Below are 55,927 nucleotides of genomic sequence, written 5' to 3'. Positions count from 1 at the left end.
TCATCTCGGCGGCCACCGCCAGCACTCGCACCATGTCCTGCAGGTACTTCTGCAACTGCGGCGCCTGGGGCCGAGCTGTCGGAGTATTGCGATGCACGTGCGCACGCTCGGCCAACTCCTGGACCCGAAATCCAAAGAAGTCACCCACCTTGGACGGAGACAGATAGGGCGTGTTGGGCTCGCGGAACCGCTCGACAAAGGGTTCTTGCAGCACAGTATTCATCTGTCGAACTCCTGACGCAGAGAGCATGCACTTATTTTGCACCCAAAATGAACCCTAGGCAAACTCATCCACCTTACCTGGGAAGGCACAGAGCCAGTTCGTCCCTACCGTATCGCCCGCCATTGCGCGGTACACTACCCGCCCACCAATCCCTTGCCCGGTTGACGAGCCCTCGCAGTGACACTGACTGACGCGACAATCACCCTGCTGCTTACCGCAAAAATCCATGGTACCGATAAAGCGGTGAAAGCCACAGCCAAGCGCTGTGCGCAGGCACTACCACGCAGCAAACGCGATCTGATGTTCTCGATCATCAACAGCACAGAGCCACGCAAGCTCATCGCCCATGTCGCCGAAAAACTGGACTTGGACTGACGCCTCCAGCGCGCCAAACTCAAAGGCCTGTCGTTTTTTATTTTCCTACCAACAGAGAAATAATTTGGAAGCCCGGCCAAGTATGACACTTGACTGAACTCTGCTATGCCGCCCCGGCTATGACGTCAAGAGCCCTTGGGGGCACAAGGTCTTGTAGCCTTGGAGGAATTTCTCGCGAATTTGCGCGTCGTCTTGGATCGACGACGGAATCATCACGTCTTCACCCAGTTCCGGTTGCCGAAAGGGGAAGCGCTGTGTGGGCTTCAGCCAGTTGCAGAGTATGACGAAGCGCAGCCTCGCTACGACGGCGCTAGGCCCTAGCCATGCGACTGCCTTGGCGAGGCCGTGCCTGCCACGCTGTACCTCCGTGGACGGGTGGAGCAGCAGCAGGCAAGCTCTTTTATTGCGCGATACAGAAGGGAGGCGTGCGACGTGAGATTAACACTTCCACCGAAGATGGTTGAGCGGACGTTGTGGGCACTATGGTGGCTGCTGCTTGTGGGAGCCTCTTTTTGGCTGTTGGTAGGGAGTGTTTCCTACTGGGTGAAGCATCACTACCTACCGGCGGATGCTTCGGGCTGGGTTCAAGCGATTGGGGCGATCCTGGCAATTCTGGTCGCGGTCCTAATCCCACTTTACCAATTGATACATGAGCACTCGGCTCGCGTAGAGATGGAGAGGACTAGTGAGGTTGCCCGTTCCGAACAATTGTTGGTGCTGTGTCGCGAGGCTGTTGAGATTGTGGATGGATTTGACGATGAGGAGATGTTCGCTGACTACGACATCACCGACGAAATGCAGCGCACGGTCCTCACCGATCTATTAGCTCGGTTGACCAACGCCCAGCAAGGTGAACTGAATGCGGATCGAATGAAGGTAGGAATGCGTTTGAGGCTGCACCTCCATAACTGGCTTAAATTCTTCAGCCAGAACAGGCCTATCCAGGGCGGCGGCGTTACCAGAGAGCAACTGCTGCACGGGCGCGTCCAAAGGCTCAGACCGATGGCAGAACGCATCAGGGATGAGGCAGAGAACATTCTGCGGCAACTCAAGAGCCAACCTCTCATCGATACCTCTGGCCCCGAAGCACCTGCCAACGAGCCTCCGTGGTGAAGACTTGAAGCTGTGCCTATGCTATGCCCCTGGACCGAAGCTGTTCCAAACAGCAACCTCACCTTTAGATGGCAAGGAGTAGCCATGTTGCCCGAGAAACTCGAAATTACGCTGCGGCCGCGTAGCCTGGTGACTGGAGCTCTGCTGTCGCCACTCGCGGTAATTGCTGCAGTATGGGTATGGAGTTTGCCATGGGAAAGCAATAACGCCCCTGGCTGGGTTCAGGCGATCGGATCTGTATTGGCAATCGGAGCTGCGATATGGATAGCGGAGCGAACGCACAACCGAGATCGAACTCGATCTGAGCGATCTGCTTTGCTCGAAGAGGTTCGCGTAGCCTGGCTCGCGGAATGCGCAACCTATGAGGCCATGGCTGCCGTTTATAGCCTTCAAGACCAGTTGAATGAAGGGCGATTGCTCTCCGACAAGGGAATTCACCTCGCGCGACTGGAGCAGGCCGGGGAGATGTTGCGAGCGATACTGACCCAGCAACTGCCCCACCGCTTGGTGAACACGACTTTCCAAGCAATTTCTTACGTTGCCGAGGTGGTGTCTGCCGTCGCTGGTTGGTCTCCAATACTGCCGTCCGAGCACTGTGAGGTCATTTTGCAGCGCCACGCAACCAGCATTGGCGAATGCAGGGTGACTATCGAACAAGAGTATCGACGACTGGCTCAACAGGCGGGAGTAGCATTCACTCAACGAATTGTTCTTTAGGCACTTACTCCTCGTCAACACGCCGGCATTGGAAGGATTGGGACTCTGATCAGAACTGGAAGTCTATTCCCCCAAATCGAATTGCGAGAGTCGTAACAAGTGCTGGCTGTTGGTGGATTCATTGGATGAGTTGCTCCTGTCGGCCCTGACCGTGATGAGCAACACTGGCGTGTGCTGATTTATCGCTACTTGAAATCCGGACGCCACAATTCCCGTTTGATTGTCGCCACCCTCCCACCTCCCAAAGTCAACTATCGCCATGACCAATCTCGCGGTAGTTCGACATGCCATCTCCGTTCGCTCGCCCAGGCTCTTCTCGGCAGCTCCGGCTCGTCGTAACGCTCTGTGGGCTATTGATTGTTTCGCAGGTACGAGCCGACGGAACGCTCGTCATCACCGACAGCCACCATCCCGTACAAGCGCCCGCCGATGCCCGGATCATCGAACTGGACCGGCCGACACGAATAGAGACCGAGCTGGCAGCCCGGTTGCCCCACGATATCAATCACAGCACAGCACTCATCCAGCAGCGTCTGGCCAACGACGGTAAAGAGCTTCGGCAACGTCTAGGAGCTGCCTACCAGGGTGTGGTGGAAGCCTGGAGCCTGGGCATCACCACGCTCCCTGCAGTGGTCGTCGACCGACATTACGTGGTTTATGGCGAGCCGGACGTCGCCAAGGCGGTTGCGCTCATCGAGGCGCACCGAGGGACGCAACCATGACGCGCCCTCGCCGCCTGCGCGCCGGCATCGCCACCCTTTTCCTGCTGGCTGCCTCGCCATCGTTTGCCCTCGACACGGCGACCATCGTGGCCTCGGTCGTCTCCCCCGACTGCCTGGCTTACCGCGTCGTGGGCATCTGTTATTGGCTGTACTGCAGCCATGGCGGTTGCTCGATACGCACCTCGGTGAAGGTCAGGCACTACGTGCCCGATGCGGTGGTGTCCAGCTACTCGGATACCGGAGCGAACCCCTGGGTGGAAGTACGCCCACTCAGCCCTCCCAACTTCACCGCACAAGCCGGTGGAGACGGCACGACCAATCACGACACCGAAAACAACCTGGCGAAATTCAAGAATACGGACGTGCTCGGCCATCCCGGAGGCTATGCCCTCAGCCGCTTCGCCGCAGCCTCGGGCTACGCCTGCCGAGGTGCAGGGATCGCCTTCATGCCCTACCTGCTGAGCACCCTCGATACGCTCGCCTGGCGCTACGATGTGCCGGAGCTGGCTTATCCCGAGGCCCTCACGCCGGGCACACGCGAGATAGGTAGGCGCTCATCCCTGAACCTCTGGGGCAACGTCTATCCGCGCGGCGGTTTTCTTCACCAGGCCGATGACTACAAAGCCGCTGCCGTGGTGGCTCAACGCGCTGGCGACATCGTCACTCGCCGCGGACAGATCCATGTCTACCAGCCTCTGCTCGCCACTCCTCGAGACGGCTACTGGCCTGCAGGGGCTCTCATCGAGAGCGATGAGGCGACAGGCAAATGGCAGGAGCTGACTCCGTCGTTGTCGTCCACCTGCGCGGTTTTCCCCAACGTAGCGCAGCATGTGCAGGCGCCGCAGGGAGACTACGCCTGGGTGTTGTGGCGTCCCTACCGCTGCTGCCAGCGACGCGGCCAAGTGCTTGTCGGCAGCACGGATTTCGAGTGAGGAATGCCCGCGTGCGTCGGCCCTCCCCCTCACCTATTCGCTTCGGCAGTCTGGCGCTGCTCATGGGAGCCTTCGCGATGGCCTGTCCACTGTTCGGAGCACAAGCCAGCGAGTACAGCGCGCAGCAGCAAGGCTCGGTCATCGGCGACGATGTCCTGTACAGCATCGGCGGTGGCCAGGCCGTTTCGATGTCACCGGCCTCGAGCATGCATGGCCTTGGTGTCGGAGTGGGTTGGAACAACAACCTGATCTGCGGAAACATGTCGCTGTCCACGACCATCCAGAACCAGTTGAACGGCCTGACCAACGGCTTCCAAACGATCATGAGCAGTGTCATCCAGAACGCCACCTCGGCCGTGGCGTCGCTGCCGGCGCTGATCATCCAGCGCGCCGATCCGGGGCTCTACAACCTGCTCACCAATGGAGTATTGCAAGCCCGGCTCGACTTCGACCGCTCCAAGCTGACCTGCCGCAGCATGGCCGACAAGATGGCCAGCACAGCCGGCGGCCAGCTCGGATGGGACCAGCTAGCCGAAGGCATGGCGTTGAAGCAGGCGGTAGCCAGCCATGACGCCGTCTCCGCCGTCGAGCAAGCCGAAACCAGTCACGGCAACGACGGCGTGCCCTGGGTCGGCGGCGACAATGCCGGCGGCTCAGGACAACGCCCGATACGCATCGTCAGCGACGTTACGCGCGCCGGCTACAACCTGGTCAACGGCCGCGATGCCACCGACGGCAGCTCGATCGACACAAGCCAATGTGGCGGCAATCTCGCCTGCCAGACCTGGAGCTCTCCAGACGCCGCTGCCAACTGGGCGGTACGGGTGCTAGGCGAACAGGAACAACGGACCTGCGAAGCCTGCACCAAGAGCGTCGCCACCCCGGGAGTGGGCCTCACCCCACTGATCCAAGAAGAGTACGAGGCGAAGCTGGAGGCGCTGCAGCAGCTGGTTGCCGGCAGCCGCACCATGAGCATCGAAAACCTGCAGGCCGCCGGCAGCAGTTCCCTGCCCATCACCCGCGGCGTCATCGAGGCGCTCAGGGACGAACCCGACCAGGACCTGCTCGCCCGGCGCCTGGCCTCCGAGGTTGCGCTGGCGAGCGTGTTGGAGAAGGCCCTCCTGCTGCAGCGCACCTTGCTGACTGGCCGAAAGGAGCCGAACGTCGCCGCGAACGACCTGGCACAGAAAGCGGTTTCGAACGAGAGCGATGTCCTCGACCGGGAGATCCTCAGCCTGAAAACCGAGTTGGAGCTGCGCCGTGAGCTGGCTGCCAACTCACCGACCACCATCATCCAACGGCACAGTACGCGCGCCGCCGGCTCTCGCGGTATCTACCAGGGCGACCCGACACGCGACCGCCTGGACAAGCTGCAGCAGCCTTCAAGCGACGGAGCCACTCCGTGAGTCGCACCTTGCAATGCCCTCGATGGCTACGGCGCAAAGGCGCGCTCCTTGCCTGGGGCATCCTGCTGCTTGCAGTCATTGCCGTGATCAATGCGATAGGCCTCCGCCTGGCGGGTAGCGCCTTGACCTGGCAAGTATGGCTGACGACACACAGCAGCTACTTCCTAGCCTGGCGAATACTGCTCTATGCCACCACCGCTCGGGGCTGGCTGTGGATGCGCAAACGCGTGCTGGCACGCGAACCGGATCCCGCTGCCCGGCTACGACTGCTGTGCACCGAGTTTGCCGCAGTCGCCGCACTCGCCGTGCAGGAAACGCTGTCACTCGCTCAGCACGGCTGACCTGGAGCTGACGATGACGCTCTACACCACCGACTACCTGGAGTATTACCTGACGCTGGTGAGCTGGATCATCCATAACGGCATCTGGTCAGTGCTGACGGCCAGTGGCGCTTTCGCCCTGCCATTCCTGGCGATCATCCTCCAGGAGTGGCTCCGCGCCCGTGCCGAAGGCGCCGACGAGGGCAACAAAGGCGCGCTGTCGGCCAGCCGCATCGAGAACCGCGTTTTCGTGGCGATCGTCGTCATCATGTTCGCCGGCATCCCATTCATCGACGTGGACTTCAACACGTTGCAGTTCGATCAATCCCGCTCCACCCAGTGCCAGGTGAATGCCCCTCAACCTGCCAAAACAGGCTGGTCGCAGTCCTTCAGCACGCTCAACAACCAATCGGCGAAGGTGCCAGTGTGGTGGTTCTTCATGCATGCCCTCTCACGCGCGATCACCGGCGCTTCGGTGGCGGCCATCCCCTGCGGCACGGACGTGCGCCAGATTCGCATGGATATCGACGCCACACGTATCGACGATCCGCTGCTGGCCCAGGAGGTCAGCGATTTCACACACGACTGTTACGGGCCCGCACGCGCCAAGTTCTTCATGAACCGCCCCGAGATGACTGAGGAGCAGATGTACGATGTGACCTGGATAGGCTCGCGCTTCTTCCTCGACCACAGCGGCTACTACGACACCTACCACTCCAGTACGCCCCGCGAGGGTTGGGCCTATGACAGCAACCGCGACGCAGGGCTCGCCGAGGTCCCCAGCGGTGCTGGCTACCCCACCTGCCAGCAGTGGTGGTCGGATAGCAACGGCCTGCGTGCGCGGCTGCTCAGCCAGGTCGACCCCAATCTGCTGACCAGGATCGCCAACTGGGCAGGCTTCCTCTCCCAGGACCAGGTCAACGACTCGGTAATCCGGGCCATCGCCTCGCCCCAGCAGCAGAAGCTCAACCAAGGAGCTGTCTACAGCGACTACGGTGGCCAGGTCAGCATGACTGCGCCGAACGTGGCCGCTCGCGCCACCGGTGATGTCGGACTGGCGCTGGGCTCCGTGGCCTTCTTCCCCGCGATGGATGCCATGCGCCAGGCACTGCCGATGGTTCTGGCGTTGCTCAAGATGGCGCTGGTGATCTGCATTCCGCTCATGCTGGTGATCGGTACCTATGACCTCAAGATCGTAGTCACCGTCAGCGTGGTGCAATTCGCGCTGTTCTTCGTCGACTTCTGGTTCCAGCTCGCTCGCTGGATCGACTCGACGATCCTGGACGCGCTCTATGGGACAGGCTGGGGGTGGAATCGCCCGCACACGAACTTCGATCCGATGATCGGGCTGAACAACGCCTTCGGCGATCTGCTGATCAGCTTCGTGATGGCGACGATGTTTATCGTGCTGCCCACGTTCTGGATCGCAGCCTTGGGATGGGTCGGCATACATGCAGGTGTGATTGCTCAGAATATTGCGGTCGGCTCCAAGGATGTCAGAGACAGCACAGGAGCAGGGGTGAGCAAAGTGTCGGGTAAGGTCATGTAGGTTAGTGCGCTACGAAATCAGTCGTCGTAGGGATCATTAGGCTCGTGAGGATCAAGCCGGTGCCCACCGGAGGAATACAGACCAAAGCCCGCCTCACCATGACGCATTTCATCATTGGGCGGCCAGATATTTTCTTGCGACATACTTTGTGGGAAAGCAAGGCTAGCTGTCAGTAGAACCACAAGCAGAAGCGCCAACCAAAAAGCGCTGTAAAGAAGCACGCCAAGCACCACCAGCTTGATACCCCAGAGCAGCACCGTAGCGCCACCGGCAGATACCCCCTGTCCAACCAACCAGCCATTCACCCTCCGCTCCTGGCGAACGTATCCGCGGCATACTCGACCTAGCGTCTGACCCAGCCGTTCTGCCAAAGAGGTCGATGCCGAAGGTTTCATGGTCACTACCTCATGGTTGCTCTGTCTGTGCTCTCCAAAAATCTCCTGCTTCGCAATTGAAGCCCACGCGTCGGTGCAACGACAAAGTGCTGCGACCTCATTCTATGAAACGCCAAAAGCTCAGCAAGGTGCATCGCACCTGATAGCCGGTATATCGCTGAAAAATTCCAACAACCCACGGATAATCCGGGCGACGTCATGCCGGATTGGCTGGCCTTGGCCTCTCCTGCCCGTGCTTCGATGGTCCTGCAACCAGTTCGCAGTCTGCGGACACTGCATCGCCTACCAGGCGATTCCCCATAGCAGCTTCTTCCGGTGCCACTTGGCAACGCTGCAGCCCGCTGATTGACCTCAGCAGGCTCCCGGAACCGCTGTTCTCCCCCGGTGGGGCATTCGTGCCCTTCCGCCCGGATGCCCTGTTCTTCTATCCCAGAGCATCCGTTCTCCTCACTTCCTTCCCGAGGTGTTGTCCTCTAGACGGCTGCTCCTGTCCCAGGAGTACTGACCATGGGTATGGATGTTTTCGGCAAATCCCCTACCTCCGAACGCGGCAAGTATTTCCGCAACAACGTGTGGTGGTGGCATCCCTTATGGGACTACTGCGAGCGACTCGCTCCCGACATCATCCCTAGCGACAACCTGGGTCATTCCAATGATGGTTGGGGACTCAGCAACCGCGCTGCACTCAAGCTGGCTGATCGCCTAGCCACCGCTCTCGCATCTGGTGAGACGGAGCAGTATGCGCAGCGCTACTCTGCCTACCTCGAATCGCTACCTGATGAGCCTTGCACCGTTTGTGGTGCAACAGGCAAGCGCACTGCACCGCCGACCATCGGTCCCGGTATGCAGCCATGCAATTGCTGCAACGGCTCCGGCCATACTCCGAGCTTCGAGAAGCATTACCCCTTCTCGGTCGAAAATGTCCGCGAATTCGAAGCGTTCCTTCGAGAGTGCGGCGGATTCAATATTCATTGAAACCTACATCCTTGAGCCGTGCATCGCACGGCTCTTCTATTTCAGACATCCCCCCCTGGAGATCTGTGGGACCGCCACAAAAAAGGCGATCTGATTTCCGGCTTGTTTCGCCAGGCGGACACGCGTCATGCCCACGATGAAAGGGCTCATCACCGCAAAAGGCCATAATGGCCAAGGGAATGGGGCCCAAGGGAAATGGGCCTACCCGGAAAAGGAAAAGGCTCCCCACCACCAGGTGCCTTCGATGCTTGCACTCTTTCATTGGAAACACCCTTCGCCCGCAGAAAACCTCCAGGAGAAGAGCGCCACCATGGGAAACTGGCTACGCCCAGAACCCGCCTCCATCCTACTGGCTACGCCACGTCGACAGCTCCTGCTGGAACACATCTGGCAACGCACCTCGCTCTCTCGCAGGCAATTCGCCAACCTGTACCGTGCGCCGCTGGAGCGCTTCGCCGAACTGGTCCAGCAATTTCCCGCCTCCGAAAGCCATCACCATGCCTATCCAGGGGGCATGCTGGACCATGGCTTGGAAATCGTGGCCTACGCCCTCAAACTGCGACAGTCACACCTGCTGCCCACTGGTACCACGCCTGAAGATCAGGTTGTGCAGGCAGAGGCCTGGACCGCCGCCGTAGCCTATGCCGCCTTACTGCATGACCTCGGCAAGATCGCGGTCGACCTGCACGTCGAATGGGCCGATGGCAGTTCCTGGCACCCCTGGCACGGTCCGCTGAGGCACGCATATCGATTCCGCTATCGCCAGAACCGCGAGTACCGACTGCACAGCGCGGCGACGGGCCTGCTGTACCGGCAGGTGCTCGATGGCGAGATCCTGGATTGGCTCAGCACCTATCCCTCGCCCTGGTCTGCGCTGCTGTACGTGCTGGCCGGCCAGTACGAGCATGCTGGTACGCTGGGCGAACTGGTCGTGCAGGCGGACCGCGCATCCGCCTCCCAGGCCCTGGGAGGCGATCCAGCCCGGGCCATGTCGGCGCCGACGCGTACCCTGCAGCGCAAGCTGCTCGACGGCCTGCGCTACCTGCTGAAAGAGGAACTGAAGCTCAACCAGTCCCAGGCTTCGGATGGTTGGCTGACTCAGGACGCACTCTGGCTGGTCAGCAAAACCGTCTCGGATAAATTGCGTGCCCATTTGCTGGCCCAGGGCATCGACGGCATCCCCGCGAACAACACCGCCATCTTCAACGTGCTGCAGGACCACGGCATGCTGCAGCCCACACCGGACGGCAAGGCGATCTGGCGGGCAACCGTCATGAGCGATGCGGGCTGGTCGCATGCGTTCACGCTGCTGCGACTGGCCCCGGCCTTGATCTGGGACGCAGATGATCGCCCGGTGCCGTTCGCGGGTACCGTCGTCGTGGAGGTGGAGACCCGCGAATCACCCTCAACGCCATCCGCCGTTAGCAGTGATAGGCCTCTGGAGTCCAGCGCCCCAGCGGTGCAGCCTGCTGCCCCTTCTGTCGATAGCATCGATGCACTGCTGGCGTTATTCGGTGCCTCCGATACCGAACCGCCACCGCAGGAACTGGAAGCAGAGCACCCGCCGGCAACCTGCGCCGATAAATCACCCACCCCTTCCCCGCAGATCGACTCAATACCGCCGCCCCCTGCGCTCCTCCCCACCGAAAGCGGCGGAAATTCGCGGGAGTTGCCGCCGTGCGAACATTTCATGGGTTGGCTGCGCCTGCGCATCCAGAGCCGCACGCTCATCATCAACGACGCCCGGGCGCTAGTGCATACCGTGAACGACACGGTGTTCCTGGTTAGCCCCGGCGTCTTCCAGCGCTACGCCCAGGAACATCCACAGACAGCATCGCTCGCCAAGCAGGATCAGGTAGCAGACTGGCAGTGGGTACAAAAGCGCTTCGAGAAACTGCAGCTGCACCGTAAACAAGACAGTGGCCGGAACATCTGGACCTGTGAGGTGACAGGGCCGCGCAAGTCGCGACGACTGCACGGCTACCTGCTTAAGGAGCCCCAGCAGTTGTTTGCAGAGATGCCACCTAATAACCCCTACCTGCAACTGCGGGTCGAAGGGTGACGGGTTTTACAGGAAGGAGGCGCAGAACTCAGAAGCTCTTCTCGAACTTCAGCGCCACTTCCGTCTAGCGATAGGAATATGCCCAGTCGATGCTGCTGTGGTTGTCGGTATGTTTGACGTACAGGTTGGGCACCACCCCGCCCAGTGCGAAATGCGGCATACCCAGGTTAGCGATGTAGATCTGCTGCTTGTCCTTGCGCAACCCGCCGAGGAAATAATCCGGCTCGTCGTAGCGGGTGGTTCGGTACAAGGCCATGAGGTTGAGGTTCACGCCCAGGTCGAACAGGTGGTAGATCCCCCAGGTTGGCCATGTACTCCCAGTTACTCGCCGAGTCCTGCTCCTGGGTGCAGCGCGTATAGGCTGCACCGTCATACACCATGGTCTGGCTGCCAAGCAGATATGACACCGAACTGCCCAACATGCGCTCGTCGAAATCATCAAAATAATCTCACCGCTCGCCCTGGAAACGAAAATGCTCGTTCTGCGCCTGCAAGCCCAACTGCAGCCGCTGGGTCAGGCTGTACCTCCACTCCCCTTGGCGCTAACGCACTTATATGCACGCAGGAAGAAACACGCCTATACGCTCGATAGTTGACCTACAAGCGGTGGCCGATTTATGCAAAGTCAATGGCGAGATTGGGAGAACCACCGTACTGTTGAAGAACCGACTGTCAAACATACGCATTGAGCATGGGAAGTTAAAGTCAACACAGAAATCACATACACAATGTCATGACTCGTCCGAACCTGATTGGGCTCATACGAAGGAGGCGAAAATTGAAAGATTCACGCCATAGAAAAATATTTCGCAGATGAGCCAATAAAAAATAGAAATTTTTACCATGAAATTTTTAGATACTATATTTAAAAACGAACTCTCTGATGAGAAAATATTAGCTCTCAAGTACATCACTGAAGCCTTCCCAGAAGGAATCAGCGGCTACGAATCAAGCGACCGTAATGACCGCAAATGAATCAGTACCAAAGCCAACCTTTTTTTGACAATTACGTCAAAAAAAGGTATTCTCTCGACCTGTTAACTCATCGAGGAAATGCGCCTTGCGCACGGTTCAAGAGCTAGGCAGAGCGGTTGCTGAACGTAGACACCGACTAGGGCTAAAACAAGGTCTTGTGGCAACTGAGGCTGGGATTTCTCAGGAGTGCCTGTCCCGCTTCGAGCGTGGACGTTCGGAGGAGCTCGGTTCCAGAAAGCTGCTTGCAATCCTTAAAATTCTCGGGCTTGAACTGTCTCTGCAAGCCATTTCTTCTGATTCGCTCGGCAATAAGACAAAGGTTTCCGCTGATGAATGACCTGTTCACTATCTCTGGGGGCAACTGCGAACCAGCAATGGAAGGCTTATTTGATCGAGTTGTTATAGGGCTAGGGAAACAAATCAATGGTTCAGACCATGACTTTCTGAGAAAGCAAAATGCGCCCTCCTTTTCTAGCGGGGGTAATCACGTTTCCCTTGTAGACCTTTTCTGTGGCGCGGGTGGGATTTCCCTCGGTATATCTGAAGCGGCTCAAGACCTTGGCTTTAGTATGCGCATCCCACTAGCTGTCGATTTTGAGGCAGCGGCGGTGAATGTATACAAAGAAAACTTCAAATTTGCCAATGTAGTCCAGGCAGATGTTAGCGATATTTTTAGTAATTCCGACCAGTTTACGCAACTTACAGATGCGGAACAAAAATTAAAAGAGAACATAGGGAAAGTTGATATTTTAGTTGGTGGGCCACCGTGCCAGGGCCACTCGGATCTAAATAATTATTCAAGGCGAGACGACCCTAAGAATAGTCTTTATTTCATAATGGCTCGCGCGGCTTATGTACTCCAACCATCTCACATAATGATTGAGAATGTTCTAGGTGCACGCCATGACAAAAACGGCGTTGTTCACAAGACCATTTCTGCCCTTCAGGAGCTAGGATATCAAGTTGAGATGGCTCCTGTAGATCTAACGGTAATCGGTGTTCCTCAAACCCGACGCAGACTCATCATAATTGCTTCAAAAGCAAAGAGCCCAGACATTACGGACGCAGTAGAGAGATTTAGCACTACGACGCGCAGTCTTGAGTGGGCCATCAAAGATCTCGAAGACCGAAACTCTTCTAGCTTGGAGGAAACTCCTTCGAAACCATCAAAAAACAATATGGCTAGAATAAACTATCTATTTGAAAATAATCTAGACGATTTACCTAATCACATGAGACCACCTTGCCATGCCCATGGCAATCATTCTTATAAAAGCATTTATGGTCGCTTGAAATGGAATGAACCATCGCAAACTATTACAAGTGGCTTTTACAGCATGTGTATGGGGAGGTATGTACATCCGAGTCGTCGACGCACATTGACAGCGAGAGAAGCCGCTAGGCTGCAGTTTTTCCCAGATTATTTTAAATTTGGAGCAGCGGGTTCTCGAACTGCAATTGCAAAAATAATCGGTAATGCCGTTCCCCCTAAACTATCTTATATTTTTGCTTATAGTCTGCTCTGTAGCGATCGCCCATGACTCATGAAACTGTACCCCCCCCCCAACTAGCACCTACGGTTTGTGGGCTATTCTCGGGAATTGGTGGCCTGGAGCTTGGCTTCCACTTAAACGGATTCCAATCTCAAATGCTTTGCGAGATCGATCCTGTAGCAACGCACGTTTTGAAAGTTAGGTTTCCCGGCGTAGAACTCATCAGTGACGTGCGGGATGTATCATCTCTTCGCAATGCGGACGTTTTGTGTGCTGGCTTTCCATGCCAGAACCTTAGTTCGTCAGGAAATAAAGCAGGTATTAGCGGTAGCCAGTCTTCATTGGTAGATGAAATTTTTCGACTGCTCGAAAGCAATCACCCCAAGTGGGTAGTAATTGAAAATGTCCGTTTCATGCTTCATCTCAATCGAGGTGAGGCAATGAGACGAATAGTCGACAACTTCGAGCGACTTGGATACAACTGGGCCTATCGAGTCATTGATTCTCAATCTTTCGGAGTGCCGCAACGTCGACATCGGGTGTATTTCGTAGCATCCCGCGTAGAGGATCCTAGAAATGTCATCCTTTCCGATGACAGCAGCAGACCCGAAGTCCTGAAGAACTTGTCCATTGAAGAACCGATTGGCTTTTACTGGACAGAAGGTGCGTTTGCTGCTGGGCTAAATAGGAATGCAATTCCACCACTAAAGGCTGGCTCCACAATAGGCATACCCTCTCCACCCGCTATCTGTTTTCCGAACGGGTTGGTAGGAACTCCAGACATCAGAGATGCAGAGCGAGTGCAAGGCTTCCATGAAGACTGGACTAAACCAGCCGAAGAAGTAGCCAAACCATCAATTAGATGGCGTTTGCTAGGTAACTCTGTAACTGTGAACGTTTCAGAATGGATCGCGCACAAAATCCTGAAACCGACTCAGTACGATGCTTCTAAAGATCAACCTTTAGGCAAAAAATGGCCTATGGCAGCTTGGTCTATCGACAAGCAAAGATATGAATCTACCAGCTCAGATTGGCCTTTCAACTCTAGAATAGCTCGAATATCAGACTTTCTCCTACACCCTGTCAAGCCTCTATCAGCGCGCGCAACCATAGGCTTTTTATCTCGAGCATACAAGGGCAACCTAAAATACCCGGAAGGGTTTCTAGAAATACTCAGCAGTCATTCAGGATATAAATGAAAATGGACTTAAAAGCAATTTCCATAGATGACTTTTTTGAAGCAGTACAATACCTCCGAGAGGCTGACTCTCAAAATAACAGCAAAGGGAAACTGATTAAAGATTGGTTCTCTGAAAACTTCGGTGCGACCGCACGTGCCAGCATCGTTAATGAAACCCGCCAAGCTGGAAACAGAGTAAAGGAGCAGTTGGGAGCACAAGATGCACAACATGTAGTCTATGTAGTGACAGACCCAAATGCATTGGAAAAGCTAATCAACGACTGCCGAAAATTTTTGTATCACGGATTAGAAACCATACTATTCATGGAAGCAGCGAAAGGGGCCACGGGCACGGCTACGCCTGTCTTTCTACTTTCAAACATAAGTGCAAACAGCGCGGTAGAAGAATTTTACTTGATGCACTTTAAAAACTTGAAAGGCCAGCATTTTAGCCCCAGCCGCCAAGGATTCTCTTTCAAAGAGGCTCAAAACGACTTGACTCATACCAAATCACAATCTCTCATAGCCGAAGACAATGAGATTTATGTTAAGGTCTTGGAGCTTTTGGATGATGGCTATGGAGGAGTAATCTTCACTGGAGATCCAGGAACTAGTAAGAGCTGGTTTGCTCGACAGATAGCGCTAAAATTGGCTGACGGCAATCAGGATCTCATGAGGTTTATTCAGTTCCATCCGGGTTATCAATACGAAGATTTCGTAGAATCCTACATCCCAAACGAGAAAGGAGGATTTGACCTAGTTGACAAGATCTTCCTAAGAGCCTGTGAGTCAGCACGAAAAAACCCTGCATCGACCTCAGTACTTGTTATCGATGAGCTCAGCCGAACTGACGTAGTGCGGGTGTTCGGGGAAGCACTCACATATCTCGAGCAATCTAATAGAGAATTGAATTTCACTCTGTCCTCCGGTAGACCTTATTCGGTTCCCGATAACTTAGTGGTTCTTTGTACAATGAACCCTTGGGATAGGGGGGTTGAAGAGCTAGACCTAGCTCTCGAACGTCGATTCGCAAAAATTCACTTCGAACCCAAAATTGAACTCTTGAAAGAGGCACTGGCGGAAAGCAAGCTGAGCGATGAGCGAAAAAGAAAAGTTGAACAGTTTTTCTTTCTTACCTCAAGGCACTCCAACCGGCTATGCAGTCTCGGTCATGCATATTTTTTAAAGGCAAAGGATGACAGCAGCCTTAGGCGCCTTTGGGATCACCAGCTTTCCTTCCATTTCGAGAGAGTACTCAAGAACGACCCAGAGCAGTTAGCCCAAATCAAGTCCGCTTGGAATCGTATTTTCGATGAAGAGTGAAAACGCAACAACACTAACTATCGCAGAATTCAGGGACATTGACGTCCCTGAGTCTCTATTACTTCCAAGCGGCGAGCTTTTAGCTTATCCCGAGGCGCTCGAGAAAAATTTTTTTTCTATTCGATATAAAAAAGGGAAGCCAATATTTCAAGCGGGGGGTTGGGTCGGCGTCATTCCGATAAATGATAAGCTGTGCCTCAACATAATTCCCAAGGTGCCTATCAGCAACCTTGAACGGCTTGTCTTTCTTTCCAACCACAAACCTGAAGCCCTTAAAAATTTCAAACGTCGCTACTCCCCTCATGATTATTCCTCAAAAAACCTCAGCGAATTTTTGACTGACTGCTTGCTCAAGCATATCGAGGAAATTATAAATACTGGTCTTTTCAAAAAGTTCATAGAAGTCGAAAAGAGAACTTTATTTCCTTCGGGGAAAATAGACTTTAACAAGACGATCAGAGCCCGTGGAAAACTTAACGGCGTGCACGTCGTAACCTCCCACTACGAGCGCACGATCGACAATCCACCGAACCGTTTTCTAAAGAAAGTTTGTCTAGGCTTTTCACAAAACTCGGAAATCATTAAAGACAAACGCCGCCGCTTATCCATACAGTACATCTTAAATTCTCTGGCCGAGGTTTCGGACAAATATGATCTGCAAGGTGCACAACATGACACCAACCTAAAAATAGAGAACCTAAAAGAAAACTACCAAGATGCGATAAGTTTAGCTTTAATCCTTGTATCTGGAAAAGGAATAAGCTTTGGCCTAACGGGTTCCACAAGCGCCAACTCTTTAATTTTAAACTTAGCAGAAGCCTTCGAGTGGTATGTTCTGGAGGTATTACGGACTGCCTACCAAAACCGGGATGACATTAAAGTTCTAGACGGAAACAAAGGAGGAGTGGATGGTGGAAAAAAGCCTTTGCTAACGCCTCTAACAAACATCCACCCCCCCCAAAAGCCGATCATGGCAACCCCGGACATCGTCTTGAAAGTCTCCAGGGGCAATGAAGTTTTATCCATTGTTATCGATGTGAAATACAAGTCCGTAGAAAAAATCCCAGATCGTGATGATCTCAACCAGATTATCTCCTACGCTGCCTCATACAGTGCAACCCACGGAATTTTGATATTACCTGCAAATGATAAAAACCCATCAAGCTTAAATTTGATAGGAGAGTTGCCCGGCATGAAATTCTACACTCTATTTATTGATTTAAACCACGCCAGCATCGAAGAGGAAGAGTCTCTACTGGCGTCTCGACTGGCAGGCTTATTTACTAATAACTGAGAATTTTCTATGGAGTTGACGCCAGAAACATCATTTCGAATGCGCTCCGTACGCCGAAAGAATACAACCCCAGAGATAACCGTACGTAAGGCACTACACCGACTGGGTTACCGATTTCGGCTTCATCAAAAAACACTACCAGGATCACCGGATATAGTCTTAAAAAAATATAAGACTGTAATTTTTGTGCATGGCTGCTTTTGGCATCGTCATCCAATGTGTAGATACGCCACATTCCCTAAAACCAGAGCTGAATTTTGGTCCAATAAATTTCAGAAAAACATTAATAGAGACAAGGCAAACATTGAGGCACTTACTAATATGGGCTGGCATGTTCTGGTTATCTGGGAATGCCAAACTAGAGAAATTGCGTTTCTGGACGAAACTCTGCTGATGCTGCACTCGAGGACGGAGACGTCGAACAGCTAGTACGCCTGCCTGCCAATGCGTTTATACACTCCTTTACTATCGTCTCCCACTCTCGGTACAGTAGCTAAATTTATATGGATTCGTTAGCCTACGCAGACCTTCGGACTTGACTGGCATCTGATAACGTACCTTACGGTGCTTCTGTGAGGCTTTGCTAAATAAGCAGTACCCCACAGCACTCATAATCCTCATAACCGAGAGCAGAGTGGCCGTTAGTTTCAGCTCCTAGGTTCTGTACGAAAAGTCGGTACAGGTAGAATCGCCGCCATGATTGGCTGGGGGCCACATGGAAAGCGATACGAACTCCCGGATGCGGCCTGGAGGTTGATCAAGGATCTGGTTTCTCCAGAACAGAAGATGGGCCGGCCGCGCCGTGATGATCAGTTAGTGCTCAACGGCATCTTCTGGATCCTCTGCTCCGGGGCCCGGAGCGCTTCGGCCCTTGGTCGACGATGTATCAGCGTTTCCGTGACTGGCGAGACGACGACACGTTCGACCAGGTTCTTGAGCGTCTGCATGTTCGGCTGAATCAGGAAGGGCTGATCGATCTGGATACCTGGATGATCGACTCCACCGTGGTATGTGCAACCCGAGCCTCTTCAGGCGCCGGAAAAAAAGGGGGCGGAAGAACCGCTAGACCACGCCTTGGGACGCAGCCGAGGCGGCCTGCCCCTGCTCTGCGTGCCAACGGTGTGCCTCTGCGCTTCTTGCTGTCGTCCGGGCAAGCCAGCGATATTGGACAGGCCCAGCCACTCCTGGATCAGATACGCATTCCCGGAAAGCCGGGGCGACCTCGCAAGCTCTACCGCTGGTTACTGGCTGGCAAGGGCTACGACGCCGAGCACCTGCGTCAGTACTGCGACCGCTACCACATGCAGCCGGTGATTCCGCAGCGCACCATGAAGCGCAAACCCAAGCCGGGGCGACCTCGGCTGTCGACCGCCCGAAATACCGACAGCGGAACATCATCGAGCGGATGTTTGGCTGGCTAAAAAAAAGCCGGAGGATCGGCACCCACTACGACAAGTTTGCCAGAAGTTTTGCCGCTATGGTCACGCTGGTCTGCACGCTGCGCTGTCTACGGCAGTACTTTTCCTACAAAACCTAGTTCCTGAGTGCGAAGTCACTAGACTCCCCGAAACTTGATCATATAGTTTTTCAATGATATATCTAGTAAAGAAAAAACCCAGCATATGTGCTGGGGCTTTTTGAAACTTTGAGCGCAACCTCAAGGTGTAGGTAGTCATGCACAATCGCGAAGAGACTGTTGCGAATCACAACGCGAAAGAGCTGTACGCCTAGAATATAGCTCTACAGGCTGACCTCTAGAATTGCAATCTAATCGATATCACCAATTGCCCTTGACCAACAACCATGCGAGGTTGCCGCTATTCTCATGACGCTCTTGGTGTAGGCGTCGTTTGACCATGATTCGTATCAATCAGACGAACCATGGCCCCCTAGCAAGCAGGCCAAGTAGCTCCCTAGCATGAGGATGCAGACACAGATCTGTCAGTTGTCTAGGAATTCAGAACTGCCACCATCTAAAGATACCGGCGAACCTGGTGTTCGTCGATATTGCTGCTGGCCGATGCCATCAAGCACACGCTGGCTGTCAGCAACCAGATCACAATCTACGCCCTGGTCGTCGACGTCATCAACGACCAGGTTCGGGGATTCTACGAGCAATACGGGTTCTTGCCGCTTGGCTCGGGTAACCGTCGCTTATTCCTCCCACTGCAGTCCATTTAATCACTCGCAAGGTAGGAACACCCCGGCCGGCTCGGATCACACGAAGACCCACCAATCCCTCCTCATGCAGTAACCAGAGCAAAAAGCGCCGGTGGGGTAAAAAGTGGGGCAAAATTCCCAAGCCCCACAAAAACATCAGGCATAAAAAAATCCAGCCACCGCTAAGTGACTGGATTTTTTAGGGATTTTTGGTCGGGACGGAGTGATTCGAACACTCGACCCCTTGCACCCCATGCAAGTGCGCTACCAGGCTGCGCTACGCCCCGACGTTGCCTTCCGGTTGCCCGGTTGGCGGATCGCACTATACCGTAAGGTTTTCTTTCGGCAAAGCACTTTTTTCATTTTTTTCAGCTACTTGCGCAGCACGTGAAGAACGTCTTCCAGTTCCGCGATCATCTGGCGGATGAGTTGCTTGTACTGGGTGATGTCTTCGCGGGCTTCGTCGCCGGAGAGGCGCTGGCGCGCCCCGCCGATGGTGAAGCCCTGGTCGTACAGGAGCGCGCGGATCTGGCGGATCATCAGCACGTCCTGGCGCTGATAGTACCGGCGGTTGCCGCGGCGCTTGACCGGGTTGAGCTGCGGGAACTCCTGTTCCCAATACCGCAGCACGTGCGGTTTCACTGCGCACAAATCGCTCACTTCACCGATGGTGAAGTAGCGCTTGCCCGGAATGGGGGGCAGTTCGTCGTTATGACTTGGTTCCAGCATAAGCCTCAACCCTGGCTTTCAGTTTCTGGCCTGGACGAAAGGTGACGACGCGGCGGGCCGTGATCGGGATTTCCTCTCCCGTCTTCGGGTTGCGACCCGGGCGCTGGCGTTTGTCGCGCAGGTCGAAATTGCCGAAACCGGACAGTTTCACCTGTTCGTTGTGCTCCAGCGCCTGGCGGATCTCTTCGAAGAAGAGTTCCACCAGTTCCTTGGCTTCCCGTTTGTTCAGGCCCAGCTCTTCATACAGACGTTCGGCAATCTCAGCTTTCGTCAGAGCCCCCATACGCTACTTCCTTAACGTGGCGTTGAACCTTTGCTCCAGCGAGGCGACGATTTTCTGCGTAGTCGCGTTCACCTCGTCATCGTTAAGAGTGCGTGATGGATGCTGCCAGGTCAAGCCGACGGCCAAGCTTTTTCCAAGCGGATCAATACCTTTACCCTGATAGACATCAAACAGCCTGAGGTCGGTCAGGAATTCGCCGGCCTCTTCGCGGATGGTCGACAGGACGGATTCGGCTGGAATATCGCGGTTGACCACCAGCGCCAGGTCGCGGCGCACCTCGGGGAAACGCGACAGTTCGCTGAACTTCGGCAGGCGGCCGCGGACCAGTTCGCCCAGCACCAGCTCGAACAGGTAGACCGGGCGATCCAGGTCCAGAGCCTTGGCCAGTTCAGGGTGCAGGGCGCCGACGTAGCCGACCAGTTCGCCATCGCGCTCGACGCGGGCGGTCTGGCCCGGGTGCAGCGCCGGGTGTTCGCCGGGGACGAAGGCGAAGGCATCGGCGGCGCTGGCACTAGCCAGCAGGGCTTCGACGTCGGCCTTGATGTCGAAGAAGTCGACGCCTTCGCGCACGTTGCTCCAGCCTTCCGGCTCGCGGCTACCGCAGATGACGCCGGCCAGCATGTTTTCCTGCTGCAGGCCCTCGAGCTGGCCGACGAAGCGCAGGCCGCTCTCGAACAGGCGCACGCGGGTCTGCTGGCGGTTCAGGTTGTGCTGCAGCGCCTTGACCAGGCCCGGCCACAACGAGGCGCGCATGGCGGCCATGTCGGCGGAGATCGGGTTGGCCAACATCAGCGGCTGCACGCCCGGGCTGAACAGTTCGAACAGCTTGGGATCGATGAAGCTGTAGGTGATGGCTTCCTGGTAGTCGCGGGCGACCAGCAGGCGGCGCAGCGCCGGCAGCTCGGCCTGGGTTTCCGACTTGGTGTTGGGTGCCAGGCGCGCCTGCGGGTAGCGCACCGGCAGGCGGTTGTAGCCGTACAGGCGGCCCAGTTCCTCGATCAGGTCGACTTCCAGGGAAACGTCGAAGCGGTGGCTGGGCACGCCGACCTTCCAGCGCCCTTCCCCATCGGCTTGCACCTGGAACTCCAGCGCGGTGAGCAGACGCTCGATTTCCGCAGCATCCATTTCCATGCCGAGCATCTGGGTGACGCGCTCGATGCGCAGCACCACCGGCTCGACCTTGGGCAGGTGGGCCTGGCTGACCTGCTCGACCACCGGACCGGCTTCGCCGCCGACGATCTGCAGCAGCAGCTCGGTGGCGCGCTCCATGGCGCGGCGGGCCAGCTGGAAGTCCACGCCACGCTCGTAGCGGTGCGAGGCATCGGTGTGCAGGCCATAGGAACGGGCCTTGCCGGCGACGGCGATGTTGTCGAAGAAGGCACTTTCCAGGAACAGGTCGCGGGTCTTGGCGCTGACGCCGCTGTGCTCGCCCCCCATCACGCCGGCCATGGCCAGGGCGCGTTCGTGGTCGGCGATGACCAGGGTGTCGGTACGCAGGGCGACTTCCTGGCCGTCCAGCAGCACCAGCTTCTCGCCCTCTTCGGCCATGCGCACGCGGATGCCGCCCTTGATCTCGTCGAGGTCGAAGGCATGCATCGGCTGGCCCAGCTCCAGCATCACGTAGTTGGTGATGTCCACTGCGGCGTCGATGCTGCGGATGTCGGAGCGGCGCAGGCGCTCGACCATCCACAGCGGCGTCGGCTTGTTCAGGTCGACGTTGCGGATGACGCGGCCCAGGTAGCGCGGGCAGGCGTTCGGCGCCAGCAGTTCGATGGAGCGGACTTCATCGATGCTGGGAGCAACCGGCTGCACATCGACGAAAGTGACCGGCGCCGAGTACAGCGCGCCCACTTCGCGGGCCAGGCCGGTCAGGGACAGGCAATCGCCACGATTGGGGGTCAGGCCGATTTCGATGGAGGCGTCGTCCAGCCCCAGGTAGTCGCGGATGCTCGCGCCCACCGGGGCGTCGGCAGCCAGTTCCATCAGGCCGGCGTTGTCGTCGCTGATTTCCAGCTCTTTGGCCGAGCACAGCATGCCGTTGGACTCGACGCCGCGCAGCTTGGCCTTCTTGATCTTGAAGTCGCCCGGCAGTTCGGCGCCGATCATGGCGAAGGGGATCTTCAGGCCCGGGCGCACGTTGGGCGCGCCGCAGACGACCTGGAAGGTCTCGCTGCCGTTGCTGACCTGGCAGACGCGCAGCTTGTCGGCGTCCGGGTGTTGTTCGGTGCTCAGCACCTCGCCCACCACCACGCCGCTGAAGGCGCCGGCGACGGGGATCACGGCGTCGACCTCGAGGCCGGCCATGGACAGACGAGCCACCAGCTCGTCGCGGGAAACCTGCGGATTCACCCAGCTCCGCAGCCATTGTTCACTGAATTTCATCCTGTTCTCCTAAGAATTCGTTGACGTCGTACGCGGCCTAGCGGAATTGCCCGAGGAAGCGCAGGTCGTTGTCGAAGAACAGGCGCAAGTCGTTGACGCCGTAGCGCAGCATGGCCAAGCGTTCGATGCCCATGCCGAAGGCGAAGCCCTGGTATTTCTCCGGGTCGATGCCGGACATGCGCAGCACGTTGGGGTGCACCATGCCGCAGCCCATGACCTCCAGCCAGCCGGTCTGCTTGCACACGCGGCAGCCCTTGCCGCTGCACAGCACGCACTGGATGTCGACTTCCGCCGAAGGCTCAGTGAAGGGGAAGAACGACGGACGGAAGCGCACCGAGAACTCCTTCTCGAAGAAGGCGCGCAGGAACTCCTCGATGGTGCCCTTGAGGTCGGCAAAGCTGACGTCTTCGTCGATCAGCAGGCCTTCGACCTGGTGGAACATCGGCGAGTGGGTCAGGTCGGAGTCGCAGCGGTACACGCGGCCGGGGCAGACGATGCGGATCGGCGGGCGCTGGCTCTCCATGGTGCGCACCTGTACCGGAGAGGTGTGGGTACGCAGCAGCATGTTCGCGTTGAAGTAGAAGGTGTCGTGCATCGCCCGCGCCGGGTGGTGGCCGGGGATGTTGAGCGCTTCGAAGTTGTGGTAGTCGTCTTCGACTTCCGGGCCCTCGGCCACTTCATAGCCGATGCGGGTGAAGCATTGCTCGATGCGTTCCTTGGTACGGGTCACCGGGTGCAGGCCGCCGGAGGTCTGGCCGCGGCCCGGCAGGGTCACATCGACGCGCTCGGCCGCAAGCTTCGCCGCCAGCGCGGCGCCTTCCAGGTCGGTCTTGCGGACGTTGAGCGCCTCCTGGACCTTTTCCTTGGCAACGTTGATCAGCGCACCCACCTTGGGGCGCTCCTCGGCCGGCAGGTCGCCCAAGGTCTTCATCACCTGGGTCAGCTCGCCTTTCTTGCCAAGATAGTGGACCCGGATCTGTTCCAGGGCATTGACGTCTTCGGTATGTCGCACAGCCTCCAGGGCTTGGGAGACCAGCGCGTCCAGGTTTTCCATGTACCAACTCCAGATACGAAATAGGGGAAGAGCGGTTAGGCTCTTCCCCTATCGGTGACGTTACGTCCCGGATAAGAATCCGGTGATTGTCTTAGGGCTTAAGCCAAGCTTGCCTTCGCTTTTTCGACAATCGCGGTAAACGCCGCTTTTTCGTTCACAGCCAGATCGGCCAGGACCTTACGGTCGATCTCGATGGCCGCCTTTTTCAGGCCGGCGATCAGACGGCTGTAGGACAGACCGTTCTGACGAGCACCAGCGTTGATACGGGCGATCCACAGGGCGCGGAACTGACGCTTGCGCTGACGACGGTCACGGTAGGCGTATTGGCCAGCCTTGATCACCGCCTGCTTGGCAACGCGGAACACGCGGGAACGCGCGCCGTAGTAGCCTTTGGCGAGTTTCAGAATCTTCTTGTGACGACGACGGGCGATCACGCCACGCTTAACACGAGCCATTTATCTATCCTCTACCAGAAATCAACGCAGACGCAGGGAGCGTTCTACACGGCGAACGTCGGAAGCAGCGAGCATCGAGGTGCCGCGCAGCTGACGCTTACGCTTGGTGGTCATTTTGGTCAGGATGTGGCTCTTGAAAGCGTGCTTGTGCTTGATGCCACCAGCAGTCACTTTGAAGCGCTTCTTGGCGCCACTCTTGGTTTTCATCTTTGGCATGTTTGGTACTCCGCATTCGTTAACAACTGATAACCATCAGGCCTGCCAGTGCCCGGGAGGTTATTTACGCTTCTTGGGAGCGATGACCATCATCAGCTGGCGTCCTTCCAGCTTAGGATGCTGTTCCACGGTGCCGTATTCGGCCAGGTCGGTCTCGACCCGCTTCAACAGCTCCATGCCCAGCTCCTGGTGAGCCATCTCACGACCACGGAATCGCAGGGATACCTTGGCCTTGTCCCCTTCACTAAGGAAACGTACCAGGTTGCGTAGTTTTACCTGGTAATCCCCTTCTTCCGTCCCTGGACGAAACTTGATTTCTTTGATCTGTTGCTGGTGCTGGTTCTTCTTCGCCGCAGCCGCCTGCTTCTTCTTCTCGAACAGGTGCTTGCCGTAATCCATGATGCGGCAGACAGGAGGCACCGCATCGGCAGAGATTTCAACCAGGTCCAGCTTGGCCTCGTCGGCGTGGCGCAGCGCCTCATCAAGGGTCACTACGCCGATCTGCTGACCGTCGGCACCGATCAGACGCACTTCGCGTGCGGTGATGTTCTCGTTGATCGGTGGTTTCGGGAGAGCCCGCTTATCCTGCCTCATTTCACGCTTAATAATGATTACTCCGAGTCTTGGCGACCACGCCGGGAAACCGCCCGAGTCAACAGCTCGACGAACTGGGAAAGCGGCATCGAGCCGAGGTCTTCCCCTTCGCGCGTGCGTACGGCGACGGCCTTCGATTCAACCTCCCTGTCTCCAATAACCAGGAGATAGGGAACCTTGAGCAAAGTATGCTCGCGGATTTTAAAGCCGATTTTCTCGTTTCTCAAGTCGGACTTGGCACGGAATCCGCTTTCCTCGAGCGCGCGGACCACTTCCTCGGCGAAATCGGCCTGCTTGTCGGTGATGTTCATGACCACCGCCTGGGTCGGCGCCAGCCAGGCCGGGAACAGGCCGGCGTAGTGCTCGATCAGCATGCCGATGAAGCGCTCGAAGGAACCGAGGATGGCGCGGTGCAGCATGACCGGGCGCTTGCGGTTGTTGTCTTCGGCGATGTAGCTGGCGTCCAGGCGCTCCGGCAGGTTCGGGTCGTACTGCAGGGTGCCGCACTGCCAGTTACGGCCCAGGCAGTCCTTCAGGGTGAACTCGATCTTCGGGCCGTAGAAGGCGCCCTCGCCCGGCTGGTATTCCCATTCCAGGCCGGATTCGTTCAGAGCGTCCGCCAGCGCGCCTTCGGCACGATCCCACAGTTCTTCGGAGCCCACGCGCTTGGCCGGACGGGTGGACAGCTTCATGGAGATGTCGGAGAAGCCGAAGTCGGCGTAGACCTGCAGGGTCAGCTTGATGAAGTCGGCCGCTTCCTTCTTCACCTGGTCCTCGGTGCAGAAGATGTGCGCGTCGTCCTGGGTGAAGCCGCGCACGCGCATGATGCCGTGCAGCGCGCCCGAAGGCTCGTTGCGGTGGCAGGCGCCGAACTCGGCCAGGCGCAGCGGCAGGTCGCGGTAGGACTTCAGGCCCTGGTTGAAGATCTGCACGTGGCACGGGCAGTTCATCGGCTTGACCGCGAAGTCGCGACTTTCCGACGAAGTGGTGAACATGTTCTCGGCGTAGTTCGACCAGTGGCCCGAACGCTCCCAGAGGATGCGGTCGACAACCTGCGGGGTGCGCACCTCGACGTAGCCGTGCTCGCGCTGCACCTTGCGCATGTACTGCTCGAGCACCTGATAGACGGTCCAGCCGTTGGGGTGCCAGAACACCATGCCCGGCGCTTCTTCCTGCAGGTGGAACAGGTCCAGCTGCTTGCCGATGCGGCGGTGGTCGCGCTTCTCGGCCTCTTCGATGCGCTGGACGTAGGCGGCCAGCTGCTTCTTGTCGGCCCAGGCGGTGCCGTAGATGCGCTGCAGCTGCTCGTTCTTCGAGTCGCCGCGCCAGTAGGCGCCGGAAATCTTGGTCAGCTTGAAGGCCTTGAGGAAGCGGGTGTTGGGCACGTGCGGGCCGCGGCACATGTCCACGTACTCTTCGTGGTAGTACAGGCCCATCGCCTTCTCGTCGGGCATGTCCTCGACCAGGCGCAGCTTGTAGTCCTCGCCGCGGGACTTGAACACCTCGATGACTTCGGCACGCGGGGTCATCTTCTTGATGACGTCGTAGTCCTTGTCGATCAGCTCGGCCATGCGCTTCTCGATCGCCGCCATGTCCTCGGGGGTGAAGGGGCGCTCGAAGGAGATGTCGTAATAGAAGCCTTCGTCGATCACCGGGCCGATGACCATCTTCGCGCTCGGGTATAGCTGCTTGACCGCATGGCCGACCAAGTGCGCGCAGGAGTGGCGGATGATTTCCAGCCCTTCCTCGTCCTTCGGGGTGATGATCTGCAGGGTCGCGTCGTGTTCGATCTTGTCGCAAGCATCCACCAGCTTGCCGTTGACCTTGCCGGCCACGGTGGCCTTGGCCAGGCCCGCGCCAATGGATTGCGCCACCTCGGCCACGCTGACCGGGTGATCGAAGGACCGCTGACTACCGTCGGGAAGAGTAATGATGGGCATGGCGCCTCCTCTCCTAGTGGTGACCCCTACGAAAGGCCACATGGGTTGGGATGTGCCAGTAAGCGTCGCCCGCCGGGCAGGCCTGCCTCACAGTGGCAGGCGCCTTTTCGGCACCCTGCGCTTGCGCGCGCGGACGGAGATCACTGGAAGAAAAACGAACGAAGCCCCGACAAGCGGGGCAGGTCGCCATGGTACTGCATGTGGAGGCAACTGACGAGCGGCATCAGTGCGCGTCGATAAACTCCAGCACGACGCGATTGAAGGCGGCCGGCCGCGTGGCGTTCATGCCATGGGAAGCGCCGGCGATGACTTGGCTGTGCACGTCCGGCAGCGCCTGCGCCAGGGCCTCGACCACCTGCGGGAAGGGCTCAGGGCTGAGTTCGCCGCGCAGCAGCAGGGCCGGCACCGCCAGCGTGGCCAGGCGCGCGCGCCCGAGCGGCTCCGGCCGATCGGCGACCTGGCCGATCAGCGTCATGGCGTTATCGGTGGCCATGTCACGGAAGTGCCGCGAGGAACGCCGCCAGATCCCTGACCCGCTGACGGTGTCGACAAACAGCTCCAGGCCCGCCTCGACCTCGCCCTGGCGGATCAGCTGCAGCGCCTGCTCGCGGAAACGGTTGCGCTCGGCTGGCGCCGCCGGCACGGGCACACCGGCCGCCTGGAACAGGTCGGCGGCGAAATCCCCGCCCGGGTCGCACAGCACCAGCGAACGCAGGCGCCCGGGCGCCTCCAGCGCCAGGCGCAGGCAGATATTGCCGCCGCGCGAATGCCCCAGCAGGTGTACCGGCTCGCCCTGCATGTCGATCAGCGCGAGCAGGTCCTCGACATGTTGCCCGGTAGTGAAGTCCGCGCCCTCGCCATTCCAGCGCTGCGGATAATAATGTCGAAGACTGGGCGCCAGCAGACGATAGCGTTCGCCCAGCCCGCGCAACTGCCATTGCCAGTAGCGGTAATCGCAGAGCGAGCCGTGCACCAGAACCAGCGGCACGCCCTCCCCTTGCTCCAGGTACGCCAGTTCATGCCCATTGAGCGAATACGACTGGATATTCGAAAGCATCTACATCCCCACCCCATGGCGCACGCAAGTTATCGGCGGCTCCCATGGCGAACCGCCATCTAGTTTGATGGAGGGCGATTATCCGTGATTCGCGCCATGGCGATAAAGCCATACATTCGGAAGGACCTTTGCAATGCCGCGAAAAATACCTGGTCGAAGATTAATTATTGCATCGCCCGCTTATTTAAATTAATAATTCGCCGCCCACATAACTTTCCGAACACAATGGTCGCCGAATAGCTGCGCACCGATATCCGTTTCGGAATGACCTGCCCTGGAGTGCAAACATGTCCAAACTCGCGGAATTCCGTGAAGCCGAACGCCTGCTCAAAGAACAACTGGCCCTGCTGGAAAAACTGAAGAACGACAGCTCCCTGAAGAAGGAACTGGAATTCAAGGATCAGCTGCAGGCGCTGATGGATGAATACGGCATGAACCTGCGCAACGTCATCGATATCCTCGACCCGCAGGGCACCGCCAACAACACCGCCGCCGCGCCGGCTGCCAGCGCCCCGCGCCGCAGCCGCCAACTGAAGGTGTACAAGAACCCGAACAACGGCGAAGTGGTGGAAACCAAGGGTGGCAACCACAAGACGCTGAAGGCCTGGAAACAGCAGTACGGCGCCGAGACCGTGGAGTCCTGGCTGCAGAAGTGATGCCCGTCCCGCGGCGGCCGATGCCGCCGCGGGAACCTTCGCGGAAACATCCGCTGACGACCCGCACTTGAAAGACCCGCCCGGCATCCGGATAATGCCGCCCGCGAGTCATGAACTTCAGGTCGCCCCTCCCGACGCCGCCCACCCCAACCAGGGCGCCGCAGCCGGGATACACAGGGCCACGGCCAGCAGCCAGTCACTGGCAGGCGTATCCAGAGCACCCCTTGAGGTGCAGTAAATCGTCCTTACATATTTGGCAAGCCCGAACTTCGGGGGCTGGCGTATTCTCCCGCCATGGCGCCCTCGAAAGACCTCTTCGAGTTTTCATTCGCTGCCACATTCCGGTCATGGATATCACGCATTCTGCGTTCGACCGGAGTTTTTTACGTTTCACGCGGTCATAGGACCGTGACTATTTGGAAGAAAGACAATATGAAAAAAAGCACTCAGATCCAGGAGGCGATCCGCACCCTCAAGGCAGCTTTCGCCCCGCTCAACTGCATCATCCTGGCGCCGCGCAAAGACAGCTTCAGCTTCGCCCTGGTGGACGAACACGGCATCGCCTGCCATAGCGAGCGACTCTATCCGCAGCAATACCAGGCCGCAGAGCCGCTGCAGGCCGTCATCGCCCGCGTGCAGAGCACCCTGGCCGCCTGATCGGCACCCGACGAAAAGCCCCGCGAATGCGGGGCTTTTTCATTTCCGGCCCGCTCACTCCAGGCGCAGACCAGCCTTGAGCGCCGCCACCTCGGCAAGTCGCTGCGGGTAATCAGCCGCCGGCGCGGCATAGGTCAGCGAATAGGCCGCCTCCTTGCCCAGCGCGACCTGCACACCCTGCTTCATGGCCTCGCTGCCGTTCTGGCTGATCGAGCAGACCAGCTCCAGGCCGTCCAATCCCCCAAGGGATGCCTGCCGCGGCTTGCTGCAGGCCGCCTGGAAGCCCTGGCGCAGGAAATCGACCTGCAGCGACTTGCGCATCTGCAGGATCACCCGCTGCAGGTCCACACCCTTCACCTCGGCCAGGCGGCTGCGGGTGATTTCCACCACCAGCGCCTGGGAGCCATCCGCCGCCAGCCTGACGCCGCGCTCGCGACGCAGCGCCGCAGCGTCGTCCGGCGCCTCGGGCGAACGCGTCACCTGCCAGCCCTCCGGCCATTCCGCCAGCCCGGCAGCCGTTGCCAACCCACTCGCCGCGCACAGCAGAAACACCCCGAGCCCCCGGCCCCACCCACCACTCATGCCACGCCTCCCACACTTCCCGACCAGCAGTAGTCGCGAAACGCCACTGCACTTTTGCCAGACAAACTACACTGATTGCCGTCGATTGGCTGTTGAGCCCCGGCCGGCAATTCGTCGCTCGATGCACCCGCCACGCCAGGGACCGGCAACGCCCACGAGGGAATACGTGATGCGCAGCGAAAAATCCAAGGACGCCAGGCAACCCTTCGCCACCCCGACACCCGACGAGACGCCGGAAGCGCCCCCGCTGTTCCCGGTCGCCAGCGACGAGCAGGAACGGCTGCGCTCACTCTACGCCACCGGTTATCTCGACGCGCCGGCCAACCCGCAGTTCGACTCCTTCACCCGCCTGGCCGCGCATCTCTACGGGGCCCCCATCTCGGCCATCTCGCTGATCGCCGCCAAGCGCGCCTGGCTGCTCTCCGCACACGGCCTGCCCCACGGCCTGAACACGCCGCGCGAAGACTCCTTCTGCGCGCGCTGCAGCCTCAAGCCCGGCGGCGTGATGATCGTCGAGGACGCCTCGCTCCACCCCGAATTCGCCGACAACCCCCTGGTCACCGGCCCGCTCGGCTTTCGCTTCTATGCCGGAGTGGCCGTCAAGGACGCCAGCGGCCGCGCCCTGGGCGTGCTCTGCGTGGTGGACACCCAGCCGCGCAGCGCCAGCGAGGAGGAACTCGGCCACCTGCGCGACCTGGCCGACTGCATTTCCGCCCTGATCCAGCGCGACCAGAAAATCTCCCAGGAAACCGATCGCGACCCGGTCAGCGGCCTGCCCAACCGCCAGGCATTGCTGCGGGTGCTCGCCGACAAGCTGGGCCACTACCACCTCGACGACGACTTCCCCACGCTGATCACCCTCGACATCGAGGATTTCGAACAGCTGCGCAACGGCCTCGACCCACGCGAGACCGACGCCCTGCTGCGAGCCTTCGCCGGGCGGCTGGAAGACTGCTTCCCGCAGGCCGAACTGCTCGCCCACCTCGGCGCCGACGAATTCGCCGCCCTGCTTCCGCAGCGCCTGGACGAACAAGCTCTGACGCAACTGCTGGGCAACGCCATCGAGCAACTGGGCGAGCCCTTCATCCTCGATGAACGCAGCCTCTCGCTGACCGTCACCGCCGGCCTCGCCTCCACCTCCGACGAACAGCTCAGCGCCGACCGCCTGCTGCGCAACGCCATCCTGGCCAAGCGCGACGCCCACGCGCAGCCGCTGGACAAGTGGCGGCAATATACCCCGGAACTGGAGTCCAGCCTGCCGCCGCTGAACCCGGCGCCTCAGCTGAACCTGCGCCGCGCGCTGCAATTCGGCGAACTGACCCTGGCCTACCAGCCGATCGTCGCCACCCCGGAGCGGCGCCTGGTCGCCGCCGAGACGCTGCTGCGCTGGAACCACCCGCAACTGGGCCAGGTGCCGCCCTCGGAGTTCATTCCGCTGGCAGAGAAGAACGGCATGATCATCCCCATCGGCACCTGGGTGCTGCGCGAGGCCTGCCGGGAGGCCGCGTCCTGGCCCGGCAACATCAGCATCTCGGTGAACGTCTCGCCGGCGCAGATCAACCGGGCGCTGCCGCCCCTGGTGGCGCAGACCCTGGCCGAATTCCGCCTGCCCGCCGGCCGGCTGATGCTGGAAGTGACCGAAAGCACCGTCCTGGAAGCCTCGCCGGAGAACGTGGCGATACTCGAGGAACTGCGCAGCCTGGGCGTGCAGATAGTGCTCGACGACTTCGGCACCGGCTTCGCCTCGCTCAACTACCTGCTGCGCTTCCCCTTCGACAAGATGAAGGTCGACCGCTCCTTCGTCAGCGGCGTGCTCGAGCGCCATGATTGCCAGACCATCGTCCGCGCCATCATCGGCATCGGCGACTCCCTGGGCATCCCCATAGTCGCCGAAGGCGTGGAAACCGCCGGCCAGCTCGCCTGGCTGCACGACAACGGCTGCCGCCTGGTGCAGGGCTACTTCACCGGCCGCCCGCTGCCCTGCCATGCACTGCGCGCCCTGATCCCCGGCCTCAGGCACAGCGCCAGCGCCGCCTGAGCCGCCGGACGAACGCATCGGCGCCGATACAAACCTTACCCTGCCGATACCAAGTTTCTCGGGACACCCGCGCCGCGGGCGTGTCTACTTTGCGCCCATTTTTCCAACCCTGGTGTCGCCATGCTTTCCAGATTGACCAAAGTCGCCCTGCTGCTCGCCCTCGTCTCGCTCTCCGGCTGCTGGCCGTTCTTCCCGCCCTTCGGTGGGCCGGGAGGTGGCGGACACGGCGGTGGCGGCCATGGCGGCGGGCCCGGCTTCGAGCGCCGTTGAGCACGCAGGGGCACCCGGCGCGACCGGTGAATCCAATCGCGGACGGAGTCCGCTCCTACGCCCGCGCTTTCCCGGAATCGTAGGAGCAACCGTCTTTCCGGCTGCGCCGAGGCGCCCTTGGTAGGAGCGAGCTTGCTCGCGAACAAGCTCCGCTGCAGGACCCATTCGCGAGCAAGCTCGCTCCTACGAAAAGCCATGTGTCCCTGGAAGCGTAGGAGCGGACTCCGTCCGCGATCACCCCAAATCGCGCGCAAACAAAAAGGGCGACCCTCTCGGATCGCCCTTTCTGCTACCGCCGAAGCGGTGAATTGGTAGGCACAATTGGACTCGAACCAACGACCCCCACCATGTCAAGGTGGTGCTCTAACCAGCTGAGCTATGTGCCTAAAGAAAAGGGCGACCGCTTAAGATCGCCCTCTCGCTACCGCCGAAGCGGGAATTTGGTAGGCACAATTGGACTCGAACCAACGACCCCCACCATGTCAAGGTGGTGCTCTAACCAACTGAGCTATGTGCCTAGCGATGGGGGCGCATTCTACGCGAAGGCGTTGAACCGTCAAGCATTTTTTCGCTAACCCCCTGAAAAAGGGAATTTTTTTATGTTCGTCCTTGCGTAAAAAATTTTGCACGGCCACTAGCCGAGTGATTTCGACTCGGGTAGCATCAGCCCATCTCGTAAAAAATAACAAACACAGGTGCAATATGCCGCACACTTCTTATCCCACTTCCTACTATGCAGCCTCGGCCAATCCGGTCCCTGCGCGCCCCGAACTCAAGGGCGAGACCGAAACCGACGTGTGCATCATCGGCGCGGGCTACACCGGCCTGTCCACCGCCCTCTTCCTGCTGGAGAACGGCTTCAAGGTGACCGTGCTGGAGGCCGCCAAGGTCGGCTTCGGCGCGTCCGGCCGCAACGGTGGCCAGATCGTCAACAGCTACAGCCGCGACATCGACGTCATCGAACGCACCGTCGGCCCGAAGCAGGCGCAACTGCTCGGCCAGATGGCCTTCGAGGGCGGCCGCATCATTCGCGAGCGCATCGCCAAGTACGACATCCAGTGCGACCTGAAGGACGGTGGCGTATTCGCCGCCCTCAGCGCCAAGCAGATGGGCCACCTGGAGTCGCAGAAGAAGCTCTGGGAGCGCTTCGGCCACACCCAGCTGGAGCTGATGGACGCCAAGCGCATCCGCGAAGTGGTGAACACCGACAGCTACGTCGGCGGCATGCTCGACATGAGCGGCGGCCACATCCACCCGCTGAACCTCGCCCTGGGCGAAGCAGCGGCGGTGGAATCGCTTGGCGGCGTGATCCACGAGCAATCCCCGGCGGTGAAGATCGAGCGTGGCGCCAACCCGGTGGTGCACACCCCGCAAGGCCGGGTGAAGGCCAAGTTCGTGGTAGTCGCCGGCAACGCCTACCTCGGCGGCCTGGTCCCGGAGCTGGCCTCCAAGTCCATGCCCTGCGGCACCCAGGTGATCACCACCGAGCCGCTGGGCGACGAGCTGGCCAAGACCCTGCTGCCCCAGGACTACTGCGTCGAGGACTGCAACTACCTGCTCGACTACTACCGCCTGACCAGCGACAAGCGCCTGATCTTCGGCGGCGGCGTGGTCTACGGTGCCCGCGATCCGTCGAACATCGAGGCGATCATCCGTCCGAAGATGCTCAAGGTCTTCCCGCAGCTGAAGGACGTGAAGATCGACTTCGCCTGGACCGGCAACTTCCTGCTGACCCTCTCGCGCCTGCCGCAGGTCGGCCGGATCGGCGACAACATCTACTACTCCCAGGGTTGCAGCGGCCACGGCGTCACCTACACGCACCTGGCCGGCAAGGTGCTGGCCGAGGCCCTGCGCGGCCAGGCCGAGCGTTTCGACGCCTTCGCCGACCTGCCGCACTACCCCTTCCCGGGCGGGCGCATGTTCCAGGTGCCGTTCTCCGCGATCGGCGCCTGGTACTACAACCTGCGCGACAAGCTGGGCGTGTAACCCGCCCTGCGAACGACGACGACGGCGCCCTAGGGCGCCGTTTTCGTTGGCGCGCCGCTGTCGCTGCGGATCTGCGCGTGGCTGATCAGGGCGAAGATCAGGCTGCCGCCGACGATGTTGCCGGCCAGCGTCGGCAGCGCGAAGTCCAGCAGGAAGGCCTTCCAGCCCAGCTCGCCGGCCCACATCAGGTAGCCGACCTCGCAGGTGCCGACCACGATGTGGCTGAAGCTGCCCAGCGACATCAGGTAGGTGACCAGGATGATGATCCACACCTTGGCGCTCTCCGCCGCCGGCACCAGCCAGACCATGGTGGCGATCATCCAGCCGGAGACGATGCCGCGGGAGAACATCTGCCAGCCGTCGTTCTCCATGACTTCGCGGCCAATCTCGAGGAAGGCCTGGTCGGTCTTCGCATCGAAGATCGGCAGGTGCAGCATGGCGTAGGCGAACAGCAACGCGCCGGCGACGTTGCCCAGCAGCACCACGCCCCACAGGCGCAGCAGTTGCCCAGCCTTGCGCAGGGTCGGCTCGCTCATCAGCGGCAGCACCGCGGTGAGGGTGTTCTCGGTGAACAGCTGCTGGCGGGCGAGGATGATGGCGAGGAAGCCCACCGGGTAGCCCAGGCTGGTGACGATGGTCGCGCTGTCGTGCTCCGGCAGCCTGGCGCGGAACAGCCCCATGGCCATCAGCGACAGGCCGATGGTCAGCCCGGCGGCCAGGGCCGACCACCAGAGCGCCGCCAGGGTGCGCTCCAGCTCGTGGTTGCCCTGCAGGCGGATCACCTCATGCAGCACCAGCGCCCGGGGTGGCTGGGCCTTCTCGACCTTGCGGCGCTCCTCGGCGGAAAGATCGTCCGCGGTATCGCCCTTGCCGGCGGCATCGCGTGCCGGCTGCTGCTTGTCGCTGGCCATGGGTTGCACCTCATCAAGGGATGCAACTTAGGCCGGCGATCAAGCGCAGCGGTTCAAAGAAAATGCCCCGCTGCGCCTCAGCGCACGGGGCAGGCCGGCGCGGCGCTGCATTGCCCGGCAGCCACCGGTGCCGCCTGGGGCGCCTGGAGGAAACGCGCATCCGACGGCGCCAGTTGGTGCGCACAGCTCGCCGGGGCGCGGGCCTGCTCGGCGCAGCCGCGTTCCGCCATGACGTTGGCCAGGTTGTACCAGGCGGCGGCGAAGTCCGGCCGCGCGGCCACGCTGTGGCGCAGCGCCGCTTCGGCCTCGCCCAGGTCGCCGGCGGCGTAGCGGGCGTTGGCCAGGGCGAACCAGCCCAGCGGCTCCTGCGGCCAGGCCCGGGTGGCGGTGCGGTAGGCCTGGTCGGCGAGGGCCTGTTGCCCGGTTTCCTCCAGGTCGTGGGCCGCGCGCAGCCAGCGTGTCGGTTCGACGCTGGCCGGCAGCCGGTCGGCCGGCAGCGTCAGCACCGCCCAACGGCCGCTGCGCCGCCAGGTGACGTCGAAGGCAGTGAAGTCGATCACCAGGCGCTGGGTGATGCCGGAGCGCAGCAGCAGTTCGTGGCGGTCGCGGTCGTAGCCGACCACCACGGCGTAATGCCACATCGGCAACCAGTCCAGGCCGTTGTTCTGCAGCACCAGCACCGGGTTGCCGGCGGCCACTTCCTTGAGCACGTCCTCCAGGCGCGGGCGCAGCGGGTAGACCAGCAGGCCCCGCTCACGCGCCGCGGCCACCAGCTCGACCTGCAGGCTGCCCTGGCGCTGCGGCAGGAACACCCGCTCCCTCAACTGGTTCGGCGTCACTCGCACGCCACGCTGGTTGAGCACGGTGGCAAGCGCCGCCGGGCCGCACTGGTATTGCTGCTGCGGGAAGAACTGCACCGCGGAAAGCTCGACGCGCCGTGGCAGCGCGTCGACCTCCGCCGGCAGCCGCGGCGCCGTGGCGCAGCCGCCGAGCAGCAGCGCGGCCAGGGCCACGGCAGCGACGGCGTGCCTCAACGCTGGCACCGCACGAAGGTGAAGATATGCGTGATGCAGAGCATGTCGGTGATGATGAAGATCAGCAGGAACAGGATGATGATGCCGATGATGCCACCGGCCGGCGCCTGGTCCAGCTGCTGGTTGAACTGCGCCAGCTCCTCGTTGGACAGGCTCTTGATGCGCTGCTCGACCTGGCTGCGCTCCACGCCCATGGATTGCAGCTTCTTCTGCACGCCCTGGTCATCGAGCATGCGCAGCAGCTGCTCGCGGTCGACGTGCTGCTGTTGCGCCTGCAGCACCTCGCCGGTGCCCACCATGGCCGCCTGCGCCAAAGGCACCTCGGCCACCACGCCCAACTGCGCCAGCACCAGCACGGCCGCCAGGCGCTTCACCCGTTTTGTGATTGTCATTCTGGGTCTCCTCCACTTTGACGCGCTAGCAGACCGCCGGGTAAAGCCGGAGGTTCCGCGCCGCCAAGCACGGTTGCACAAGCAAAGCCCGGGCGCCGTCGCCGAACGCGGCACCTTCTGTTCAGATCACGGCGTCAGGCGTTTGGTTCGAAGCGCAAGCGTCGCCAGTCCACGGCCAGGTGGCCGAGGTACACGCAAGGGTAGGCATGGGGCAGCAGGAAGTGCTCGTGACCGGCCACGGCCAGCCCGGCGCGCCGGCAGTCCAGGCGCAGCAGGCGGCCCCAGGCATAGGACTGGGCATCGATCGCCTGCGCGCCGAAGGCCGCCCCCGGCCAACGCGCCCGGCACCAGTCGAGCAGTGCCCGGGCATCGCGCACGGCGGGCAGGCAGGCGATCCGCACCTCGTCGTCGCGCCAGTCCAGCGCCCGCGGCGCATCGAAGGCGGCCTGGCGTTCCAGCGGCAGCGGGCAGACCCGGGCGCCGTCGGCCAGCGGCTCCAGCATCACCGCCAGCGCCTGCCAACTGCTGTGCTCCAGCGCCCAGAGCAGGTCGCCATCGACTTCCAGCGACGGCCGCCCCGCCACCCGCTGGCGGAAACCCTCGCAAACCAGGCAGCAATCGCCCAGTGGAATTCGCAGTTGACTCTCGCTCACATCAGCCTCGCAGCACATCGGCCGCGTGATTCTAGGGAAAGCCCGTGGCCTACGGAAAGCCCCGTCAGAGCGTTCCTCCCTGCTGCCGGGCCTTTTGCCGCTCCAGATAGTCCAGCCTCCACTGCTCGACGCCCAGGTGCGCCGGATCGAGGCTGGCCTCCACGCCATGACGGGCTTTCAGCGCGGCCACTTGCGCCGCCTGCTCGACGAGGAAGCGGTCGAAGCAACGGACCAGCTCGGGATGCCGCTCGCTGGACAGTCGGAAGTCGCTGCGGGTGTGCGGCAGGCCCGGGTCGAAGACCAGGGCGCCGGGCCGGGCGCGGAGGTTGTCCAGGTAATAGGTGGCGACCACCACGTTGAAGTAGGCGCCGTCGGCCTCCTTCTTCAAGGCCTGGTGGATCATCTGCCGCAGGTCGGCGCTGGGCAGTCGCGCCAGCTGGCCCTGCTCGATGGCCTGCTGGTAGCCGCGCGGCGTCCAGCCGTCCACCACGGCCAGGCGCTTGAGCGCCGGCAGGCCCTGGCCCACGCGCTCGGGGGCGACCAGCACGCCGTCGACGTACTGCACCACCGGCTGGCTGTAGACCAGGGCGTGCCCGGCCTTCTGCGTCTCGGCCCAGGCCGGGTTGTCCGGATACTTGAGGTCGACGCGCCCTTCCAGCAGGGCCGGCAGCAGGCGCTCCACCGGCAGCGGGCGGTACTCCAGCTGCACGCCGCAACTGCTGGCGAAGCGGTCGAGCAGTTCGCGGGCGAAACCCTGGTAGCGCCCCTGGGCGTCGGTGCTGTAGTGCGGCAGGAATTGCAGGTCTTCGACGCCGACCACGTAGGTCTGCGCCATGGCCTGGGAGGAAACGGCGGCGCCGAGCGCCCAGCCGAGGACCGCGAGCTTCATGGGCTCTCCTTGTTGGTTTTGTTGTTCCCGGGTGTGGCTCAGCCGCCGGTCATGCTCATGAAGCGCAGCACCTGGACCTGCTCGGCGGCGTCGAAGTGGTGGCGCTGCGGCTTGAGCTGCAGCGCCTCGACCAGCGCCGCGCGCAGCCGGGCACCGTCGCCGGGGTGGCTGCGCAGCAGTTGGCGCAGGTCCAGCGCGCCTTCGTGGCCGAGGCAAAGCACCAGCCTGCCCTCGGCAGTGACACGTACACGGTTGCAGTCGCCGCAGAAGTTGTGGCTGTGCGGCGAGATGAAGCCGATGCGGCTGGGCAGCCCGTCGACGCGGTAGTAGCGCGAGGGGCCGCCGCTGCGCTCCAGGCTGGGCGTCAGTTGCCAGTGTTCGGCCAGGCGGGCGCGCACCTCGTCGCTGCTGCACAGGGTCTGCGCGCGGTCATGGCTGCTGATGCTGCCCAGCGGCATCTCCTCGATGAAGCTGATGTCCAGCCCGCGGGCCAGCGCGTACTCCACCAGTTCGCAGACTTCGTCGTCGTTGCGCCCCTTCTGCACCACGCAGTTGAGCTTGATGCGTTCGAAACCCGCCACCCGCGCAGCCTCTATCCCCGCCAACACCTGGGGCAGGCGGTCGCTGCGGGTGAAGGCGGCGAAGCGTTCGCGGCGCAGCGAATCCAGGCTGATGTTCAACCGGCGCACGCCGGCGGCGCGCAGCTCGGCCGCGCGGCCGGCCAGTTGCGAGCCGTTGCTGGTGATCGCCAGGTCTTCCAGTTCGGGGCGCGCGCCGAGCCGCGCCAGCAGCGAGGTCAGGCCCTTGCGCACCAGCGGCTCGCCGCCGGTGATGCGGATGCGCCGCACGCCCAGGGCGATGAAGGCGTCGGCCACCGCGTAGAGTTCTTCCAGGCTCAGCACCTGGTCGCGCGGCAGGAACTGCATGTCTTCGCTCATGCAGTAGGTGCAGCGGAAGTCGCAACGGTCGGTCACCGACAGGCGCAGGTAGGTGATGCGGCGGCCGAAGGGGTCGACCAGTTGGCTGTCGGACATGGCGGCGAGCTCTTGGAAGGCCGGGCGCCGTGGCGGCGCCGGGGTCCGGCAGACTCTACAGAAAACCTGAACCGCGGGTCAACTTCAGCCGCCGGGCCCTTGCTTGAGAGGCCCGCGGAGCCGGTGCTACCATCGCCGGCCCAGCCATGGGCTACCCGCGCACAAGAAGACCCAGCAGACCATGACCAGCATTCGCGAACGCAACCGACGCCTGATCCTCCGCGCCGCCAGCGAAGAGTTCGCCGAAAAGGGCTTCGCCGCCACCAAGACCAGCGACATAGCGGCGCGCGCCGGGCTGCCCAAGCCCAACGTCTACTACTACTTCCAGTCCAAGGAAAACCTCTACCGCAGCGTGCTGGAAAGCGTGGTGGAGCCGCTGCTGCAGGCTTCCGCGCCGTTCCGCGAGGACGACGAGCCGGCCGAGGCGCTGCGCGCCTACATCCGTTCGAAGATCCGCATTTCCCAGGAGCTGCCGCACGCCTCCAAGGTGTTCGCCAGCGAGCTGATGCACGGCGCGCCGCACCTGCCCAGGGAATACCTGGACGAGCTGAACGCCCAGGCCCAGCGCAACATCGCCTGCCTGCAGAGCTGGATCGACCGCGGCCTGCTGGCCCCGGTGGACCCGCACCACCTGCTGTTCACCATCTGGGCGGCGACCCAGACCTACGCCGACTTCGACTGGCAGATCTCCATGGTCACCGGCAAGGACAGCCTCAGCGACGCCGACTTCGAGGCCGCCGCCGAGACCATCACCCGCCTGGTGCTGCGCGGCACCGCGCCGGACGCCGGCGAGCCGGCCAAGACCAGCGGCCGCATGCGGCCGTTGCCGCTCTAAATCATCTCTGCTGCGTAGGGCGTATAACGCTCCGCGTTATACGCCGCTTGACCTTGGCTACCTGCCCGCTCGGGGTCGACCTGGGCGTGAGAAATGTTCGCCAGGGTTGGCCATGGCATTTGCGATGGCATCGGCGTAGCGGCGTATAACCGAGAACGGTTATACGCCCTACCCGGCTGCTTTTCGTAGGAGCGAGCTTGCTCGCGAACCAACCCCGCAGCGGAGCCGTTCGCGAGCAAGCTCGCTCCTACAAGAGCACTTCTCCGCCCTGCTCCTACAGGTAATTACCCCGCGTCGGCCACCAGGCCGGCGGCCTGGATGCCGCGGATGGCGCATTGCTCGTCGATGTCCGAGGCGTCGCCGCTGATGCCGATGGCGCCGATTACCCGGTTGCTCTTGTCGCGGATCAGCACGCCGCCCGGCGCCGGCACCACGTTGCCCTGGGCCAGGGTGTTCACCGCGGCAATGAACGACGGGCGCTGCTGGGCGTCGGCGGCCAGCGCGCGCGAGGACTTGCCCAGGGCCACCGCGCCCCAGGCCTTGCCGATGGCCACCTGCGGGCGCAGCAGGCTGGCGCCGTCCTCGCGCTGCAGGGCCACCAGGTGGCCGCCGGCGTCGAGCACCGCCACGGTCAGCGGCGCGGTGGAAAGTTCGCGGCCAGCGGCCAGGGCGCTGCGGGTGATGGCCAGGGCGGTGTCCAGGTTGATTTCGCTCATGAGGGGTTCCTCGCAAAGGGATGAGACGTGCGCCCGCGCCTTTTTCGAAAAACGGCGCGGCGTTGCAAAGCCCTTGATGGAATAGCCGAAGGCAACCCCGGACGCAACGACTAAATACAATCATTAGACATTTTGTACACAACACTAAAACCAGAAAAATACAACACCAGTATCGAATCAACCGCTCAAGGATGCCGGGTTTCCCAGTACCCCGGGGTGTTGTAGATGGCCTTCAGGTAGTCGATGAAGAAGCGCACCTTGGCCGGCAGGTAGCGCTGCTGCGGGTACACCGCCTGGATGTCGTAGGCGGGAATCTCGTACTCGTCGAGCACCGTCACCAGCTCGCCGGCCTTGAGCTCGGCCTGGATTTCCCAGGTGGAGCGCCAGCCGATGCCCAGGCCCTGCTTGACCCAGTCGTAGAGCAGCTCGCCGTCGTTGCAGTCGAGGTTGCCGGACACCCGCACCGCCACCTGCCGGCCGTCGCGCAGGAAGGTCCAGCCGCGCTGCTGGCCGCCCTGCAGGTTGAAGGCCAGGCAGTTGTGCCGCGTCAGGTCTTCCAACACCCGCGGCACGCCGTGCAGCTCGAAGTACGAGGGCGCGCCGCAGACCACCCGGCGGTTGGGGAACAGCTTCACCGCCACGTAGTTGGGGTCGGTGACCTCGCCGATGCGGATGCCCATGTCGTAGCCCTGGCGCACCAGGTCCACCAGGCTGTCGGTGAAGTTGAACGACAGCTTCAGGTCCGGGAAGCGCTCCAGGAAGGCCGGCGCGTGGGGCGCGATGTGGCGCCGGCCGAAGGCCGCCGGGGCCGACACCACCAGGTGCCCGCGCACCGAGTTGCCGCCGCGGGCGACGCTGGCGTCGGCCTCGTCGAAGTCCTTGAGCAGGCTGCGCGCGCGCTCCAGGTACTGCTCGCCGAGGTCGGTCAGCTGCAGGCCGCGGGTCGAGCGGTGCATCAGCTTCACGCCCAGGTGCTGCTCCAGCGCATCAAGACGCCGGCCCATGACCACCGGGGTCACGCCTTCACTCAGCGCCGCCGAGGCGAAGCTGCCGTTGTCCGCTACCAGGACGAAACTGCGGATGAGGGTATAGCGGTCCATTCGATACTCCAGATATCGACAGAACTGAAGTATCCATCAATTCCGTCGCTTTGGCACAGCCGGCATCCTTGCCCCCAACAAGAAAACCACCGACTCAAGAGGAAAGGTCATGGCCAAAATGAGAGCGATCGAGGCGGCCGTCCTGGTCATGCGCCGCGAAGGCGTGGACACCGCCTTCGGCGTACCGGGCGCCGCCATCAACCCCATGTACGCGGCGATGAAGAAGCTCGGCGGCATCGACCACGTGCTGGCCCGCCACGTCGAAGGCGCCTCGCACATGGCCGAAGGCTACACCCGCACCAACGCCGGCAACATCGGCGTGTGCATCGGCACCTCCGGCCCGGCCGGCACCGACATGGTCACCGGCCTGTACTCGGCCTCCGCCGACTCCATCCCGATCCTCTGCATCACCGGCCAGGCGCCGCGTGCCCGCCTGCACAAGGAAGACTTCCAGGCCGTGGACATCACCAGCATCGTCAAGCCGGTGACCAAGTGGGCCACCACCGTGCTGGAGCCGGGCCAGGTGCCCTACGCCTTCCAGAAGGCCTTCTTCGAGATGCGCAGCGGCCGCCCCGGCCCGGTGCTGATCGACCTGCCGTTCGACGTGCAGATGGCCGAGATCGAGTTCGACATCGACGCCTACGAGCCGCTGCCGGTGCACCGCCCGAGCGCCACCCGCGCCCAGGCCGAGAAGGCCCTGGCCCTGCTCAACGACGCCGAGCGCCCGCTGCTGGTCGCCGGCGGCGGCATCATCAACGCCGACGCCTCGACCAGGCTGGTGGAATTCGCCGAACTGCTCGGCGTGCCGGTGATCCCGACCCTGATGGGCTGGGGCACTATCCCCGACGACCACCCGCTGATGGCCGGCATGTGCGGCCTGCAGACCTCGCACCGCTATGGCAACGCCACCCTGCTGGAGTCCGATCTGGTGTTCGGCATCGGCAACCGCTGGGCCAACCGCCACACCGGTTCGGTCGACGTCTACACCGCCGGCCGCAAGTTCATCCACGTGGACATCGAACCCACCCAGATCGGCCGCGTGTTCACCCCGGACCTGGGCATCGTCTCCGATGCCGGCGCCGCGCTGGACGCCTTCCTCGAAGTGGCCCACGAGTGGAAAGCCGCCGGCAAGCTCAAGGACCGCAGCGCCTGGGTCGAAGCCTGCCGCGAGCGCAAGCGCACCCTGCAACGCAAGACCCACTTCGACAACGTGCCGGTCAAGCCGCAGCGCGTGTACGAGGAGATGAACGAGTTCTTCGGCAAGGACACCTGCTACGTCAGCACCATCGGCCTGTCGCAGATCGCCGGCGCGCAGTTCCTCCACGTCTACAAGCCGCGCCACTGGATCAACTGCGGCCAGGCCGGCCCGCTGGGCTGGACCATCCCCGCCGCCCTGGGCGTGGTCAAGGCCGACCCCAGCCGCCAGGTGGTGGCGCTGTCCGGCGACTACGACTTCCAGTTCATGATCGAGGAGCTGGCCGCCGGCGCGCAGTTCAACCTGCCGTACATCCACGTGCTGGTGAACAACTCCTACCTGGGGCTGATCCGCCAGGCCCAGCGCGGCTTCGAGATCGACTACTGCGTGCAGCTGGCGTTCGACAACGTCAACGCGCCGGAACTCAATGGCTACGGCGTGGACCACGTCGCCGTGGTGGAAGGCCTCGGCTGCAAGGCGATCCGCGTGTTCGACCCGAACCAGATCGGCGCCGCCTTCGCCCAGGCCCGCGAACTGATGCAGCAGCACCGCGTGCCGGTGGTGGTGGAAGTGATCCTGGAGCGTGTGACCAACATCGCCATGGGCACCGAGATCAACGCCATCAACGAGTTCGAGGAGCTGGCCCAGAGCCGCGACGACGCGCCTACCGCCATCTCGCTACTGGACTGACGAAGTACCGGGCCCCGCGTGCACGGGAGCCGTGGCAGGGAAAACCACAGCCTGCGCACGGCGGGGCCCACCCCTTACGGAAATACGTGTTTCATCACCAGGAGGCCCCGACATGCCCCGTTTCTGCGCCAACCTGTCCATGCTCTTCACCGAGGTGGACTTCCTCGACCGCTTCGAAGCCGCCGCCAAGGCCGGTTTCAGCGGCGTCGAATACCTCTTCCCCTATGACTTCGAGGCCGAGGCCATCAAGGCCAAGCTCGACGCCAATGGCCTGGAGCAGGTGCTGTTCAACCTGCCCGCCGGCGACTGGGGCAAGGGCGAACGCGGCATCGCCTGCCACCCCGACCGCGTCGAGGAATTCCGCGCCGGCGTCGACAAGGCCATCGCCTACGCCAAGGTGCTGGGCAACAAGCAGGTCAACTGCCTGGCCGGCATCCGCCCGCAGGGCTACGACTGCGCCACCATCGAGAACACCTTCCTGAACAACCTGGAGTACGCCGCCGAGAAGCTCGAGGCCGCGGGCATCAAGCTGGTCATGGAGATGATCAACACGATCGACATCCCCGGCTTCTACCTGCAGACCACCCAGCAGGCGCTGGACGTGCGCGAGAAGGTCGGCAGCCCCAACCTGTTCCTGCAGTACGACATCTACCACATGCAGATCATGGAAGGTGACCTGGCCCGGACCATGGAGAAAAACCTGGCGGCCATCAACCACATCCAGCTGGCCGACAACCCCGGCCGCCACGAACCGGGCACCGGCGAGATCAACTACCGCTTCCTGTTCGGTCACCTGGACCGCATCGGCTACCAGGGCTGGATCGGCTGCGAGTACAAGCCGGCCACCACCACCGAGGTGGGGCTGGGCTGGCTGAAGAGCCATAACGCGATCTGAATGCGATGCCCGCTGCGAGTTCGATACTCGGAGCGGGACTCGAACCGGCAACTTTTTTACTGGGTTCCCGCGTTCGCGGGAATGACGGGAAAAACGAATCTTCCCACCGTCACCCCCGCGAACGCGGGGGCCCAATAAACCCCTACGAGAAACCAGGAGACACCCTCATGGCCAAGATCGGATTCATCGGCACCGGCATCATGGGCCTGCCCATGGCGCAGAACCTGCAGAAAGCCGGCCACCAGCTGTTCCTCTCCGCCCACCACGACAAGGCCCCGGCCGCGCTGGTCGAAGCCGGCGCCGTGGCCCTGGCCAACCCCAAGGAAGTGGCCCAGGAAGCCGAGTTCATCATCGTCATGGTCCCGGACACCCCGCAGGTCGAGGACGTGCTGTTCCGCCAGGACGGCATCGCCGAGGGCGTCGGCCCGAACAAGGTGGTGATCGACATGAGCTCCATCTCGCCCACCGCCACCAAGGCCTTCGCCGAGAAGATCAAGGCCACCGGCGCGCAGTACCTGGACGCCCCGGTCTCCGGCGGCGAGGTCGGCGCCAAGGCCGGCAGCCTGAGCATCATGGTCGGCGGCTGCCCGAACACCTTCGAGCGCGCCCTGCCGCTGTTCCAGGCCATGGGCAAGAACATCACCCGCGTCGGCGGCAACGGCGACGGCCAGACCGCCAAGGTGGCCAACCAGATCATCGTCGCGCTGAACATCCAGGCGGTGGCCGAGGCCCTGCTGTTCGCCGCGCGCAACGGCGCCGACCCGGCCAAGGTGCGCGAGGCGCTGATGGGCGGCTTCGCCTCCTCGCGCATCCTCGAGGTGCACGGCGAGCGCATGGTCAAGGGCACCTTCGACCCGGGCTTCCGCATCAGCCTGCACCAGAAGGACCTCAACCTGGCCCTGGCCGGTGCCCGCGAACTGGGCCTGAACCTGCCCAACACCGCCAACGCCCAACAGGTGTTCAGCACCTGCGCGGCGCTGGGCGGCAGCAACTGGGACCACTCCGGGCTGATCAAGGGCCTGGAGCACATGGCCAACTTCTCGATCCGCAAGGACTGAGAAACCGGACCGTAGGATGGTGTTGAGCGCAGCGATACCCATCGATTCATGCAGCATGGGTTTCGCAAGCTCAACCCATCCTACGGGCCAGTCACTGGTTTCCCGCGTTCGCGGGAATGACGGGAACACACTCGGCTTCGTTATGGGAGTGATGAAGCAGAGTTGAAGCATGAACGTCACCCCCGCGAACGCGGGGGCCCAGCGACTCGCTTTCGAACCCCGGCCGGCGTGAACACGGCCTCGCCGGCCGGGCGTTTCGAAGGCATTGCCCAGGCGCTTGCCCCCAGGCGCCTGCGCAATGCCGCAATAAAAGAACAACGACAAGAACCTGAGGAGCCCCAGATGAGCCTCGACCCACGCGCCCTGCTGCGCGAGCTGTTCGACACCGCCATCGCCGCCGCCCACCCGGCGCAGACGCTGGCCCGCCACCTGCCGCGGGTGCATGGCGGGCGCACCATCGTCATCGGCGCCGGCAAGGCCGCCGGGGCCATGGCCGAAGTGGTCGAGGCGCACTGGAAGGACGAGCAGGTGGACGGCCTGGTGGTCGCCCCCTACGGCTACGGCGCCAACTGCCAGCGCATCGAAGTGGTGGAAGCCGCGCACCCGGTGCCGGACGACGCCGGCGAGCGCGTGGCCCGCCGCGTGCTGGAGCTGGTCAGCGACCTGAGCGAAGACGACCGGGTGATCTTCCTGCTCTCCGGCGGCGGCTCGGCCCTGCTCGCCCTGCCCGCCGAAGGCATCTCCCTGGATGACAAGCGCGCGCTGAACAAGGCGCTGCTCAAGTCCGGCGCCGCCATCGACGAAATGAACTGCGTGCGCAAGCACCTCTCGGCCATCAAGGGCGGTCGCCTGGCCCGCGCCTGCTGGCCGGCCAGCGTGTACACCTACGCGATTTCCGACGTGCCCGGCGACGAGGCCACGGTGATCGCCTCCGGCCCCACCGTGGGCGACCCGACCACCTCCACCGACGCCCTGGCCATTCTCAAGCGCTACGCCATCGACACCCCGGCGCACATCCGCGCCTGGCTGGAAGACCCGCGCTCGGAGACCGTCAAGCCCGGCGACGACTGCCTGTCGCGCAGCTATTTCACCCTCATCGCCACGCCGCAGCAGGCCCTCGACGCGGCCGCCGCCAAGGCCCGCGCCGCCGGCCTGGAGGTGCTGATCCTCGGCGACCTGGAAGGCGAATCCCGCGACGTGGCCAAGGTCCACGCCGGCATCGCCCGCCAGGTGCGCAAGCACGGCCAGCCGCTGGCCGCGCCCTGCCTGCTGCTCTCCGGCGGCGAGACCACCGTCACCGTGCGCGGCAAGGGCCGCGGCGGGCGCAACGCCGAGTTCCTGCTCAGCCTCAGCGCCGCGCTCAAGGGCGAGCCGGGCATCTGGGCGCTGGCCGGCGACACCGACGGCATCGACGGCATGGAGAACAACGCCGGCGCGCTGATGAGCCCATGCAGCTACCGGCGCGCGCTGGCCGCCGGGCTGAACCCGCTGCACGAACTGGACGACAACAATGGCTACGGCTTCTTCGCCGAACTGGACGACCTGGTGGTCACCGGGCCGACCCGCACCAACGTCAACGACTTCCGCGCCATCCTGATCCTCGAGAGTGACGAGCAATGAACAGCGACAAGAAGGTCAAGATCCTCGCCACCCTCGGCCCGGCCATCAAGGGCCGCGAGGACATCCGCGCCCTGGTGGACGCCGGCGCCAACCTGTTCCGCCTGAACTTCAGCCACGGCGAGTACGCCGACCACTCCCAGCGCTACCAGTGGGTGCGTGAAGTGGAGGCCGAGCTGGGCACGCCCATCGGCATCCTCATGGACCTGCAGGGGCCGAAGCTGCGCGTCGGGCGTTTCGAGAACGGCGCGGTGATGCTGCAGAAAGGCCAGAGCTTCACCCTCGACCTGATGGACGCCGCCGGCGACGAGCGCCGCGTGACGCTGCCGCACCCGGAGATCATCCAGGCCCTGGAGCCGGGCATGAGCCTGCTGCTGGACGACGGGCGCATCCGCCTGCAGGTGCTGAACAACCACGGCGACGCCATCGAGACCCGCGTGCTCAACAGCGGCGAGCTGTCCGACCGCAAGGGCGTCAACGTGCCCGAGGCGGTGCTCAAGCTCAGCCCACTGACCGCCAAGGACCGCCGCGACCTGGAATTCGGCCTGGAGCTGGGCGTGGACTGGGTGGCGCTGTCCTTCGTGCAGCGCCCGGAAGATATAGAGGAAGCCCGCGCGCTGATCGGCGACAAGGCCTTCATCATGGCCAAGATCGAGAAGCCCTCGGCGGTGCAGTGCATCGAAGAGATCGCCCGCCTGGCCGACGCCATCATGGTCGCCCGCGGCGACCTCGGCGTGGAAGTGCCGGCGCAGAACGTGCCGGGCATCCAGAAGCGCATCATCCAGGTCTGCCGCCAGCTCGGCCGACCGGTGGTGGTGGCCACGCAGATGCTCGAATCCATGCGCTTCTCTCCGGCGCCGACGCGCGCCGAGGTCACCGACGTGGCCACCGCGGTCAGCGAGGGCGCCGACTGCGTGATGCTCAGCGCCGAGACCGCCTCCGGCCAGTACCCGGTGGAAGCGGTGGAAATGATGGCCAAGATCATCCGCCAGGTGGAAGCCGAACCGGACTACCAGGGCCAACTGGAACTGAACCGCCCGGAGCCGGACGCCACCGTGTCCGACGCCATCAGCTGCGCCATCCGCCGCATCAGCCGCATCCTGCCGGTGGCGGTGCTGGTCAACTACACCGAGTCCGGCAGCTCCACCCTGCGCGCCTCGCGGGAACGGCCGAAGGCGCCGATCCTCAGCCTGACGCCCAACCTCAAGGCGGCACGGCGGCTGAGCGTGGCCTGGGGCGTGTACTCGGTGGTCAACGAGCAACTGGCCCACGTCGACGAGATCTGCGCCACCGCCCTGGAGATCGCCCTGGCCCAACGCATGGCCCAGCGTGGCGATACCGTGGTGGTGACGGCGGGGCTGCCGTTCGGGCAGCCGGGGAGTACCAATATGTTGAGGATCGAGACGGTGGCGCCGGCGTTGTCGGCCTGAAGAGCAAAGAGCCCCTCTCCCCAACCCTCTCCCGGAGGGAGAGGGAGCAGTTCGGCGCCGCCGGTAATGCCGGTGTTCCGCCTTCTGCCACGCAAGTCCCCTCTCCCTCTGGGAGAGGGCTAGGGTGAGGGAACCAGGCCCACCGCCAACACCGGAGCCAGGCCTGGCCCCCTCCCCCCTCTTCAGGAAAAACCTGGAGAGAGAAAAAACAGAGTTCCGGAACCCTGCCAAAGCCTGGTTCCACACCGCGTCACTCCCGGACGGACGGGGCCGGGAAAACGGGGCCGCGACCCCGTCCGTCCGGGATTGGCCTTGAACGGCCAGCAGTTCTGTCGGCCATAGCCACCCTCGCACCCTCCCACGCAGGCTATGGACATTCGAGGCCACCCTCCGGCGATCCCGGGGACCGGCCTCTTTTTTATTCACGCCCCAAAATGGTGCCATGGCAGAATGCGCCCGCTGACACAGCCCACGGAGCTTCCCGCGATGCCCTCCCCCGATGGAGGGCACGGCCGCCGATGCGGAACCGGAGACGCCCCGGACATCCCCTTCAACTGCCCAGACCCTCGATGCGCCCACTACCGTTACTGAGCCTCTGGCTGCGCGGCTTCAGCCAGGTGTTCCTGCAACCCTCGCCGCTGTTCGGCCTGCTCTGCCTGGCCCTGATCGGCGCCTGCGCCCCCGGCCTGCTCCCCGGCGCCGTGATCGGCGCCGCTGCCGGCCCGGCCTTCGCCCACCTGCTGCGCTGCCGCCAGGGCGACATAGACGCCGGCCTGTACGGCTACAACGCTGTGCTGATCGGCCTGCTGCTGCCGCTGAAGTTCGCCTGGTCGCCCATGCTGGTGGCGCTCGCGCTGTTCGCCAGCCTCGCCAGCGTGTTGCTGCAGCGCCTGCTGCTGCGCGCCTCGCGCCAGCGCCACGGCCTGCCGCCCTACACCCTGGCCTTCGTCCTGCTCGGCTGGACGCTGCCGGCGCTGGGCACGCTGCTGTCGCTGCCAACTGCCGCGCCCCTGGCCGGGCTGGTCGAGCTGCCGCTGCCGACGCTGCTCGAAGCCACGTCCCGCGCCTTCGGCCAGGTGATCTTCCTCGATGCCCCGCTGGCCGGCGCGCTGATCTTCCTCGGCCTGCTGCTGGGCGCGCCGCGCGCCGCCACCTGGGCGCTGTTCGGCGCAGTGATGGTGCTGCCGGTGGCGGTGTTCGCCGGCATTCCCCTGGACGACGTGCACAGCGGCCTGCCCGGCATGAACAGCGCCCTCGCCGCCCTCGCCCTGGCCCTGCGCGGCCCCGGCCCCTTGGCCCCGCTGGCCGGCGCCGTGCTGGCGCTCATCCTGCAACAGGCCATGGTCGCCCTGGGCATCCCCTTCATGACCGCGCCCTTCATCTTCGCCTGCCTGCTAGTGCTGCTGGGCGAACGCCTGCTGCGCCCGGCCTCGCGCCGCGCACCGCTGGCCGGTAGCTGAGGCGGATTGGCCAGGCGCGCGCGGGGCTGGCTATAGTGCAAGGCCCCCGCCGTCTGGAACCCGACCCGCGATGCGCTTCCACAAGTACCACGCCCTGGGCAACGACTACCTGGTCTACGCCGACACCACGCCCTTCCCCTTCGACGACGCGGCCGTGGTGCGCATCTGCGACCGCCATCGTGGCCTCGGCTCCGATGGCATCCTGGTGCCCGACGGGCACGGCGACGATGGCTTCGGCCTGCGCATCCTCAACCCCGACGGCTCCCTGGCCGAACGCAGCGGCAACGGCCTGCGCATCTTCTCGCGCTACCTGTGGGACCAGGCCCTGGTGGGCGATGCCCCCTTCCGCATCGTCACAGTCGCAGGGCCAGTAGTCAGCCAGGTATTCGACCAGGGCCGCGAAGTCGAAGTGGACATGGGGCACGCCGAGTTCGCCAGCGCCCGCATTCCCGTGCAGGTCGCCACGCCAGAGGCCCTGGACCTGCCCGTCGAGCTGGAAGGCCAGGCCTTCCGGCTCAACGCGGTCTCCATGGGTAATCCGCACTGCGTGGTGTTCGTCGAACGCACCTCGGCGGAACTGGCGAAGACCTTCGGCCCGTTGCTGGAACGCCACCCCCTGTTCCCCAACCGCAGCAACGTGCAATTCGTCGAGGTGCTCGGGCGCAACGACCTGCGCGTGGAAATCTGGGAGCGCGGCGCCGGCTACACCCTGGCCTCGGGCACCAGCAGCTGCGCGGCCGCCGCCATGGCACGGCGCAAGGGCTACTGCGACGGCGAGGTTCGCGTGCACCTGGCCGGCGGCCAGCTGCGCATCCGTGTCGAGGACGACTTCCGCGTGCACATGCGCGGCGCCGTGCAACGCATCGGCGAGATGCGCCTGCACGCGGAATGCCTGCGCTGACCGCCAACCGTGACGCCATGTCACATGGCAATCCCATCCAGGCCGGCATAAGTCAAGGCCGGCCCGGCTCCACGCCGCCATGCTGGCGAGGCGTGGGCCTGGTTTCCGACGACCGCCGCGCATTTTCCCGCCCGTGACGGCATAATCCGCGCCCTTCCGCGGCCCGCCGGGTTCGCGTTTCCATTTGCAAGCAGCGGTAAGGTCATGACGCTTCCCTCCCCCACCCTGTTCCAACGCATCCAGCGCAGCAGCCTGGTGATGCGCATCTTCGTCGGCATGCTGGCCGGCATCGCCCTGGCGCTGGTCGCCCCCGACGCCGCCCTGGCCGTCGGCCTGCTCGGCAAACTGTTCATCGCGGCGCTCAAGGCCGTGGCGCCGGTGCTGGTCCTGGTCCTGGTGTGCGCCTCCATCGCCAACCACAAGGCCGGGCAGCGCACCCACATCCGCCCGATCCTGGCGCTGTACCTGCTGGGTACCTTCGCCGCCGCGGTGGTGGCGGTGGCGGCCAGCTTCGCCTTCCCCTCCACCCTGGTGCTCGACGCCCCGGCCAGCGGCAACGCTCCGCCCGGCGGCATCGGCGACGTGCTCAATGGCCTGCTGTTCAGCGTCGCCAGCAACCCGGTGAAGGCGCTGCTGGAGGCCAACTTCATCGGCATCCTGGCCTGGGCCGTGGGCCTCGGCCTGGCCCTGCGCCATGCCCGGCAGAGCACCCGCGACCTGCTCGACGACCTGGCCGGCGGGGTGACGCTGATCGTCCGCGTGGTGATCGCCTTCGCCCCGCTGGGCATCTTCGGCCTGGTGGCCAGCACCTTCGCCGAATCCGGCCTCGATGCCCTGCTCGGCTACCTGCAGCTGCTCGCCGTGCTGCTGGGCTGCATGCTCTTCGTGGCGCTGGTGGTGAACCCGGCGATCGTGTTCTGGAAGCTGCGCCGCAACCCCTACCCGCTGGTCTTCACCTGCCTGCGCGAGAGCGGCGTGACCGCCTTCTTCACCCGCAGCTCGGCGGCCAACATCCCGGTCAACCTGCAGCTGTGCGAACGCCTGGGCCTGCACGAGGACACCTACTCGGTGTCGATCCCGCTGGGCGCCACCATCAACATGGCCGGCGCCGCCGTGACCATCAGCGTGCTGAGCCTGGCCGCGGCCCACACCCTGGGCATCGCCATCGACCTGCCCAGCGCCCTGCTGCTGTGCGTGGTCTCGGCGGTGTGCGCCTGCGGCGCCTCCGGCGTGGCCGGCGGCTCGCTGCTGATGATCCCGCTGGCCTGCGGGCTGTTCGGCATCTCCGGCGAGGTGGCCATGCAGGTGGTGGCGGTGGGCTTCGTCATCAGCATCCTGCAGGACTCGGCGGAAACCGCGCTGAACTCCTCCACCGACGTGATCTTCACCGCCGCGGCCTGCCTGGCCGAGGAGCCGGCAGCCGGCGAGGCGGGCCTGGGCGAGAAGCGCTGAGCCAGGGACGCGCCCCGCGGGGCGCGTCCCTGCATAAGCAAATAGCCTTTGGGTATTTAAGCGCCATATAACCCATGGGCATAATCGGGCGATCCAACACTGCCGAGAAGGAACCGCCCGTGAAACGACTCTTCGCCGCCTCCCTGCTGGCCGCCGGAATGGCCCTGGCCGGCGCCGCCCAGGCCGCGCCGCCGCTGCTCAACGTCTCCTACGACGTGATGCGCGACTTCTACAAGGAGTACAACCCCGCCTTCCAGAAGCACTGGGAAGCGGAGAAAGGCGAGAAGATCACCATCCAGATGTCCCACGGCGGCTCCAGCAAGCAGGCGCGCTCGGTGATCGACGGCCTGCCGGCCGACGTCATCACCATGAACCAGGCCACCGACATCGACGCCCTGGCCGACAACGGCGGCCTGGTGCCGAAGGACTGGGCCACCCGCCTGCCGAACAACAGCGCGCCCTTCACCTCGGCCACCGTGTTCATCGTGCGCAAGGGCAACCCCAAGGGCCTGCACGACTGGCCGGACCTGCTCAAGGACGGCGTGCAGGTGGTGGTGCCCAACCCGAAGACCTCGGGCAACGGCCGCTACACCTACCTTTCCGCCTGGGGCTACTCGCTCAAGCACGGCGGCGATGAAGCCAAGGCCAAGGAATTCGTCGGCCAGCTGTTCAAGCACGTGCCGGTGCTGGACACCGGCGGCCGCGCGGCGACCACCACCTTCATGCAGAACCAGATCGGCGACGTGCTGGTGACCTTCGAGAACGAGGCCGAGATGATCGCCCGCGAATTCGGCCGCGGCGGCTTCGAGGTGGTCTACCCGAGCGTCTCCGCCGAGGCCGAGCCGCCGGTGGCGGTGGTCGACAAGGTGGTCGAGAAGAAAGGCACCCGCGAACAGGCCGAGGCCTACCTGAAGTACCTGTGGTCCGACGAGGGCCAGACCATCGCCGCCGACAACTACCTGCGCCCGCGCAACCCGGCGATCCTGGCGAAATACTCGGACCGCTTCCCGAAGGTGGACTTCTTCTCGGTGGAGAAGACCTTCGGCGACTGGCGCACGGTGCAGAAAACCCACTTCGCCGATGGCGGGGTGTTCGACCAGATCTATAGCGGTAACTGACAGCGCCAGCTGCGCCGAGGTGCTCTTCGTAGGAGCGAGCTTGCTCGCGAACCGCATGGCACAGCGTTTGTTCGCGAGCAAGCTCGCTCCTACGAGAAGCCGGGCCTGCCCGTACCGTAGGAGCGGACCTTGTCCGCGATGGCCGGACGTCCCGGCGCGATTCGCGGATGAGATCCGCTCCTACGCGGCCCCACCACTCCATTCCCCTGTAGGAGCGCGCCCTGCGCGCGATTCGCGGGCAGGGGAAATGCCGTGCCTCACGGCCTGGGCAGGCCTGCGGCCCCCTCACCCTAACCCTCTCCCAGAGGGAGAGGGGACCGTTCGGAGTGCGTTGGTATTTCGGCGTTAGCCGGCCAGCACAGGGATTGCCGGCTGAAACCAGGCCGCCTCTCGGCACGGACCAGCCCCCTCTCCCTCCGGGAGAGGGCTGGGGTGAGGGGAAAGCCCGCGCACCGATGTCATCGCGACCTGCGCATGAATCGCGGACGGAAGCCCCGCCTCCTCAGCGCTGCCGCCACCCCACCTCGCGCAACGCCTCCAGCAGGCGCTCCCCGCCCAGCGCCGGCACCAGCGTGCCGTCCGCCGTGCGCATCTCGCGGCCGGCCAGGATGGCGTTGACGATGGCTTCCTCCACCGCTTCCGCCGCCGCGGCGAACAGCGGCGAGATGTGCTCGTTGTTGAGCATCTGCAGCGGCGTGCTCTGCGGCAGGCCCTTGCGCCCGTAGTCGGCCGGCGGCAGGTCCCGGTTGCCGGTGGCGAAGGCCAGGAAGATGTCGCCGCTGCTGTCCTCGGTGCCGCCGCCGGTGCGGGCGATGCCGATGGAGGCGCGCTGCGCCAGGCGCTGGCACTGGTGCGGCAGCAGCGGCGCGTCGGTGGCGATGATGACCACTATCGAGCCCATGCCCGGCTCGCCCTTTTCCGCGAAGGGCGAGGGAATGTCGCCCAGCACCCGGCCCACCGGGTAGCCGTCGACGCGCAGTTCGCGGCGCTGGCCGTGGTTGGCCTGCACCAGCACACCGACAGTCCAGCCGCCCTGCTCCGCCGGCAGCTTGCGCGAGGCGCTGCCGATGCCGCCCTTGAACTCGTGGCAGATCATCCCGGTGCCGCCGCCCACCGGGCCTTCGGCCACGGGCCCGGACTCGGCGCCGGCCAGGGCCTGGCGCACCTGCTCGGGGCCGACGTGCTGGCCCCAGATGTCGTTGAGCAGGCCGTCGTAGGTCTCCATCACCACCGGCATGCACCAATACACTGCCGGGTCGGCCAGGGCGTCGCGCTCGGCGGCCACCAGGGCGTCGCGCACCACGCCGACGCTGTGGGTGTTGGTGATGGCGATCGGCGTGGTCAGCAGGCCGGCCTCGCGGATCCACTCCAGGCCCGTGGCATCGCCGTTGCCGTTGAGCACGTGGACGCCGGCGAAGCAGGGTTGCAGGCGGGCCTCGCCGGCGCGGGGCTGGACAATGGTGACGCCGGTGCACACCTGCTTGCCATCGCGCTCGGCGATCAGGGTGCTGTGGCCGACGCGGACGCCGGGGACATCGGTGATGGCATTGAATGCGCCGGGCGTGCCCAGGCCCAGGGTGATGCCGAGTTGACGAGCGCGCATGGGGACTCCTGTGGTCTTCAGAGTTTCTGGAAAGCCGGGCTCAACTTGCCGTAGGTGCCGTAGAGAATCACCGACACGGCCAGTATCCCGATAATGGTCATCACATCCCGCGCCGAGGCTTCCAGCAACAGGTTGAGCAGCAGGTAGCCGGCGCCGACCACCGCCAGCAGCGCCGGCAGCGGCCACAGCGGCATGCGGTAGGGGTGCTCGCGGTCGCGGCGCAGCACGCGGCTGAACAGCGCGCACAGGGCCACCACCAGGTAGATCAGCACCAGCAGCAACACGGTGAAGGAGGTCAGTTCCTCCAGGTTGGAGCTGAAGCTCAGCGCCGCCGAGGGCACGCCGAGGAACAGCGTGGCCAGCCAGGGCGACTCCCAGCGCGGGTGGATGCGGGTGAAGGCGCGGTTCAGCGTTGGCGTCCAGAGGGCGTCGCGGCCGCTGCTGAAGATCACCCGGCCGACCTGGATGACGATCGCGACTATGGCGTTGAACACCGAGAGGAAGATGCCGGCGCTGACCAGCCGCGACAGCGTGGCGTTGCCGTGAGCAGTGAGCAGGTAGCCGATGGGGTCGGGGCTGGCGAGCATGTCCTTGAGCGAGGGCGCGCCGATCAGCAGCGCGGTCAGCGGCACCAGTTCGATCACCACCACCAGCACCAGCGACCAGAGCACCGCGCGGTGCACGCTGCGGCCGCCGTCCTTCATGTCCTCGGCCAGGAGCACCGCGCCGCCGAAGCCGTTGTAGGAGAACACCGCTGTGCCCACCGCGCCTATCACCAGCGCCCAGGGCGCCGCCGCCAGCACGCCGCCGCTCAGCGTCTGCGGCTGCAGC

The 55,927-nt window shown here is 62.7% G+C and carries 58 protein-coding genes, 3 tRNA genes and 1 pseudogene (2 of these 62 only partly in view); 36 read left to right on the top strand and 26 right to left on the bottom strand.

What is annotated here, in order from left to right; all coding sequences use genetic code 11:
• Positions 1–223, bottom strand: the 5' portion of a protein-coding gene (locus M8R19_RS26695) for an antitoxin Xre/MbcA/ParS toxin-binding domain-containing protein (RefSeq protein ID WP_249919356.1). Its footprint begins 149 nt before the window's first position; 223 of the gene's 372 nt are visible here — the first part of the coding sequence; the start codon lies at positions 221–223; its stop codon lies off the left edge, out of view.
• A gap of 177 nt (positions 224–400) precedes the next feature.
• On the opposite strand from M8R19_RS26695, the gene M8R19_RS26690 reads away from it, so the two are divergent.
• From M8R19_RS26690 to M8R19_RS26655, 8 genes are all read left to right on the top strand, one after another.
• Positions 401–598 (top strand): DUF7740 domain-containing protein, encoded by a 198-nt coding sequence (locus tag M8R19_RS26690; protein ID WP_249919355.1) that lies wholly within the window; start codon positions 401–403, stop codon positions 596–598.
• A gap of 345 nt (positions 599–943) precedes the next feature.
• Positions 944–1,711: a hypothetical protein gene (locus M8R19_RS26685; RefSeq protein ID WP_249919354.1), complete on the top strand. Its 768-nt coding sequence runs from the start codon at positions 944–946 to the stop codon at positions 1,709–1,711.
• 84 nt (positions 1,712–1,795) lie between these two features.
• Positions 1,796–2,428: a hypothetical protein gene (locus M8R19_RS26680; protein ID WP_249919353.1), complete on the top strand. Its 633-nt coding sequence runs from the start codon at positions 1,796–1,798 to the stop codon at positions 2,426–2,428.
• Positions 2,429–2,712: 284 nt separating this feature from the next.
• On the top strand, positions 2,713–3,150 hold the full coding sequence (locus tag M8R19_RS26675; protein ID WP_249919352.1) for a TIGR03757 family integrating conjugative element protein: 438 nt from the start codon (positions 2,713–2,715) through the stop codon (positions 3,148–3,150).
• Positions 3,147–4,082 carry a TIGR03756 family integrating conjugative element protein gene (locus M8R19_RS26670; protein WP_249919351.1) on the top strand — a complete coding sequence of 312 codons (936 nt, stop codon included), beginning with the start codon at positions 3,147–3,149 and terminating at the stop codon, positions 4,080–4,082. Before M8R19_RS26675 ends, M8R19_RS26670 begins: the two co-directional genes overlap by 4 nt.
• Positions 4,083–4,144: 62 nt before the next feature.
• Positions 4,145–5,488, top strand: coding sequence for an integrating conjugative element protein (locus M8R19_RS26665; RefSeq protein ID WP_419792506.1), 1,344 nt, complete (start codon positions 4,145–4,147; stop codon positions 5,486–5,488).
• Positions 5,485–5,829, top strand: a complete 345-nt coding sequence (locus tag M8R19_RS26660; RefSeq protein WP_249919350.1) for a hypothetical protein — start codon at positions 5,485–5,487, stop codon at positions 5,827–5,829. Before M8R19_RS26665 ends, M8R19_RS26660 begins: the two co-directional genes overlap by 4 nt.
• Before the next feature lie 13 nt (positions 5,830–5,842).
• Positions 5,843–7,357 carry a conjugal transfer protein TraG N-terminal domain-containing protein gene (locus M8R19_RS26655; RefSeq protein WP_249919349.1) on the top strand — a complete coding sequence of 505 codons (1,515 nt, stop codon included), beginning with the start codon at positions 5,843–5,845 and terminating at the stop codon, positions 7,355–7,357.
• Positions 7,358–7,374: 17 nt separating this feature from the next.
• Here the strand turns inward: M8R19_RS26655 and M8R19_RS26650 are convergent, their stop codons facing one another.
• Positions 7,375–7,752, bottom strand: a complete 378-nt coding sequence (locus M8R19_RS26650) for a DUF3742 family protein (protein WP_249919348.1) — start codon at positions 7,750–7,752, stop codon at positions 7,375–7,377.
• A 507-nt stretch (positions 7,753–8,259) separates the two neighbouring features.
• On the opposite strand from M8R19_RS26650, the gene M8R19_RS26645 reads away from it, so the two are divergent.
• Positions 8,260–8,727 carry a hypothetical protein gene (locus tag M8R19_RS26645; RefSeq protein ID WP_249919347.1) on the top strand — a complete coding sequence of 156 codons (468 nt, stop codon included), beginning with the start codon at positions 8,260–8,262 and terminating at the stop codon, positions 8,725–8,727.
• A 244-nt stretch (positions 8,728–8,971) separates the two neighbouring features.
• Positions 8,972–10,789, top strand: coding sequence for a MobH family relaxase (gene mobH, locus M8R19_RS26640; protein ID WP_419792507.1), 1,818 nt, complete (start codon positions 8,972–8,974; stop codon positions 10,787–10,789).
• 64 nt (positions 10,790–10,853) lie between these two features.
• Here the strand turns inward: mobH and M8R19_RS26635 are convergent, their stop codons facing one another.
• On the bottom strand, positions 10,854–11,060 hold the full coding sequence (locus tag M8R19_RS26635) for a surface lipoprotein assembly modifier (protein ID WP_249919345.1): 207 nt from the start codon (positions 11,058–11,060) through the stop codon (positions 10,854–10,856).
• 572 nt (positions 11,061–11,632) lie between these two features.
• Between M8R19_RS26635 and M8R19_RS33230 the strand changes: the two genes are divergently transcribed.
• From M8R19_RS33230 to M8R19_RS26590, 11 genes and pseudogenes are all read left to right on the top strand, one after another.
• Complete coding sequence (locus tag M8R19_RS33230; protein WP_283939508.1) at positions 11,633–11,764, top strand: hypothetical protein; 132 nt, start codon at positions 11,633–11,635, stop codon at positions 11,762–11,764.
• 85 nt (positions 11,765–11,849) lie between these two features.
• Positions 11,850–12,101, top strand: coding sequence for a helix-turn-helix domain-containing protein (locus M8R19_RS33540; protein WP_419792497.1), 252 nt, complete (start codon positions 11,850–11,852; stop codon positions 12,099–12,101).
• The gene (locus M8R19_RS26630) at positions 12,094–13,305 is read left to right on the top strand and encodes a DNA cytosine methyltransferase (protein WP_249919344.1); all 1,212 of its coding nucleotides are present in this window, start codon (positions 12,094–12,096) and stop codon (positions 13,303–13,305) included. Before M8R19_RS33540 ends, M8R19_RS26630 begins: the two co-directional genes overlap by 8 nt.
• Positions 13,302–14,456 carry a DNA cytosine methyltransferase gene (locus M8R19_RS26625; protein WP_249919343.1) on the top strand — a complete coding sequence of 385 codons (1,155 nt, stop codon included), beginning with the start codon at positions 13,302–13,304 and terminating at the stop codon, positions 14,454–14,456. The genes M8R19_RS26630 and M8R19_RS26625 overlap by 4 nt, the downstream gene beginning before the upstream one ends.
• Positions 14,453–15,760 carry an McrB family protein gene (locus M8R19_RS26620; RefSeq protein ID WP_249919342.1) on the top strand — a complete coding sequence of 436 codons (1,308 nt, stop codon included), beginning with the start codon at positions 14,453–14,455 and terminating at the stop codon, positions 15,758–15,760. The genes M8R19_RS26625 and M8R19_RS26620 overlap by 4 nt, the downstream gene beginning before the upstream one ends.
• Positions 15,750–17,054 carry an McrC family protein gene (locus M8R19_RS26615; protein WP_249919341.1) on the top strand — a complete coding sequence of 435 codons (1,305 nt, stop codon included), beginning with the start codon at positions 15,750–15,752 and terminating at the stop codon, positions 17,052–17,054. The genes M8R19_RS26620 and M8R19_RS26615 overlap by 11 nt, the downstream gene beginning before the upstream one ends.
• Positions 17,055–17,063: 9 nt before the next feature.
• Entirely contained in the window at positions 17,064–17,483 is a 420-nt protein-coding gene (locus tag M8R19_RS26610) for a very short patch repair endonuclease (RefSeq protein ID WP_349654705.1), read from the top strand.
• Between the two features lie 267 nt (positions 17,484–17,750).
• Positions 17,751–18,011 (top strand): transposase, encoded by a 261-nt coding sequence (locus tag M8R19_RS26605; RefSeq protein ID WP_349654704.1) that lies wholly within the window; start codon positions 17,751–17,753, stop codon positions 18,009–18,011.
• Positions 17,936–18,373: pseudogene (locus M8R19_RS26600) on the top strand (transposase family protein); the annotation flags it as partial. The gene M8R19_RS26605 and the pseudogene M8R19_RS26600, both read left to right, overlap by 76 nt.
• Positions 18,292–18,591, top strand: a complete 300-nt coding sequence (locus tag M8R19_RS26595) for a transposase (RefSeq protein WP_349654714.1) — start codon at positions 18,292–18,294, stop codon at positions 18,589–18,591. The pseudogene M8R19_RS26600 and the gene M8R19_RS26595, both read left to right, overlap by 82 nt.
• A 470-nt stretch (positions 18,592–19,061) precedes the next feature.
• Positions 19,062–19,235, top strand: coding sequence for a hypothetical protein (locus tag M8R19_RS26590; protein ID WP_249919340.1), 174 nt, complete (start codon positions 19,062–19,064; stop codon positions 19,233–19,235).
• A gap of 189 nt (positions 19,236–19,424) precedes the next feature.
• On the opposite strand, the gene M8R19_RS26585 is transcribed toward M8R19_RS26590, so the two are convergent.
• From M8R19_RS26585 to M8R19_RS26540, 10 genes are all read right to left on the bottom strand, one after another.
• A tRNA-Pro gene (locus M8R19_RS26585) sits at positions 19,425–19,501 on the bottom strand.
• A gap of 85 nt (positions 19,502–19,586) precedes the next feature.
• Entirely contained in the window at positions 19,587–19,943 is a 357-nt protein-coding gene (locus M8R19_RS26580) for a MerR family transcriptional regulator (protein WP_009617038.1), read from the bottom strand.
• Positions 19,924–20,226: an integration host factor subunit alpha gene (ihfA, locus tag M8R19_RS26575; protein WP_003090661.1), complete on the bottom strand. Its 303-nt coding sequence runs from the start codon at positions 20,224–20,226 to the stop codon at positions 19,924–19,926. The genes M8R19_RS26580 and ihfA overlap by 20 nt, the downstream gene beginning before the upstream one ends.
• A 3-nt stretch (positions 20,227–20,229) precedes the next feature.
• A complete protein-coding gene (pheT, locus tag M8R19_RS26570) occupies positions 20,230–22,608 on the bottom strand; it encodes a phenylalanine--tRNA ligase subunit beta (RefSeq protein WP_249919339.1) in 2,379 nt (792 codons plus the stop codon).
• Between the two features lie 37 nt (positions 22,609–22,645).
• Entirely contained in the window at positions 22,646–23,662 is a 1,017-nt protein-coding gene (gene pheS / locus M8R19_RS26565; RefSeq protein ID WP_074980402.1) for a phenylalanine--tRNA ligase subunit alpha, read from the bottom strand.
• A gap of 98 nt (positions 23,663–23,760) precedes the next feature.
• Complete coding sequence (gene rplT, locus M8R19_RS26560; RefSeq protein WP_003099086.1) at positions 23,761–24,117, bottom strand: 50S ribosomal protein L20; 357 nt, start codon at positions 24,115–24,117, stop codon at positions 23,761–23,763.
• 21 nt (positions 24,118–24,138) lie between these two features.
• Positions 24,139–24,333 carry a 50S ribosomal protein L35 gene (gene rpmI / locus M8R19_RS26555; RefSeq protein WP_009617012.1) on the bottom strand — a complete coding sequence of 65 codons (195 nt, stop codon included), beginning with the start codon at positions 24,331–24,333 and terminating at the stop codon, positions 24,139–24,141.
• 60 nt (positions 24,334–24,393) lie between these two features.
• Positions 24,394–24,945: a translation initiation factor IF-3 gene (gene infC, locus M8R19_RS26550; RefSeq protein ID WP_174672460.1), complete on the bottom strand. Its 552-nt coding sequence runs from the start codon at positions 24,943–24,945 to the stop codon at positions 24,394–24,396.
• Positions 24,945–26,867 carry a threonine--tRNA ligase gene (thrS, locus tag M8R19_RS26545; protein WP_116426016.1) on the bottom strand — a complete coding sequence of 641 codons (1,923 nt, stop codon included), beginning with the start codon at positions 26,865–26,867 and terminating at the stop codon, positions 24,945–24,947. Before thrS ends, infC begins: the two co-directional genes overlap by 1 nt.
• A gap of 223 nt (positions 26,868–27,090) precedes the next feature.
• Positions 27,091–27,924 carry an alpha/beta fold hydrolase gene (locus tag M8R19_RS26540; protein ID WP_249919338.1) on the bottom strand — a complete coding sequence of 278 codons (834 nt, stop codon included), beginning with the start codon at positions 27,922–27,924 and terminating at the stop codon, positions 27,091–27,093.
• A 287-nt stretch (positions 27,925–28,211) separates the two neighbouring features.
• Between M8R19_RS26540 and M8R19_RS26535 the strand changes: the two genes are divergently transcribed.
• Both M8R19_RS26535 and M8R19_RS26530 read left to right on the top strand, forming a co-directional pair.
• Positions 28,212–28,580, top strand: coding sequence for a histone-like nucleoid-structuring protein, MvaT/MvaU family (locus tag M8R19_RS26535; RefSeq protein ID WP_074980398.1), 369 nt, complete (start codon positions 28,212–28,214; stop codon positions 28,578–28,580).
• Positions 28,581–29,012: 432 nt separating this feature from the next.
• Positions 29,013–29,237 carry a hypothetical protein gene (locus M8R19_RS26530; protein WP_074980397.1) on the top strand — a complete coding sequence of 75 codons (225 nt, stop codon included), beginning with the start codon at positions 29,013–29,015 and terminating at the stop codon, positions 29,235–29,237.
• Between the two features lie 54 nt (positions 29,238–29,291).
• On the opposite strand, the gene M8R19_RS26525 is transcribed toward M8R19_RS26530, so the two are convergent.
• Positions 29,292–29,819 carry a DUF4946 domain-containing protein gene (locus tag M8R19_RS26525; RefSeq protein WP_116426014.1) on the bottom strand — a complete coding sequence of 176 codons (528 nt, stop codon included), beginning with the start codon at positions 29,817–29,819 and terminating at the stop codon, positions 29,292–29,294.
• Between the two features lie 169 nt (positions 29,820–29,988).
• Between M8R19_RS26525 and M8R19_RS26520 the strand changes: the two genes are divergently transcribed.
• Positions 29,989–31,857, top strand: a complete 1,869-nt coding sequence (locus M8R19_RS26520; RefSeq protein WP_249919337.1) for a putative bifunctional diguanylate cyclase/phosphodiesterase — start codon at positions 29,989–29,991, stop codon at positions 31,855–31,857.
• Positions 31,858–31,977: 120 nt separating this feature from the next.
• Entirely contained in the window at positions 31,978–32,127 is a 150-nt protein-coding gene (locus M8R19_RS26515) for a hypothetical protein (RefSeq protein WP_162839902.1), read from the top strand.
• Positions 32,128–32,436: 309 nt separating this feature from the next.
• Here M8R19_RS26515 and M8R19_RS26510 read toward each other — a convergent pair.
• Both M8R19_RS26510 and M8R19_RS26505 read right to left on the bottom strand, forming a co-directional pair.
• Positions 32,437–32,513: transfer RNA gene (locus M8R19_RS26510), tRNA-Val, on the bottom strand.
• A 55-nt stretch (positions 32,514–32,568) separates the two neighbouring features.
• A tRNA-Val gene (locus M8R19_RS26505) sits at positions 32,569–32,645 on the bottom strand.
• 184 nt (positions 32,646–32,829) lie between these two features.
• On the opposite strand from M8R19_RS26505, the gene M8R19_RS26500 reads away from it, so the two are divergent.
• Positions 32,830–34,113 carry an NAD(P)/FAD-dependent oxidoreductase gene (locus M8R19_RS26500; protein ID WP_074980394.1) on the top strand — a complete coding sequence of 428 codons (1,284 nt, stop codon included), beginning with the start codon at positions 32,830–32,832 and terminating at the stop codon, positions 34,111–34,113.
• Positions 34,114–34,142: 29 nt separating this feature from the next.
• Here M8R19_RS26500 and M8R19_RS26495 read toward each other — a convergent pair whose 3' ends face one another.
• From M8R19_RS26495 to moaA, 6 genes are all read right to left on the bottom strand, one after another.
• Positions 34,143–35,024, bottom strand: coding sequence for a formate/nitrite transporter family protein (locus M8R19_RS26495; protein WP_249919336.1), 882 nt, complete (start codon positions 35,022–35,024; stop codon positions 34,143–34,145).
• A 77-nt stretch (positions 35,025–35,101) separates the two neighbouring features.
• Positions 35,102–36,058 (bottom strand): PA2778 family cysteine peptidase, encoded by a 957-nt coding sequence (locus M8R19_RS26490; protein ID WP_249919335.1) that lies wholly within the window; start codon positions 36,056–36,058, stop codon positions 35,102–35,104.
• Positions 36,055–36,450, bottom strand: coding sequence for a PA2779 family protein (locus tag M8R19_RS26485; protein ID WP_074980392.1), 396 nt, complete (start codon positions 36,448–36,450; stop codon positions 36,055–36,057). Before M8R19_RS26485 ends, M8R19_RS26490 begins: the two co-directional genes overlap by 4 nt.
• 134 nt (positions 36,451–36,584) lie before the next feature.
• Positions 36,585–37,103, bottom strand: coding sequence for a hypothetical protein (locus tag M8R19_RS26480; RefSeq protein ID WP_249919334.1), 519 nt, complete (start codon positions 37,101–37,103; stop codon positions 36,585–36,587).
• A gap of 64 nt (positions 37,104–37,167) precedes the next feature.
• Positions 37,168–37,992, bottom strand: a complete 825-nt coding sequence (locus tag M8R19_RS26475; protein ID WP_249919333.1) for a substrate-binding periplasmic protein — start codon at positions 37,990–37,992, stop codon at positions 37,168–37,170.
• Between the two features lie 38 nt (positions 37,993–38,030).
• Positions 38,031–39,026: a GTP 3',8-cyclase MoaA gene (gene moaA / locus M8R19_RS26470; protein WP_249919332.1), complete on the bottom strand. Its 996-nt coding sequence runs from the start codon at positions 39,024–39,026 to the stop codon at positions 38,031–38,033.
• Positions 39,027–39,207: 181 nt separating this feature from the next.
• Here moaA and M8R19_RS26465 point away from each other — a divergent pair, with 181 nt between their 5' ends.
• On the top strand, positions 39,208–39,861 hold the full coding sequence (locus tag M8R19_RS26465; RefSeq protein ID WP_249919331.1) for a TetR/AcrR family transcriptional regulator: 654 nt from the start codon (positions 39,208–39,210) through the stop codon (positions 39,859–39,861).
• 284 nt (positions 39,862–40,145) lie between these two features.
• Here M8R19_RS26465 and M8R19_RS26460 read toward each other — a convergent pair whose 3' ends face one another.
• Positions 40,146–40,577 carry a GlcG/HbpS family heme-binding protein gene (locus M8R19_RS26460; protein ID WP_074980387.1) on the bottom strand — a complete coding sequence of 144 codons (432 nt, stop codon included), beginning with the start codon at positions 40,575–40,577 and terminating at the stop codon, positions 40,146–40,148.
• Between the two features lie 185 nt (positions 40,578–40,762).
• Positions 40,763–41,677, bottom strand: a complete 915-nt coding sequence (locus M8R19_RS26455; protein ID WP_074980386.1) for a LysR family transcriptional regulator — start codon at positions 41,675–41,677, stop codon at positions 40,763–40,765.
• Positions 41,678–41,786: 109 nt separating this feature from the next.
• Between M8R19_RS26455 and gcl the strand changes: the two genes are divergently transcribed.
• From gcl to M8R19_RS26410, 9 genes are all read left to right on the top strand, one after another.
• Positions 41,787–43,562, top strand: a complete 1,776-nt coding sequence (gcl, locus tag M8R19_RS26450) for a glyoxylate carboligase (RefSeq protein ID WP_074980385.1) — start codon at positions 41,787–41,789, stop codon at positions 43,560–43,562.
• Between the two features lie 112 nt (positions 43,563–43,674).
• Positions 43,675–44,457: a hydroxypyruvate isomerase gene (gene hyi / locus M8R19_RS26445; RefSeq protein WP_249919330.1), complete on the top strand. Its 783-nt coding sequence runs from the start codon at positions 43,675–43,677 to the stop codon at positions 44,455–44,457.
• Between the two features lie 167 nt (positions 44,458–44,624).
• Positions 44,625–45,515 carry a 2-hydroxy-3-oxopropionate reductase gene (locus M8R19_RS26440; protein WP_074980383.1) on the top strand — a complete coding sequence of 297 codons (891 nt, stop codon included), beginning with the start codon at positions 44,625–44,627 and terminating at the stop codon, positions 45,513–45,515.
• Positions 45,516–45,857: 342 nt separating this feature from the next.
• Positions 45,858–47,135 carry a glycerate kinase type-2 family protein gene (locus tag M8R19_RS26435; RefSeq protein ID WP_249919329.1) on the top strand — a complete coding sequence of 426 codons (1,278 nt, stop codon included), beginning with the start codon at positions 45,858–45,860 and terminating at the stop codon, positions 47,133–47,135.
• A complete protein-coding gene (pyk, locus tag M8R19_RS26430) occupies positions 47,132–48,562 on the top strand; it encodes a pyruvate kinase (RefSeq protein WP_249919328.1) in 1,431 nt (476 codons plus the stop codon). Before M8R19_RS26435 ends, pyk begins: the two co-directional genes overlap by 4 nt.
• Positions 48,563–49,131: 569 nt before the next feature.
• Complete coding sequence (locus tag M8R19_RS26425; protein ID WP_249919327.1) at positions 49,132–50,022, top strand: urea transporter; 891 nt, start codon at positions 49,132–49,134, stop codon at positions 50,020–50,022.
• 70 nt (positions 50,023–50,092) lie between these two features.
• Positions 50,093–50,923: a diaminopimelate epimerase gene (gene dapF, locus M8R19_RS26420; protein WP_074980380.1), complete on the top strand. Its 831-nt coding sequence runs from the start codon at positions 50,093–50,095 to the stop codon at positions 50,921–50,923.
• A gap of 204 nt (positions 50,924–51,127) precedes the next feature.
• Positions 51,128–52,375, top strand: a complete 1,248-nt coding sequence (gene sstT / locus M8R19_RS26415) for a serine/threonine transporter SstT (RefSeq protein WP_074980379.1) — start codon at positions 51,128–51,130, stop codon at positions 52,373–52,375.
• Positions 52,376–52,494: 119 nt separating this feature from the next.
• Positions 52,495–53,493, top strand: a complete 999-nt coding sequence (locus M8R19_RS26410; RefSeq protein ID WP_074980378.1) for a sulfate ABC transporter substrate-binding protein — start codon at positions 52,495–52,497, stop codon at positions 53,491–53,493.
• Positions 53,494–53,995: 502 nt separating this feature from the next.
• Here the strand turns inward: M8R19_RS26410 and M8R19_RS26405 are convergent.
• Positions 53,996–55,096: a DmpA family aminopeptidase gene (locus M8R19_RS26405; protein ID WP_249919326.1), complete on the bottom strand. Its 1,101-nt coding sequence runs from the start codon at positions 55,094–55,096 to the stop codon at positions 53,996–53,998.
• A gap of 17 nt (positions 55,097–55,113) precedes the next feature.
• Positions 55,114–55,927, bottom strand: partial view of an APC family permease gene (locus tag M8R19_RS26400; RefSeq protein ID WP_043270678.1) — the 3' portion only. 551 nt of this gene lie beyond the right edge of the window; only the last 814 of its 1,365 coding nucleotides appear in the window; the start codon falls outside the window, past its right edge; the stop codon is at positions 55,114–55,116.

It is taken from the genome of Pseudomonas sp. R3.Fl (assembly GCF_023516765.1).
GTDB lineage: Bacteria > Pseudomonadota > Gammaproteobacteria > Pseudomonadales > Pseudomonadaceae > Pseudomonas > Pseudomonas citronellolis.
The sequence above is the reverse complement of the archived record's forward strand: the minus strand, read 5'-3'. Positions and strand labels throughout refer to the sequence as shown.

Coding starts and splice junctions, on each gene's coding strand:
- M8R19_RS26680 (WP_249919353.1), top strand. CDS start 1,796: ATGTTGCCCGAGAAACTCGAAATTACGCTGCGGCCGCGTAGCCTGGTG.
- M8R19_RS26485 (WP_074980392.1), bottom strand. CDS start 36,450: ATGACAATCACAAAACGGGTGAAGCGCCTGGCGGCCGTGCTGGTGCTG.
- M8R19_RS26440 (WP_074980383.1), top strand. CDS start 44,625: ATGGCCAAGATCGGATTCATCGGCACCGGCATCATGGGCCTGCCCATG.
- M8R19_RS26650 (WP_249919348.1), bottom strand. CDS start 7,752: ATGAAACCTTCGGCATCGACCTCTTTGGCAGAACGGCTGGGTCAGACG.
- M8R19_RS26580 (WP_009617038.1), bottom strand. CDS start 19,943: ATGCTGGAACCAAGTCATAACGACGAACTGCCCCCCATTCCGGGCAAG.
- hyi (WP_249919330.1), top strand. CDS start 43,675: ATGCCCCGTTTCTGCGCCAACCTGTCCATGCTCTTCACCGAGGTGGAC.
- dapF (WP_074980380.1), top strand. CDS start 50,093: ATGCGCTTCCACAAGTACCACGCCCTGGGCAACGACTACCTGGTCTAC.
- M8R19_RS26455 (WP_074980386.1), bottom strand. CDS start 41,677: ATGGACCGCTATACCCTCATCCGCAGTTTCGTCCTGGTAGCGGACAAC.
- M8R19_RS26405 (WP_249919326.1), bottom strand. CDS start 55,096: ATGCGCGCTCGTCAACTCGGCATCACCCTGGGCCTGGGCACGCCCGGC.
- M8R19_RS26540 (WP_249919338.1), bottom strand. CDS start 27,924: ATGCTTTCGAATATCCAGTCGTATTCGCTCAATGGGCATGAACTGGCG.
- M8R19_RS26615 (WP_249919341.1), top strand. CDS start 15,750: ATGAAGAGTGAAAACGCAACAACACTAACTATCGCAGAATTCAGGGAC.
- M8R19_RS26605 (WP_349654704.1), top strand. CDS start 17,751: ATGATTGGCTGGGGGCCACATGGAAAGCGATACGAACTCCCGGATGCG.
- pheS (WP_074980402.1), bottom strand. CDS start 23,662: ATGGAAAACCTGGACGCGCTGGTCTCCCAAGCCCTGGAGGCTGTGCGA.
- M8R19_RS26665 (WP_419792506.1), top strand. CDS start 4,145: ATGGGAGCCTTCGCGATGGCCTGTCCACTGTTCGGAGCACAAGCCAGC.
- M8R19_RS26465 (WP_249919331.1), top strand. CDS start 39,208: ATGACCAGCATTCGCGAACGCAACCGACGCCTGATCCTCCGCGCCGCC.
- M8R19_RS26620 (WP_249919342.1), top strand. CDS start 14,453: ATGAAAATGGACTTAAAAGCAATTTCCATAGATGACTTTTTTGAAGCA.
- pyk (WP_249919328.1), top strand. CDS start 47,132: ATGAACAGCGACAAGAAGGTCAAGATCCTCGCCACCCTCGGCCCGGCC.
- M8R19_RS26495 (WP_249919336.1), bottom strand. CDS start 35,024: ATGGCCAGCGACAAGCAGCAGCCGGCACGCGATGCCGCCGGCAAGGGC.
- M8R19_RS26460 (WP_074980387.1), bottom strand. CDS start 40,577: ATGAGCGAAATCAACCTGGACACCGCCCTGGCCATCACCCGCAGCGCC.
- M8R19_RS26610 (WP_349654705.1), top strand. CDS start 17,064: ATGGAGTTGACGCCAGAAACATCATTTCGAATGCGCTCCGTACGCCGA.
- moaA (WP_249919332.1), bottom strand. CDS start 39,026: ATGTCCGACAGCCAACTGGTCGACCCCTTCGGCCGCCGCATCACCTAC.
- M8R19_RS26520 (WP_249919337.1), top strand. CDS start 29,989: ATGCGCAGCGAAAAATCCAAGGACGCCAGGCAACCCTTCGCCACCCCG.
- M8R19_RS26630 (WP_249919344.1), top strand. CDS start 12,094: ATGAATGACCTGTTCACTATCTCTGGGGGCAACTGCGAACCAGCAATG.
- rplT (WP_003099086.1), bottom strand. CDS start 24,117: ATGGCTCGTGTTAAGCGTGGCGTGATCGCCCGTCGTCGTCACAAGAAG.
- M8R19_RS26425 (WP_249919327.1), top strand. CDS start 49,132: ATGCGCCCACTACCGTTACTGAGCCTCTGGCTGCGCGGCTTCAGCCAG.
- M8R19_RS26435 (WP_249919329.1), top strand. CDS start 45,858: ATGAGCCTCGACCCACGCGCCCTGCTGCGCGAGCTGTTCGACACCGCC.
- M8R19_RS26525 (WP_116426014.1), bottom strand. CDS start 29,819: ATGAGTGGTGGGTGGGGCCGGGGGCTCGGGGTGTTTCTGCTGTGCGCG.
- mobH (WP_419792507.1), top strand. CDS start 8,972: ATGCTTGCACTCTTTCATTGGAAACACCCTTCGCCCGCAGAAAACCTC.
- ihfA (WP_003090661.1), bottom strand. CDS start 20,226: ATGGGGGCTCTGACGAAAGCTGAGATTGCCGAACGTCTGTATGAAGAG.
- M8R19_RS26670 (WP_249919351.1), top strand. CDS start 3,147: ATGACGCGCCCTCGCCGCCTGCGCGCCGGCATCGCCACCCTTTTCCTG.
- M8R19_RS26500 (WP_074980394.1), top strand. CDS start 32,830: ATGCCGCACACTTCTTATCCCACTTCCTACTATGCAGCCTCGGCCAAT.
- M8R19_RS26515 (WP_162839902.1), top strand. CDS start 31,978: ATGCTTTCCAGATTGACCAAAGTCGCCCTGCTGCTCGCCCTCGTCTCG.
- M8R19_RS26625 (WP_249919343.1), top strand. CDS start 13,302: ATGACTCATGAAACTGTACCCCCCCCCCAACTAGCACCTACGGTTTGT.
- M8R19_RS33230 (WP_283939508.1), top strand. CDS start 11,633: ATGAAATTTTTAGATACTATATTTAAAAACGAACTCTCTGATGAGAAA.
- M8R19_RS26475 (WP_249919333.1), bottom strand. CDS start 37,992: ATGAAGCTCGCGGTCCTCGGCTGGGCGCTCGGCGCCGCCGTTTCCTCC.
- M8R19_RS26655 (WP_249919349.1), top strand. CDS start 5,843: ATGACGCTCTACACCACCGACTACCTGGAGTATTACCTGACGCTGGTG.
- pheT (WP_249919339.1), bottom strand. CDS start 22,608: ATGAAATTCAGTGAACAATGGCTGCGGAGCTGGGTGAATCCGCAGGTT.
- M8R19_RS26645 (WP_249919347.1), top strand. CDS start 8,260: ATGGGTATGGATGTTTTCGGCAAATCCCCTACCTCCGAACGCGGCAAG.
- M8R19_RS26535 (WP_074980398.1), top strand. CDS start 28,212: ATGTCCAAACTCGCGGAATTCCGTGAAGCCGAACGCCTGCTCAAAGAA.
- thrS (WP_116426016.1), bottom strand. CDS start 26,867: ATGCCCATCATTACTCTTCCCGACGGTAGTCAGCGGTCCTTCGATCAC.
- gcl (WP_074980385.1), top strand. CDS start 41,787: ATGGCCAAAATGAGAGCGATCGAGGCGGCCGTCCTGGTCATGCGCCGC.
- M8R19_RS26675 (WP_249919352.1), top strand. CDS start 2,713: ATGCCATCTCCGTTCGCTCGCCCAGGCTCTTCTCGGCAGCTCCGGCTC.
- sstT (WP_074980379.1), top strand. CDS start 51,128: ATGACGCTTCCCTCCCCCACCCTGTTCCAACGCATCCAGCGCAGCAGC.
- rpmI (WP_009617012.1), bottom strand. CDS start 24,333: ATGCCAAAGATGAAAACCAAGAGTGGCGCCAAGAAGCGCTTCAAAGTG.
- M8R19_RS26530 (WP_074980397.1), top strand. CDS start 29,013: ATGAAAAAAAGCACTCAGATCCAGGAGGCGATCCGCACCCTCAAGGCA.